Source organism: Magnetovibrio sp. PR-2 (genome assembly GCF_036689815.1).
In the GTDB taxonomy this organism is placed as follows: domain Bacteria; phylum Pseudomonadota; class Alphaproteobacteria; order Rhodospirillales; family Magnetovibrionaceae; genus Magnetovibrio.
The window spans coordinates 1-57,671 of sequence record NZ_JBAHUR010000018.1 but is presented as its reverse complement, the minus strand read 5'-3'; the positions used below and the strand labels follow the sequence as shown (position 1 = coordinate 57,671).

The following is a 57,671-nucleotide window of genomic DNA, read 5'->3' as shown; positions in this document are numbered from 1 at the left end:
TGGTGCGCGAAGACACACCGCACTATTACGTCTACCGCGCGACCATGGGCGCGCATGTGCAAACCGGCATCGTCGGCGGCGCCAGTGTGAAGGCCTATGAAGAAAACCGCATCAAAAAGCATGAGCTCACCCGCCCCACCAAAGAAGACGACCGGGTCAATCAAATCGAAGCGGTGAACGCGCAAACCGGTCCGGTGTTTTTGACCTATCGCGCCAACGCGGACTTAGCCGCGATTTATGCCGACGTCACGGCGGGCGCGCCTTTGTTGGAAGCCCAGCACGGCGACGGCGTTGTGCACCAAGTTTGGGGGGTGGGCGATGAAGACACCGTGGCCCGCATCTTAGACATCTTCACGCAAATGGACGCGCTCTATGTTGCCGACGGCCACCACCGCAGCGCGGCTGCCCTGCGTGTTGCCGCCAACCGTCGCACCGACAACGCCGACCCGGACGCCTCGTATGAGAGTTTCCTCACCGTCAGTTTCCCCGACGACGAAGTGATGATCTTGGACTACAACCGTGTGGTCAAAGACTTAAACGGATTGGACACGGCGGCGTTCCTCACCAAACTTGAAGACGCCTTTGACATCACCGCATCGGACACACCCGTCGGCCCCAAAGGCCCGGCCACCTTCGGCCTATATGTGGATGGCCGCTGGTTTAAGCTGGCCCTGAAAAACCCACCCGCCGCAAACGCCGACCCGGTGGACCGCCTGGACGTCAGCTTGCTCACCGATCATATCTTGGCACCCCTGTTGGGCATCGGCGACCCCCGCACGGACGCCCGCATCGACTTCGTCGGCGGTGCGCGAGGCCTGGAAGGTCTGGAAAAACGCGTCGAAAGCGGCGAGTGGGCCTGCGCCTTTTCCATGTACCCCACCAGCCTAGCCGACCTCATGGCCGTCGCCGACGCCAACAAAATCATGCCGCCAAAATCCACGTGGTTCGAACCGAAACTGGCGGATGGGTTGGTGTCGTTGGTTTTGGATTAACCGCAGAACATTGATCAATAAAAAACCGTCACCCCGGACTTGATCTGGGGTCCAGGGGCTGTCAGGCACAACTTTCAAAGCGCCCTAGCTTCAAGCGTGACTCCATCTTCCCACTTTCGCGGGAATGACAGCGTGAGGTCTATATCCTTATTTCGCCCGGCATTTACCAAACCTCAGGCGCGACGCTCAAACGCGCGAAGTCCGTTCGGCGGGGAAGGTCATCGTGATGGATGTGCCTTCGCCCTTGGCGCTGACAATGTCGAATTGTCCGCCATGGAGCTCCACCAAGTTCATGGTCAACGGCAAACCCAGACCGGTGCCTTCGTGTTTGCGGTCAAGACCGGAATCCGCTTGGCCGAATTGGCTCTTGGCTTTCATCAATTCCTCGGGCGTCATGCCAACGCCTGTGTCCTTGACCAAGATTTGAACCTCATCATTTTCAGACAAGCCTGCGGATATAATGACCTCGCCACCATCGGGGGTAAATTTCACCGCATTGCTCAACAAGTTGATCAAAATTTGTTTCAGTCGGCGCATGTCCGCTTTCAGCATAGGCAAATCCAGCGTTTCATCACGCACCAGTTTCACACGTTCTTTGTCTGCGCGTGGGCGGACCAAGCGAACGGATGAATCGATGGCGTCTTGGACAGAAATGACCTCTTCGTGAAGCGACAACTTGCCCGCTTCGATGGCGGACACGTCCAAGATATCGTTGATCAAGTCCAAAAGGTGCTCGCCAGACCGCAAGATATCCCCTGCGTATTCCGGATACTTTTCATTTTCAATGGGGCCAAAGACCTCATCGCGGATTGTATTGGAAAAGCCGATGATGGCATTCAAGGGGGTGCGCAACTCGTGGCTCATGTTCGCCAGCAATTCCGATTTCGCCCGGTTTGCGACATGAGCATGTTCCATGGCCGTGCGGATTTTCTCCTCGGCAACTCGACGATGGGTAATGTCTTCGTGCATGGCGACAAAGTGCGTGATTTCGTCGTCGTTGTCGCGCACGGGTGAAATCGAAATCGCCGCCCAAAAAATTTTCCCGTTTTTGCGCCGGTCTTTAATTTCGCCGCGCCATTCTCGGCCAGACATAATGGTTTGCCAGAGCTCTTGATACACGTCTATGGGCGTATCCCCAGATTTGATGAGGCTGGGTTTTTGGCCCAAAGCTTCGGCAGCGCCGTATCCCGTCAGCTCTGTAAACTTGGGGTTTGTGTATTGGATAATGCCGTTCAAGTTTGTGATGAAGATCATGTTGGGGCTTTGTTCAACAGCGCGCGAGAACAGGCGCAACTGTTCAAGCGTATCCTTATGCCGTGCAATTTCATCTTTGAGATCGGCGGTGCGGGTTTCGATGCGCTGTTCGAGCTCTTTGTTCATCAGCTCCAATTCTTGCTCGGCTTGTTTGCGCGCTGTGGCATCTTCATAGACCGCAACCAGCTCGCCATTGGGCAGTTTATAAATATAATTTTCCCGCCAACCCGAAATGCGCTCATCGTCATAAAAGCCGAGCGGAAAGTGTTCCGGTTTTCCGGTCCGCCAAACCCGTTCAAATACATCCAACAACCCAAAGTCTTCCACACCGGGGAACACCTCGGTCACGCGTTTGCCAATAAGCTGATCGCGTGAAACGTTTTCAATGCGCTCGCCACCTTTGTTAAAATTGGTGAACACAAAGTCTTTGCCCCCATCAACCGCGCGGTAGACAGCAACCCCATTGTGCATGTTTTCAAACAGTTCACGAAATTGGACATCCTTGATGCGCACATGGCGCCACCAATATATGTAGCCAACGCCGAACACCATGATCGTCAACAAAAGGCCGACAACAACGCTTGCGGACCTATGGAATTGCTCTTCAAGGGCTTCATGGGCCGAAATGACAAACTCTGTGTGTTTCGGTGCCTCTTTCAGCAACCCATTTTGCCACAGCGTATGACCAATGCGTTCCCACCGCTGTGGATTGACATTTCCGGCCTGGATGGTGGGAAACAACATGATGGCAGAGATTTCTTTTGCCAAAAATCGGTTGTAAGTCTCGGCGTCTTCAAGAGGAAGGTGGCGTTTAAGTTTGGTCGAGATGTGTTCAATGAGTTCGCTTTTATTTTGAAGGGCGTATTCCCAGCCTTGATTTGTGGCTTTTACAAACGCATCGACGGCTTGCAAATTATCTTTGGCCCAAGTGGTTTCAACCACCAAGGAATCCCCATAAAAATCGGCCCCATAGGCCGAAGGATGCAAGCGCATAAAGTCTAGCCCGGACTGTCTTGCCGCCCACAAGGATGATAAGGCATAGACCGGCAGTGCATCGATACTGCCGTTTTCCAGTTCATTGAGATAATCGTGGGCTGAACGATCGGCGGAAAGCTCTACACGTTTTATGCTTGATGGGGCAACGCCTTCAATGCGCAACATCGCATCAACTTCAACGTCGATCAGTGGGTCAACACCTGATGCCAGTTTCTTGTCCACCAAATCACTGGGGCCGCGAATGCCTGCGTTTCTTTTGACAAACACTTCAACGGGGCTGTGTTGGAAGTAAGACGCAATGACCGATAAGTCCGCCCCGTTTTCACGGGCGAGCAAGACATCGGCGGCACCGATACCAAAATGCGCACGGCCTGCAGAGACCTCTTCAAGGGCGTTCACGCGTGCGCCGGTTTCGAACGCAGAGCGGATTTCAACGTCCAAGCCCGCATCCTTGTAATAGCCCTGCCATAGGGCTGCGTAATACCCGGCGAATTGAAACTGATGATCCCAGCGCAGCTGAAGGACCACGCGTTCTGCCGCCAAACTTTGGCCTCCGGCGAATATCAGAAGGCTAACTACAACGAGGAAGGAGACAATTCGAGAGCGTATGAGCAAGATGGTTGGTCCAGGGGGGGGAAATCAAGCGTCCGGTGTGATCCCTAATCCTATAGAATGTATGCATGGGATCATAGGTTTCATAGTATTTTCTGCATACGCAAACAAAAACCGCCGCCCCGTTTCCCGGGCGGCGGTTTTTGTTTGCGCGAAAGTGCTGAGCTTATCCCGGCATTTTCCAAACATCAGGTGCGTCGTTCAAACGACCGATTTGCGCTTGGCGTTGGGCTTCCATTTCTTTGGGAAGCTTGTCGCCGAACTTGTCGAACAAGTTGACTTGGTCTTGGGCGTCCGCCATGGCGCCCGCTTTGTCGACTTCCATCAGGTGTTCGAACGTGTCCTTGGTGAAGTCCAAGCCGTCCCAGGTGATGTCGTCGTGTTGCGGCATTAGACCCAGCGGGCTTTCGACCGCGCCTTCGGCTTTGCCGTTCACACGATCCACAATCCATTTGAGCACGCGCATATTTTGACCGAAGCCCGGCCACATAAACTTGCCGTTTTCATCTTTGCGGAACCAGTTCACGCGGAAGATGGCCGGCGGGTTGGAGATCTTCGTGCCGAAGTCCACCCAGTGTTGCCAGTAATCACCCATGTTGTAGCCGCAAAACGGCAACATGGCGAACGGGTCACGGCGAATAGACGCTTGGCCGACCGCAGCAGCGGTGGCTTCGGAGCCCATGGTCGCGGCCATGTACACACCGTGGTTCCAATCGAACGCTTGGTATGCCAGCGGGAAAGTTTTGGACAAACGACCGCCAAAGATGAACGCGGAGATGGGAACACCTTTGGGGTCTTCCCAAGCCGGGTCGATGGACGGGCATTGGCCGGCCGGTGCGGTGAAGCGCGCGTTCGGATGCGACGCGGGCGTTTCACTGTCGGGCGTCCAGTCATTGCCTTTCCAGTCGATGGCATGGGCCGGCGCGTCGGACATGTCTTCCCACCACACATCGCCATCGTCGGTTTCGGCGACGTTGGTGTAGATGCAGTTTTCGGTCAGCGAGTTCATCGCCGACGGGTTGGATTTCATGGACGTACCCGGGGCCACACCGAAGTAGCCGTATTCGGGGTTGATGGCGTACAAGCGCCCATCGTCACCCGGTTTGATCCAGGCGATATCATCACCCACGGTCCAGACTTTCCAGCCTTCGAACCCTGCGGGCGGGATCAACATGGCCAGGTTGGTTTTGCCACACGCAGACGGGAACGCCGCCGCAACGTAGGTTTTTTCACCTTCGGGGCTTTCCAGACCGACGATCAGCATGTGCTCAGCCAACCAGCCTTCGTCGCGTGCCATGGCAGAAGCAATGCGCAGCGCAAAACATTTTTTGCCCAACAGGGCGTTGCCGCCGTAACCCGAGCCAAAGGACCAGATTTCACGAGTTTCGGGATAGTGAACGATGTATTTTTCCGCGTTGCACGGCCACTGCACGTCGTCTTGACCTTCAGCCAACGGCGCGCCAACAGAGTGCACGCAAGGAACGAATTCGCCGTCTGCGCCCAACACGTCCAAAACTTTGGAGCCCATGCGCGTCATAATGCGCATGTTCACAGCCGCGTAGGCGCTGTCGGTCAACTGCACGCCGATGTGCGCGATGGGCGAACCCAGCGGGCCCATGGAAAACGGAACCACATACATGGTGCGACCGGCCATACAGCCGTCGAAAAAGCCGTTGAGCTTTTCGCGCATGTCCGCAGGGGCCATCCAGTTGTTGGTGGGGCCGGCGTCCTCTTCTTTTTCAGAACAGATAAACGTGCGGTCTTCGACGCGCGCAACGTCGGAGGGGTCTGAACACGCGAGATAGCTGTTGGGACGTTTTTCGTCGTTCAGCTTCTTCAGCGTACCCGCGTCCACCATCTCTGCGCACAGGCGGTCGTACTCTTCTTGAGAACCGTCGCACCAGTGAATGGCTGCTGGTTTGGTTAAGGCTGCGATCTCTTCGACCCAGGCCTTGAGTTTCGCATTTGCGGTGGGCGCTTCCGCAGTGTTGAGCATGGTGGGAGGTCCTTCTAAACGTGAACTGTTACCTCGTTGAGGGGCGTCTAGACTAGCCAACGAAGCGGCTGCGTCAAATTTTTTGTGCGGGTGCGAAAAGCCCTTTGACTCCAAGTGCTTATCAAGCGATTAGCGAAAGTTCCCCACAGGTTCCGAAACAAAACCGTAAAAAAACTGCTCAAACGGACTATGGGACGACAGGATTCGTCCCAGAGTTCATCCGTGACGTACTATTGTATGGACGGTTTGGACGCGGACTTGTCGGTCTCTTTAGCATCCGATTTAGCGATGCGCACGCGATAGCGCGACGGGACCGAGCGATCCAAATCGTCCAATTGGGTCGTCAGCGTGGAGATTTGGGCTTTCATCGCCCCCATCACCTTGGTGTGGTCGTTGAGACGCTGTTCCAGTCCCGCTTGGACGTTATCTTGGCGTTGCGAAGCGCGATAGGTTTTGCTCACCACAGCATCAAGCTCACGCAGCTGTTCACGCAGACCCGTGACCTGGGAGCGAATGAACTGATCGTTTTGCGATTGCACTTTTTTGACAATGTCACTGGTCAGCCACAGGGCAACCATGGCGACAAAAAAAGCGATTACGGCGAGAACGGTAGCAAAAGCCATAAGGCACCCAAGAGACGGTCAATGGTTAAACAATACGTGTCTAAAAACGTCCGAATCTGCGTCCGGTTGATTTTCTCATTCAACCAAAAAAACGCATATCCGGGTAGGGTTAAAACGTCCCCGATGACAGGTTTATATTCAAATTTTAGGTAGAAAGACTCTAAATTCCGCGTTAAGCCTTGGCCTTTTTCACCAAAGCGCGCAACCGCGTGCGCCAGGATTTGGCATCCGTCGCCGGGGACGCGAAATCGACGCGTTCAGATTTCTTTTTCGGTCCTTGAAAAACCAGACCGTCCGGATCGATCTCCACCAGCTTCCAGCCACGGGCCGAACGTGCATGCACGTGGGTAAAGACGCACCGTGCATCTTCTGCATAGCTGTCCACAATCCGGTTTGCTTTTTCGCCCAAGTCCAGAGGCGGGGTAACGAAGTCTTGGGCCTTGGTCCACTTTGCAGCACCGAAGCCGCCGACGTAGTGCACTTTTTCAATGTCCATGCGCCACAAGGCAAAGTCGCCGAAGTCTGCATACATGGCCGCTGCCGGGTGCGTGTTGAGATAACGTGCGCGCGCGGCCTGTGTGTCAGCCCCTGCCAGCTGGCGAACCTTGCCCACCAACGTCGTGCGCGCACCTTCCAACGGGTTGTCTTTGGTGGTGGGCGCTTCCAATAACAATGACGCGCGCCCGTCGGCCAATAGGTCTTGGGTGTGCGCGGCCAATGTGGAAAACAAAAATAAGGGCGAGCCGTCCAAGTCCCACGCCACGCCCACTTTAGAGACATAGGGGTGGCCTTTTTGGCTAGGCCGGGCGGCGCGGCGGCTGGTGGCCAGCGCGCCCTTGTCCGTCCGGCGCGCGATCAGGCGGGCCAAGCGCGCAGCTTCGTCCGGTTTAAGATGAGGACGCTTCATCTGTTTTAGTCGATATGACGCAGCACCAAATCGCGCAACGTCACGATTCCCACCGGGGCGCGATGCTCGTCAACCACAATGCCGCGCGACAGACCAAACTGGGTGAGAAGACGCACCGCATAGCGGATGTTCATGTCTTTGGGCACAGTCAACACCGGCTTGGACATGATTTCGTAGACGTTGACGCGTTCCGGCGCACGATTTTTTGAGACCACCTGTTTTGCAATGTCAGACACCACCACCAATCCGTATTCATCGGTTTGATCGCGGCGGTCGGCCACCAAAGAGCTGACACCTGCGTCGCGCATTTTGGTCACGGCGTCATGGACCGTCGCCATGGCATCGATGGTTTCAATGTTCGTGGACATGATGTCCTCAACTTTGACATAGCTTTGCTCGCTCATAGCTCTTCTTCCACTTCATCTTTCAAAGTTTGCAATTGGCTGGTAATGCCGACGGCATCCTCCAACGCAATCTGGCAAGCGATCCCGGAACCGGGGTCTTCGTCGAATTTCCCGGCGCGGGCAATCTCTTCAAGAATTTCACGGGCCTTTGGCGCGGCCACCATGAACAGCACGATGTCGCGCTGCGCGGCCAAATCCAACCCAAGAAAGGTTTTTTCCTTTTTTAGGCCTTCACCCTGGGCGCTGGTGATAATCGTCGCCCCCGTTGCCCCTTTTTCACGCGCGGCATCGATGACGGTTTGCGTGATCTCGTCTTTGACGAGCGCCATAATCATTTTGAGGTTCATAGGCTGGTCTCCTTTTCCCCCTCAGTCTCTTCGTCTTCCTTGCTTTGATTTCGCCGTTGCAAGAAAGAAGCAATGTTTGCATAAGCCAGCACCGCCATAATGGGGAACAAGCTGGCAAACGCGATCAATCCAAATCCGTCCAACAATGGGCTTCGGCCCGGAATGGTGGACGCAAGTCCTAAGCCCAGTGCGGTCACCACCGGAACGGTCACCGTTGATGTGGTCACGCCACCACTGTCATAGGCCAGCGCAATAATGAATTTTGAAGCCCACAAGGTTTGCACAATCACCACCACGTAGCCCGCGATGATGTACCAATGCAATGGCGTGCCCGACACGATGCGGTACGCCCCCAACGACACCCCGACGGCAACACCGATGGCCACCGCCATGCGCAGGCCAAAGGCGTTGATGGCGCCACCTGAAATTTGTTCGGCCTTAATCGCCACCGCAATCAGCGACGGCTCGGCCGCCGTGGTGGCGAAGCCAATGGCCGCTGCAAAAGCATAAACCCAGAGATAATCTTTCCAGTTCACTTTACCCAGCAGCGCATCGCCACCCAAAAATTCCGGGGCGGTGAGCTGGCGCGCCATGGTTTCACCCAGCGGGAACAGCGCCAATTCCAAGCCGACTAAGAACAACGTCAAGCCAACCAACACATACAAAAAGCCCACCGCAATGCGTTTGGGGTTGGGCGGCATTTTGCGCAAAGCGCCCACTTGGAAAAAAAGCAAAATCGCGGCGATGGGCAAAACGTCGAACACCGTCGCCCAAGCCGTGGAAAGAATATGTGTTACGAGATCCATCATCTTAGAACACCATCCCGTAAATCATCACAAACATCATCGGCGTCAAACTGGCAAAGGCAATCAGACCAAAACCGTCCACCATGGGGTTGCGTCCGCGGATCGACGTCGCCAAGCCCACACCTAAGGCAGTCACCAGCGGTACCGTAATCGTGGACGTCGTCACACCGCCGCTGTCATAAGCGATGCCGACGATTTCGGGCGGGGCAAAAAAGGTCAAGACCACCACGCCGAGATAACCGGCGATGATCACATATTGAATGGGCCAGCCTTTGAGAATGCGTAACACACCGATGACAATGGCGATACCGACCGACAGCGCCACCGTCATGCGCAACCCATCGGCGTACGCTTCCAACTCGGCGGTGTCTGTGGAAATCAGGCCGCCTTCGGCCACTGTTTTGGCCGCTTCGGCGGCAACCGCAATCAAGGCCGGTTCGGCCACCGTGGTGCCAAACCCCAAGGCAAAGGCAAAGCCCAACAACCACATGACCGAGCCCTTTTTGGCAAACGCCTGAGCCATGGATTCGCCCAGCGGGAACAGGCCCATTTCCAGGCCGCGAATAAAAAAGGCCAAGCCAAAGATCACCAGCGCCGTGCCGATCAAGATTTCGCCCAAGTTGGGGAACGGTTGGCGAATAACGACGGCTTGGAAAAACGCGATGACCACGACGATCGGCAACAAGTCCCGGGCCGCGTCAACAAGCAGACGGCCTAAGCTGCTGATCATTTTTATGAAGTCGTTCACGTCCCGGTATCCAAATCCCTCAAGCGCATTTTGCGCGTCTAGCCTATTAAGGCCTCAGAACAATTGCAAAATCATGAACGTCGTGAGGAGTAGTCCGATGCCGGCCCACAGAAGAGCCGGCGCGATTGGAGCCGCTTGTGACACTTTGGCGCGTGCAAATTTCGGTTGCCGCTGAGAAACGCGCGAACGCGAACCCTGACTAAAACGGGTATAGCGATCATGCATGTAGATCTCCAATTCTCTAGCGGACTTTGACAAGTCCGTGCTTTGGTGCCTTGTTAACACTATAATTTTGCCACAAAGCAAAGGTCAATTGTGTTCAACCCAAAGCTTGCGATTATTTGCCAAATTCAGGCAAACTTAAACTTAAGAACACATTTCTGGACGCGCTATGACTCATACAATTGCCTTGGTCGACGATGACCGCAACATTCTCACTTCTGTTTCCATGACTTTGGAAGCTGAAGGATTCGCCGTCAACTCTTATAAAGACGGTCAAGAAGCTCTGCGCGAGATCACCCGCAACCCACCTGACTTGGCCGTGCTGGACATCAAAATGCCGCGCATGGACGGGATGGAGCTGTTGGGCGAGCTGCGCAAACGCAGTGACATGCCGGTGATCTTTTTAACGTCCAAAGACGACGAGCTGGACGAAGCCATGGGCCTGCGCATGGGTGCGGACGACTATATTAAAAAGCCGTTTTCCCAACGCTTGCTATTGGAACGCATCCGCGCCGTTCTGCGCCGCCGCGACCCGCAACCGATCCAGGCCGAAGTCCTGCAGCGCGGCGAGCTTACCTTAGACAGCACGCGCCATTTGTGTGTGTGGCAAGAAAAACAAGTGAACCTGACGGTGACGGAGTTCTTGTTGCTGCAAGCTTTGGCACGCAATCCCGGGCACGTCAAAAGCCGCGATCAGCTGATCGATGCGGCCTATGGCGAACACATTTATGTGGACGACCGCACCATCGACAGCCACATCAAGCGCCTGCGCCGCAAGTTCCGCCAAGTGGACGACACGTTCTCCGCCATTGAAACACTTTACGGGGTGGGTTATCGCTACACGGATGACTGAGCAACCACCCTCTGCGTTAAAGAGCGAACCGTCGGCAGTTTTGGACAAGCGGTTTTCGCCGCTAACCCGCCGGATTTTGGCGGTGAACGTGTTGGCGCCCGCCATCTTAGTCGCGGGCTTGTTTTATTTGGGTGAATATCGCCGCAACCTGATCGAAACCGAACTGTCGGCGCTGCGCACGCACGCGGAAATTTTTTCCGTCGCCTTGGGCGAAAGTGCTGTGAGTGAGGCTGGACAGCAACTGCTGCCCGAGCTCGCCAGCCAAATCGTGCGCCGTTTAGCCTTTACCGCTGAAACCCGCGCACGTCTATTTACGGCGACCGGCGACTTGGTCGCGGATTCGCGTATGCTGTTAGAACCTGGCGGCGAAGTGAAAACCCAAGCCCTGCCGCCACCCATGAGCCAGGAAGAAAAAGAAAGCCTGCTCAACCGCGTGTTTCACACCTTGGACACCCTTTATATGTGGTTGCCCGGCATTGAAGAGTATCCCCCCTACGCCGAAAACGTCGAACAACACGTGCAAGATTACCGCGAAGCCGTCGGCGCGCTGCAAGGCGAAACCTGGGTCGCGCGCCGCTCCATGCCGGACGGCTCGTTGATCTTATCGGTTGCCATGCCGGTGACGCGCTACAAACAGACACTCGGTGTGTTGATGTTGTCCAAGGGCTCTCAAGAAATCGACGACGCCTTGTTCGAAGTGCGCAAAGACATTTTGGCCATGTTCGGAGCCACTTTAGTGCTGACGGTTTTGGTCTCGCTATATCTGGGCGGCACCATCGCGCGCCCCATCCGCAACCTAGCCCGCGCGGCCGACCGGGTGCGCGGCGGCCAGCACCGCCAACATACCATCCCGCGCATGCGTTGGCGCGACGACGAAATCGGCGAGCTGGCGTCGGCCTTGAACGACATGACCGAGGCGCTCTGGACCCGCATGGACGCCATCGAAGCGTTCGCTGCCGATGTGTCTCACGAAATCAAAAACCCGCTCACCAGTCTCAAAAGTGCGGTGGAAACCGCCGCGCGCCTCAAGGACCCGGAACAACAGCGCAAACTGATGGACGTCATTCAAGACGACGTGGAGCGCCTGGACCGCTTGATCACCGATATTTCCGACGCGTCGCGTTTGGATGCGGAACTGTCGCGCGCCGAAACCAAAACGGTGGATATGGGCAAACTGCTCACCACCTTGGCCGACATCCACACCCACACGGCTGACGACAGCGCGCCGAACTTGACGATTGAAAGCGAAATCGACCTGATTGTCGACGGCCTAGAAGACCGTTTGGTCCAAGTGTTTCGCAACTTGATCGCCAACGCGGTGTCGTTCAGTCCCCAAGGCGGCACCATCGCCATCAAAGCTGGGCGAGACAACGGCCACATCTCCATCACCGTCACCGACCAAGGCCCCGGCATCCCGCCCGGCAAGGAAGCCGACATCTTCAGCCGCTTTTACACCGAACGCCCCGAAAGCGAAGACTTCGGCCAGCATTCAGGCTTGGGGCTAGCGATTTCCAAACAAATCCTCGAAGCCCACGGCGGCACCATTTCGGCAGCGAACGCTAAAGATGGCTCGGACGCGGTTACGGGTGCCTGCTTCACGGTCTGCTTGCCAAGCGTCTAGCACCCTCAGCTGTCAATGCGAGAAGCAGAGCGCCGAACCCTAACCGTCACCCCGGACTTGATCCGGGGTCCATGGGTAATCAGACACAATCTTCGTGAGGCCCTGGATTCCCGCTTTCGCGGGAATGACGACCCTAAAAGGGTGTATAAAGCACAGATTCACCGGTCGTCATTGCGTGGCGTGAAACGCCGAAGCAATCCAGGCTGGTGCGTGCTGAGACATGCTGGATGGCTTCGCTCCGCTCGCAATGACAAACGAGGTCGCGAGGTCGCGTATCCCAAACCCAATTGACACCTTCGGTTTATCGGCTCAAGCTTTTGTTATGGAACGAATTCATGCCACGTGTGTGGTCATCAAAGGCCAAGGCGTGTTGCTGCGCGGAGCCCCCGGCAGTGGCAAGTCTGATCTGGCGCTGCGTCTCATCGAAGACGGGGCGGGCTTGGTTTCGGACGACTACACCGAAGTTTACAAAGACGCTGACGATCTTGTCGGGCGCGCGCCGGACACCATCCAAGGCCTGATGGAGCTGCGTGGCATTGGCATTGTGCAAATGCCCTTTGCCGAAGACGCCGCCATTCGCGCGATCTTCGATTTAATGCCCTTGTCCGACATCGACCGCTTGCCCGATTCTGAGACGGAAATGTTACAAGGCGTGGAGGTTCCGCGCTTTTGCGTGCACGGTTTGGACGCTTCTGCGCCCGCAAAAGTGCGCTGGGCTTTAAAAGCCTTACAAGAAAACTTGTTTCATTCCAAATGATCGCTAATCTGTCCAACCATGGATATGGCAACGGACCAAAAACTGCGCCGCATGGTGCTCGTGACCGGGATGTCGGGCGCGGGCAAAACCACGGTTTTAAAAGCGTTCGAAGACTTGGGCTTCGAGGCCCTGGACAACGTGCCCCTTTCCCTGCTGCCCAACATTGTCGCGCCGCTTGAAAATCCCGACATCGAAACCCGCCCCATCGCCGTGGGCGTGGATATACGCACCCGCGATTTTGCCGCTGATGCGTTTATTGCGCAGCTCAAAGCCCTGCGCACCCGCGACGATATTGATATCCAAGTTCTGTTTGTCGATTGCGGTGACGAAGAGCTGGTGCGCCGTTATACCGAGACCCGCCACCGCCACCCCTTGGCCCACGACCTGCCGGTTTTGGACGGCATCCGCTTAGAGCGCGAAACGGTGGGCCCGGTCATGGACGTGGTTGATATCCGCTTGGACACCACCGGCGACACGCCCTATGACGTCAAAAGCTTTTTGAACCACACCTTTGCCGAAGGCGTGACCGACACCGCCATGGCCGTGTTCGTGACGTCTTTTTCGTTTCGCAAGGGCCTGCCGCGCGATGCGGATTTGGTCTTCGATGTTCGCTTTTTGCGAAATCCCCATTATGATCCCGAACTCAAACCTTTGACCGGGCAAGACCCCCGGGTTCAGGCCTACGTTCAAGAAGACGCCGGGTTCGAAGATTTTTTCGCCAACCTCACCCAGTTGTTGGGCCCCATGGTTCAGCGCTTCGAAGAGGCCGGCAAATCGTATCTCACCCTTGCGGTGGGCTGCACCGGAGGACAACACCGCTCTGTCTTTATGGCTGAAAAATTGGCCGCATGGCTGGGCGACACACACAACAGGGTCCGCTTGGGACATCGGGATATGCCCGTTGTTCCCGGATCCACAGAAAATAAGGGCAAACAACCGTCATGATTGGCATTGTGCTCGTGACTCATGGCCGTTTGGCTGAAGAACTGGTCGCCGCTATGGAACATGTGGTGGGACCGCAAGAGGCCGTCGGCGCCATCTGCATCGGCCCCGACGACGATATGGAAGAACGCCGCACCCAGATCTTGGACAGCATTTCCAAAGTCGACAGCGGCGTCGGTGTCATCTTGCTTACCGACATGTTCGGCGGCACGCCGTCGAACTTGGCCATCTCCGTCATTGAAAAAGCAAACGTCGAAGTCATCGCCGGCGTCAACTTGCCCATGCTGATCAAGCTGGCCAGCGTGCGCAACACGGACGACTTGAAAGGCGCCGCCGACCAAGCCCAAGACGCTGGGCGCAAATACATCAACATTGCTTCGGATTTGTTGAGCCAAGACGGCTCTTGATCACCTATAGACCAAAAGAACACGACCATGACCGACACCACCCCCATAGAGCGCAGCCTCAACATCTGTAACGAGCGGGGCTTGCATGCCCGCGCAGCAGCAAAATTCGTTAAGCTGGCTGCCGAATTCGACGCCGACATTACGGTCAGCAAAGACGGCCAGTCCGTTTCCGGCGGATCAATCATGGGACTGATGATGTTGGCCGCCGGCATTGGGTCTTCTATTTCCGTATCCATTTCGGGTGTGGAATCTGCCAGCGCCATGGATGCCATCGCTGAGCTGATCGCCAACAAGTTCGGCGAAGAGTGCTGAGGGACGTTTTAAGTGAACCCTGCCCCCAAAGAGCAAGTGATTGACGGCCTGGGCGTCTCGTCCGGGATCGCCATCGGTATCGTGCATGTGCGCGAATCCGGCTCTATTGCTGTGCCCGAATATGCGCTGAAGGGGGCCAAAAACGTTGATGCAGAAATCGCGCGCTTAGACGTCGCGCTGAAAACCGCCCAGCGCCAAATCGCGCGCCTGCGCACCAAAGCGGCCTCGATGCCGCCGTCAGCGGCTGAAGAAATGGGCTTTTTGTTGGAAGCCTACGATCAAATGCTGGATGATTCGCGTTTGGTCCGGGGCGCGTTTCGCCGCATCACCGAAGACAAAATCAATGCCGAAGCCGCCATTCAGGCCGAAATCAACGACATCGCGCAAAGCTTTGCGGAGCTGGACGACGCTTATATTTCGGCGCGCATCGACGACGTGCGCGAGGTCGCCAACCGTTTAATCCGGGTGCTGACCAAGTCCCACGTGAAGCCCCTCAACACCGTGCCCAAGGGCTCGATTATCATTTCCGAAGATATGACGCCCGCCGACACCGCACAGCTCAACCCGAAAAAAGTCATGGGCTTCGCCACGGTTTTGGGGGGTGCGCAAGGCCACACGGCGATTATGGCCCGCGCCCTGGGCCTGCCTGCCGTGCTGGGTGCACCCGGTTTGCTGGGTGCGTTGAAATCGGGTGATCATGTCATTATCGACGGCAACCAGGGCCGGGTTGTCATCCACCCCAAGCCCACAACCTTGGCCGCATTCGAAGCCAAACAGGCCGCACACCGCAAAAAACTCGGCCGCTTGGCACGCCTGCGCCGCCAACCGTCTGTGACCCGCGACGGCACGGAAATTTCGCTGGGCTGCAATGTCGAGCTGCCCATCGAAATGCCGGGCGTGCTGACATCGGGGGCGTCTAGCATCGGCTTGCTGCGCTCTGAGTTCATGTTCATGAACCGCGACGAAATTCCGTCCCAAGACGAGCAATATAAAATCTTGGCCGACATCGTTAAAGCCATGGACGGGCGGCCCGTAACCATCCGCACGCTGGACATCGGCGGCGAAAAGCTGGCCCAGTCCATCACCCAAGACATCGGCGACAGTGCGCAAAGTGCTTTGGGCATGCGGGGCATTCGTTTGTCTTTGAAAAAACGCGCGCTGTTGGAAGACCAGCTCACCGCCATCTTGCGCGCAGGCGCCTTGGGCCCGGTGCGCATCTTGCTGCCCATGGTTTCGACCCAGCAAGAGGTGCGCAAAACCCGCGACATCTTGAAAAAGCTGGTGACCAAGCTGAAACGCAAAAAGGTCAAAATCGCCGACCCCGTGCCGCCATTGGGCGTGATGATCGAAGTGCCGTCCGCAGCCCTCACGGCGGACGCCTTGGCGTCGGTCTCTGATTTTTTCGCCGTCGGCTCCAACGATCTGACCATGTACACCATGGCCGTGGACCGCACCGACGAACAGGTGGCCGGGCTCTACAACCCGCTGCACCCCAGCGTCTTGCGCTTGATCCAATTCACCACCGAAGCGGCCTTGCGTGCCCGCATCCCCATCTCGGTCTGCGGCGAAATGGCCAGCGACCCGCGCTTTACGGCGTTGCTGTTGGGACTGGGGATTCGCGAACTGTCCATGAGCGCACATGGTTTGGGCCCGGTGAAACAACGCGTGCGCGAAATCGACCTCGCCGCCGCCCAAAGCCGCGCCGCCCACATCATGAGCCAGACCGATAGCGGCAGGATCGCCATGCTGTTGGACGATTTTAATACTTTGGTGTAACGGGCGCGCTTGTTTGTGGGGGTAAGCCCCCCATGCCCCCGGGGCGCATCCCCATGCTGTTGGATGATTTTAATACTTTGGTGTAACGGGTGCGCTTTCGCCCTTCAGTTCTTTAATTTTATTGAGCCGCTTGCGGCTTTTATCGATCATTTTGCGCGCTTCGTCGGACATCTGTTTGGCTTTGAAGTCCATTTCGAAAGCATGCCCGACCATGTCTTGTGCGCTGATGACGGAACCCTGAGCGCGGCGTTTGATACAAAACGCGAGCAAAAGGTCATCCACTTTGTCACCATACCCATAACAGCGGTAAAACCCGCCATCGGGAAACGTCATGATCGCCGTTGGTGTGCAAACGATGTTGAGCTTGCTCACCAAATCAGGATGTTCGGCCAAATCGACAAACCTAAAGTCCAGATGGATCGCATTTATATTCGCCAAATGCCCCCAACGCTCGGCAAGCTCATCATCCTGGACACTCCTATTCAAACCATAGAGACGGATCATCACCACGTCTCTTGTTGGCGTGTCTTTCACTTGTCCGGGGGAGCGCTTTGGCACTTCATTTTTCCTTGATCAAGTCCACCCACAATGGGCTGGACTTTGCGTAAACGCAAAAACGATTACGCGTCAGCGTCGGGGAGCAGCTGCAACCCCAACAAAACTTTTTCGGTATTCGACAAATCCCCGATGATTTTGCGCATCGGTTCGGGCAAGCGGCGCACCAGTGTCGGTACCGCCAAGATTTGGTCGTTGCGCGACAAGATCGGGTTTTCCAAGATGTCCACGACTTCGATGTTGTAGCGCTCGGGGATGTGGGCTTCACAAATTTTGCGCAAATTCGAAATCGCATCCAGAGAGCTTGGCGTTTGCCCAATCACATAAAGACGCAGCTCCCATTCTGACACGGGCGACTTCATCGGCTCGCTCAGGGGTGCAACATGTTTTATCATTTACGCCGTCCTGTCGCCTTGGATTTGGCGCGCGCCCTCTTCGGCCCTTTTTCAAGAGCCGGTTGAGCCACCACGGAGCGGTTGTTCAACATGGATTTCAAAGCATCGGAGCCCACCGTTAAGGTCTGCTCCAAATCGCGCCTTTCCGCTTCGAACTCAGTTTCCAACTCAGCGATTTTGGCCTCCATCGCTTTGCGTTTACGCTCCAAGACCGCCTGAACCCGGCCGTGTTCGCGATCGCGCGCCTCAATGGCGTCTTGGTCGAGCATTTCTTGAACCGCACGCGCAGCACCTGTGAGAATGCCGTCCGGCCCGACATAAACGTCGACCAAATCGACCCCGTCGTTGGTGAGGATAAATTCCCGCACCCGGTTGGAGTGGGCGATACCACGCGCTTTGAGGATATAAAGGGCGCGTGTGCGTTCGCCGCCTTGTTCCAGGTTGCGCAACAACAGCCAGCTATCAATCAAAGATGAAATGCCCGCATCCGTCTGTTCCACCGGATCGCCACCAGATGTGAGACTGGTAAACATCGTCGAGATTTGCCGCCCTTTGAACAAATCCACCAAACGCATCAGCATGCTTTGCACCGCCAAAGCGTCACCGATGACGTCAAAGCTGGAGATCGGGTCCAACACCACGACCTGCGGTTCATACGCATCGACAAGCTTTTGGATATGGGCCAAGTGCATTTCGATGCCAAACGCCGACGGGCGCACGGCTTCGAAGCGCAACAGGTTCTTTTTCGCCCATGGTCTTAAGTTCAGCCCGATGGAACTCATATTGCGCATCAACTGATCGGCAGATTCTTCGAATGTGATGTACAGACATTTTTCGCCCCGCCGGCACGCGGCATTGACAAAGTGTGCGGACAAGCTGGTTTTGCCCGTGCCCGCCGTGCCCGTCACCAACATGGTGGAGCCGCGAAAATAGCCCTTGCCGCCATACATTTCGTCCAGCCTGGGAATGCCGGTCGAAATGAATTCGTCCGAAGCTTCGTATTGCAGTCCAATGGCCGATGTCGGCACAACGGTGAAGCCCTGCTGGTCCAGCAAAAACGGATATTCGTCAGACCCGTGGGCGGAGCCACGGTATTTGACGATGCGCATGCGCCGGGTGGAGACTTGGTTTTCCACACGCTGTTCCAAAGAAATCACACAGTCGGAAACATATTCTTCCAAGCCGTGGCGGGTCATGAGGCCATCGCCACGCTCGGCCGTGATGACAGCGGTGACACCTTTGTCCTTCATCCAGGCAAACAAGCGGCGCAGCTCTGCGCGCAAAATCACATGGTTGGGCAGCGCGGCAAACAGGGTTTCGACGGTATCCAAGACCACCCGCTTGGCCCCGATTTCGTCAATGGCTGCGCCTAGACGAATGAACAGGCCGTCCAAGGTATAGTCGCCTGCACCCACATCCGTGTGATCGATATAGATGTGATCAACCAATAACTTCTTTTGTTTGACGAGCTTCGGCAGGTCGTACCCCAAAGACGAGACGTTTTTGGACAGCTCGTCTTCGGTTTCTTCGAACGCCACAAAAACACCGGGCTCATCGAACTCCATGGCGCCTTTGACCAAAAACTCCATCCCCAGCAGCGTTTTGCCCGACCCCGCGCCGCCACACACCAGCGTCGAACGCCCGGTGGGGAAACCGCCATTGGTGATCTGATCCAAACCTTGGATGCCCGTGGGTGATTTCGCGAGTTCTATTGGGGTTGATGCTTTTTTCGATTTTTTTGCGGCCTTAGCCATGTCCCTGTCCCTCTGGCTTTGAAATTGTGCGGATACCTTAAAATGTCCTACGAATAGTTTAGCCTATCTTCCGCCGAGATTCGCGATGAGCAAAACCAGCCCACTAACGACTTCCCCGTCTCAATGTGTTCAATCGAACTGCGGATGACCATGCCGTTGGACGAAATACCGTCTTAGAATTTACGGTTTTTAACTTTCGCAAGCTGTTCGCGGCTTTTTTCGATCATTTTTTGCGCCTCGATGGACATTTGATTGGCCTCGGCCCCCATCTGCGTGGCAAACGTTGACATTTCCGAGGCGCTGGCAGCCGTACTGCGGGCACGATTTTTGACGCCAAACGAAAACAGCAATTCATCCACATTGTCGCTATACCCTAAGAAACGAAACAGTGGCTTCCCAGGCAGCGAAACAATCGTCGTCGGCGTCGAAACGATATCCAACCTGTCGGTCAATTCGGGGTTTTCAATCAGGTTCACAAAGCCGACATCCAGATTGAGACTGCACTCTTTTGCAATGAGGTTCCAGCGCCGGATCATGTCTTGGTCTTGCGCGCGCATGTTGGCCGCATAAAGACGGATCACGATCACGTTTCTCAGCCCAGTGCTTTTTTTTGACGGCGGGATTGGCTTCGCCAACGCTCTTTCCTTTCTGGGCCCGCCCGAACGGCGTTCGGGTCCATGCCCATTTATCGCGGAAAGCATTTCTCGAGCACACGGTGTCAACACAAACCCGATAGGACCTTCACAAGCATTTTGCAAATGCTCAGTGCATACTTACATTCGCAATGTTACTTTAAAATCAGGAATTTTAGAAACTCCGTTAAACCATTCTAGCCTCTCTGCGTCCGCGTTACGAGAACTACCGACACCTTTCGCTAAATTGAGTGCTTACCCAGCACAGCCTTGAATTCAAAATATGTGACCAATACATACCATATTACCCTTGTCATTCGCGCAGGGTTTGGCACAATTTCGATCTTGGCCTACGCTGAAACCTAGAGAGCAGCATCAAAAACATGACCAACGACGATTTTTTTCTCGGTGTGATGGGATTGAAGGACGGCAAATGGATGCCGAACCGCAAGTTTGAGGGCGGCATGTTTGGCGCTGCATTGATTTACGCCGAAGATTTGGACAAAAAACCTGACTTCGACGCGGTCAAAATCGCGCGAATCAACAAACAAACCGGCGCCGAAGACAAAGAAATGTGGGTGAGCCCCCGCCTCAAAGCCCGCCAAGACGCCGAAGCTGCCAAACGCGTCCGTCAAGGTGTGCAACAAACCAAAGACAACTTGCGCGCCGAACGCAAAGCACTGACCAAATAAACCTGACGGCCCCAGGACCTTTTCGCGCAAATCCATCCAGCTTGCACGTGAACACATGCAAAAAGTGTGTACGCCATAGAACAACAAGCTTCTCTTGCACTACTTATTAGGGTATTTTTACAATTCATCTAAATTAACGGGTCAATGAGGAGAACCATCCATGAAACGTCAGAATAAAAAATCCGCCAGTGTTGTTGAATATGGCGTCATCGCCCTGACCGTCGGCGGCGCGATTTTCGCCAGCACGCTGATGACGGATTCCAGCGCATTTGCCGGGTTCAACAAAATGGCGCTGAACGCCGTCGATACGTCTGTTCCTGCTCCGAAGATGGACCGCGCTGACTAAGCGACACACCTGATTATTCTTAAAATCGCGATTGCTTCGCCTTTTTCCCAAACTTTTGGGGGAAAGGCGGCAATTGTGCCCAAGAAATGAAGACATTTCTGCGCTTGCTCTCGCGCCTTGAGACTGCTAAACCCCCATCCAAGATTTTTCCCGGAATCCCTGTGAAAACGCGCGGGTTTCCCAGCAGCAGGAGCACCGTCCATGAGCGACGCCCAAGACTATTCAGTAGCCGATATCAGCCTCGCCGAATGGGGCCACAAAGACATTGACCTGTCCAACACCGAAATGCCGGGTTTGATGGCCATTCGCGAAGAGCTGAAAGACCAGCAACCTTTGAAAGGTGCGCGCATCGCCGGTTCTTTGCACATGACCATTCAAACGGCTGTGTTGATCGAAACCTTGGAAGCCCTGGGCGCGGAAGTGCGCTGGGTGTCTTGCAACATCTTTTCGACCCAAGACCACGCTGCAGCGGCCATCGCCGACAACGGCACCCCGGTGTTTGCCCACAAAGGCGAAACCCTGGAAGAGTACTGGGACTTCACCCACCGCCTGTTCACCTGGGGTGACGGTGGTGCGCCGAACATGATTTTGGACGACGGCGGCGACGCGACCTTGTTGCTGCACTTGGGCCAAGATGCTGAAAAAGATCTCTCCGTTCTGGACAATCCCGGCTCCGAAGAAGAAGAAATTCTTTTTGCCGCCATCAAAAAGCACATTGGTGAAGACCCGCAGTGGTACACCAAAGCCGCTGCCGACATCTTAGGTGTGACCGAAGAAACCACCACGGGTGTGCACCGTCTTTATGAAATGGCGCAAAAAGGTACCTTGTTGTTCCCGGCCATCAACGTGAACGACAGTGTCACCAAGTCCAAATTCGACAACAAATACGGCTGTCGCGAAAGCCTGGTGGATAGCATCCGCCGCGCCACCGACGTGATGATGGCTGGTAAAGTCGCCGTTGTGTGCGGTTATGGCGATGTGGGCAAAGGTTCTGCTGAATCTCTGCGCTCTTCCGGTTGCCGCGTTCTGGTTACCGAAGTCGATCCCATCTGCGCGCTGCAAGCGTGCATGGAAGGGTTCGAAGTCGTCACCGTGGAACAAGCCCTGCCCGAAGGTGACATCTACGTCACCACCACCGGCAACAAAGACATCCTCACTGTTGATCAAATGCGTGGCATGAAAGATCGCGCCATCGTTTGCAACATCGGTCACTTCGACAACGAGATCCAAATCGCGGGTCTGAAAAACATGAAGTGGACCAACATCAAGCCGCAAGTTGACGAAATTGAATTCCCGGACGGCAACCGCATCATCATGCTGGCCGAAGGCCGCTTGGTGAACTTGGGCTGCGCCACCGGCCACCCCAGCTTTGTGATGTCCGCGTCCTTCACCAACCAAGTGTTGGCGCAGATCGAACTGTTCAAAAACAACGCGGACGGCAAATACAAAAACGAAGTTTACGTTTTGCCCAAGCACCTGGACGAAAAAGTCGCCATGCTGCACCTGGACAAACTGGGCGCAACGCTGACCAAACTGTCTCAAGAGCAAGCAGACTACATCGGTGTCACCGTTGAAGGCCCGTTCAAGCCGGACACGTATCGTTACTAAAAAATGCCCCTCAAACGCCGGACGCGGGATTTCATCCCGCTTGGCTCACGGGCATTCGCCCGGCGGCCACTTGGCCTTGCCTCTCTCAGCTAAGCTGAGTTCGGGACATACCATTTAAATAAAACGGCGCTGGCTTATTTAGTCAGCGCCGTTTTTGTTGCCCCGAAGACGCCTGAGGCCTAACATCGGTTAGCGCGATTCGCTGGGGCCGCGTGCCCCCTTCGTGATGCACGGTCCAAAGGGGTTTTCGGCTTCACCATGAACGGTTCCGGTTTTCTGGAAAATCTGAACGATATAGCACCCATCATTGCGGTGCTGATGGCCTTGGTGTGCGTGGGCCTGATCTCCTATGCCCTGCGCCAACGTCAACACCTTTTGGATCTGCAACGCGCGCACAAGCGCATGGTGTCCGACGCTGAAATCAGCCACGAAATTCTCGCCACCGCGCCGGACGGTTTGTTCTTGTGGGTCGCCGCCAACAACACCGAAGCGTGCTCGCGCCGCTTGGCCGTTTTGTTGGGGCTGCGCGACGGCGTGCATTCTAGCTTCCGTTCCGTGATGGAATGTTTCCAAGGCGCTGACGCCAAGGTGCTCATGGGGGCTGCGCACAAACTGCGCAAAGAAGGCGAACCGTTCGAATGTGTCGTCACCACCGAAGACGGTTCGCGCCGCTTGCTGGTCGTGGGGGTGCGTGCAGGTACCGGCGAGCTGACCGGCGGCGAAACCGATACCGCGCTTGCCGATGTTTTGTGGATGCGCGATGTCTCCGACCTGGCCCCGCCTGCGGAAGGTGCGCGCATATCCGCGCGCGAAATCATCGAAGCCATGCCCCTGCCCGCATGGCTGCGGGGCGGCAAACTGGGCGTTCAAGCCGTCAACAACGCTGCGCGCGTTCTGGGCGCTGCGGATGCGTCCCTGGGCTTGGCCGAACGCGGCCAAACCAGCGGGAATAAGCCCGTGACGGAGCGCCACTTGCTCACCGACGAAGACGGTCAGCCGCACCTATTGGATATCACCGAAGCCCCGCTTCCCGGCGGCGGTACGCTCGGCATGGCACTGGACCGCACCAGCGCGGAAGAAACCGAAGGCACCTTGGGCCGACACATCCAGGCGCAAAACCAAGTGCTGGAAAACTTGGCCACCGCCATCGCTATTTATGGCCCGGACCGCAAGCTCACGTTCTTCAACAAAGCTTTTGCTGAACTTTGGGGGTTGAGCCGGTCGTGGCTAGCAGACGAGCCCTCTTACGGTGATGTGTTGGAACGCCTGCGCGAACACCGCCGCCTGCCCGAAGTTGCCGACTTCAAAATTTTTAAGTCCGAACAGACCGGCCTGTTTGGTAAGCTCGACGCGCCGATTGAGGCCATGCTGCATCTCCCGGACGGCGCGACGCTCAGGTCTGTGGCCAGCCCACATCCCTTAGGCGGCATCGTGTTCGCTTACGAAGACGTGACCGATCATCTGGATTTGGAACGCAGCTACAAAACCCTCAGCGCCGTTCAGCGCGAAACCCTGGACAACTTGTACGAAGGTGTCGCCGTGTTTGGCGTGGACGGTCAGGTGAAGCTGATGAACCCGTCGTTTGCGCGCATTTGGAAGCTTCCAGGTAAACCGGACCAACCGTTGCGCATGAGTGCGTTCGTCAAACATATCACCAAACAAATCCAGCGCGATGAAGGCGACGGTGAGTTTGACACCATCCACTTGGCCGCCAAATTGATGAGCCGCGATTCCGACCGCGGCCGCGTGCGCCTGACAGACGGCGGCGTGTTGGAATACGCCAAAGTGCCCCTGCCCGACGGTGCCGTCTTGTTGAGCTATTTGGACGTCAGCGACAGTGCGCGGGTCGAAAACGCGCTTCTGGCCCGCGCCCATGCCATGGCCGAAGCCAACGTCTTGAAGTCCGAATTCATGGCCGGTGTCAGCCACGAAATCCGCACGCCCTTGGACGCCATTGTAAACACCGCCACGGTCTTGAGTTCTGAACAAGGCGCAGAGGTTCAACAACGCACACCCGAATTTGCCCGCGCCATCTTGGACAGCTCCGAAGAATTGATCGGCATCATCGACAATATGCTCGATCTGGCGTCGGTTGAAGCGGGCCTGATGACGCTGAACTTAGACACCGTCGACGTGAACGAATTGATGATGAACGCCATCAACTTGGTGCGTGAACGGGCCCGGCGCAAAGACGTGGACATCGAGTTTGATTGCCCGTCGGACATCGGCTGGGTGGTGGCGGATGGAACCCGCTTGAAACAGGTTCTCTTTAATCTCCTGTCCGCCGCCGTCACAAACACGCCTGGAGGCGGTGCGATTTTGATGAGTGCCCGGCGTCAAGACGGCTCGGTCGTCTTTGCCGTCACCGATGGCGGCACGGGCCTCAAAGAAAACGAAGTCCCGCCGGGCTTGGCCTTGATTGCGCGCTTTATCGAACTGCACAACGGTGAAGTGGAGCTCACCAACCGTCCCGGTCACGGCACCCAAGTCGCGTGCCGCCTGCCCGCACAACCCGATGATGACAGTTTCCGTCAACCGGACCTGTTCTCAGGCTTTGTCGATCAGCCTTAATTGTTTTCTTCGGGTGTTGAGGCGACAGCGCCCCGACAATCCAGCTTGGAATAATACCGAGCGATCGCATCAATATCGGCGATGCGCATGCGGGCGGTTTTTGCTTCCATAATCGGGTGAGAGCGCCACGATTCACCTTCGCGCGGCTCAGCCCCCCAAGCAGTTTCGCGGATCAGCAACAACTGACGGCGCAGATAGGCGCGCTGTTGACCCGCAAGATTGGGCACGCCATCCCACACCCCGATGCCGTCCACACCATGGCACGACACACACGCATCCGCCGCAAATGGACGGCGCGGTTTGAATTTGGATTTGGGTTTCGCATCACCCCCGTCACACGCCATAGCGGACATGGCGACAGACAGCGGTTCAATCAAATAGTCGGGTAAGCCTTGGGCCATGTGCTCCATCACCGGATCGGAGCGCAGCAGCGGGTCTTCTAAGTTTTCATTGACGATCACAGAGCCGTTCGCCGACGACTTAAATGCTTCCAGCTGGCTTTGAATGTAAACGGCCTTTTGACCGGCAATGGTCGGCCGCGTCGGGGTCGAGCTGACACCGCCCGGGCCATGGCATTCGATGCAGGTTTCAACGGCGGCGCGGATTTCCGCGTTCAACTTCGCCATGTCCTGGGGCGCGCTCGGCAGGGTTTGTTGGGCATGAGGAGCGGTTGACGCCAAAAGCGCCCCACCCAACATTAGACCTGCAACCCGTTTTCTCATGACCCGCTTTTCGCCTTAATCCGCGCTGCCCGGCACGCCGGAAGTCGTCGAATGTTCGAAATGATAGGCTTCGTCTGGATGCACATGATCGCGCGCGCTGTGCGCCGCCAGGGCAGCTTCGGAAAAGCCCATCAAAATCAGCTTCAGCTTGCCCGGATAGGTGATGATATCACCCGCGCCAAAAATGCCCGGGCGCCCGGCGTTCATGGTCGCAGACTCAACGGTGATGTGGTTGTGTTCGATGCCCAAATTCCAGTCCGCAATGGGGCCGATGTTTTGGCTCAAGCCAAAGAACGGCAACAACACATCGGCTTCGAGCGTGCGCGCATTCCCGTCCAAATCCGCAACGATGACGGCGGACAAATCGTTCTCGTCGCCTTCCAACCCGGCCAGCTGGTACGGCACCACCAATTCCACATTGGCGGTTTCGGCTAAGTTTTTCATCTTTTCGACGGTTTCCGGCGCCGCACGGAATTTCGGACGGCGGTGAATGATTTTCACGCTTTTGGCGACCTCGGCCAGCGACACGGTCCAGTCCACCGCGCTATCGCCGCCGCCTGCAATGACCACGTTTTTGTCGCGGAAGTCTTCGCGGCGCTTGACCAGATAGTTCACACCCCGGCCCGGACCGTAGCCTTCGAAGTCCTGAATGCCGTCCAAGGGCGGACGGTTGGGGCCGAACGCGCCGACGCCTGCGGCGATGATCACCGCGCCTGCGTCCACTTGCGTACCTTTGGACGTGGTGAGCAACCAGCGCCCGCCGTCCAACTCATCCAAGCCCACAACCTGCTGGCCCAGATGATACGTCGGGCTAAAGGGTGCCGCTTGCGCTTCCAACAGGTTCACCAGCTCGCCCGCCTGGATCGAGGGGTGACCGGGAATGTCGTAAATCGGTTTTTCCGGATACAGCGCAGACAACTGCCCCCCGGCTTCGTCCAGGGCGTCAACGATGTGACAGCTCAGCTTTAACATGCCGCATTCAAACGCGGCGAACAGACCGACCGGGCCTGCACCGATGATCGCGACGTCGGTGGTGTGAGAGGTATCGCTGGGCATGTCTTCTCCGATTTTGTGCATACAGGGGTATGTACGTTGGGCAGAGCCCACAACTGTTTTATATAATTACCGTTTTATAGCAGTTGTGAGCGATAAACCAAGCCCCCGTTTGGCTGTCTTCGGCGTACAAACGGTACCCCTTTCGTCACAAAAGGCGTATCATAGAGTGTACGAATCACAGGTTGTTTATGAATACAGTGACAGAGAACACCCAGCAGGAAACCATCACCATCGAGCTCGCCGGGCTGAAAGCCACGCGGGAGCTGGCACTTTGCCTGGCGCGCATCGCCAAACCGGGCGATGTTTTTGCCCTGTCGGGGGATTTGGGTGCTGGGAAAACCACCTTTGCAAGGGACTTTATCCGCGCGCTCACCGACCCGGACGAAGACGTGCCCAGCCCCACGTTCACCTTGGTGCAAACCTACGCAGGCGACAGTGGCGAAATTTGGCACTTTGACATGTATCGTCTTGAACACCCCGAAGAAGTTTTTGAATTGGGCTTGGAAGACGCCCTGGTGGACGGCATTTCGCTGATCGAATGGCCGGAACATATGGGCACCTACATTCCGCGCGAACGCCTCGACATCCGTTTGACGGTGACCAAGGGCAAAAACCACCGCCAAGCGGAACTCACGCCGCACAATCTCGAATGGTCGGAACGTTTGAGGTCTTGCGGACATGGGTGATTTCAACCGTGCGGACTTGCTCACCGACTTTTTGAACCACGCCGGCTGGGATCACGCCGAACACAGCCCGCTGGGCGGCGATGCATCGTTTCGCCATTACATTCGCCTCACCCAAGACGGGCGGACCGCCATGGCTATGGACGCACCGCCCGCCCACGAAGACGTGCGTCCGTTTGTCAAAATCGCCAAACACCTCAGCAGGCTCGGCTTCAGCGCGCCTATGATTTTGGCCGAAGACGAAGACAACGGCTTTTTGCTGCTGGAAGACTTTGGCGACACCACCTTCACCAACTTGCTCAAATCCGGGGAAGATGAACACGCACTTTATCGGCTGGGCACGGATCTGTTAATTGCATTGCATGCTATAGATCCCCGCGAGACTGCCCCCAAATGGCTGTCGCCCTACGACGACCCGACCCTTTGTAACGAAGCGGCTTTGCTGCTCGACTGGTTCATGCCCGCCCAGGACCTCCGGGTTTCAACCGAAGCGCGCGCGGCCTATGAACGCATGTGGTTGGATCTGTTTGCCTTCGTGCACGAAGGCCCGCGTACATTGGTTTTGCGCGACTATCACGTGGACAACTTGATGCGCTTAGACGGGCGCGATCATATTTCAGCCTGTGGATTGTTGGATTTCCAAGACGCCCTGGCTGGACACCCGGCCTACGATTTCATGAGCTTATTGGAAGACGCGCGGCGCGATGTAGACCCGGGTTTGCAGGCGGCCATGAAAGAGGCGTATCGCGATGCGCTGGACTTGGACGATGTGGCCTGGACCGATTTTGAAACCGCGTATGCCATCTTGGCCGCCCAGCGCCACGCCAAGGTGATCGGCATCTTCACCCGCCTGCATCGCCGAGACGCCAAGCCGGTGTATCTCAAACACATTGGCCGCGTGTGGCGGTTGTTGGAACACGCCCTCACCCATCCGGCTTTGGCCGATATGAAAGACTGGATGGACACCCACATCCCCAATGCCAAACGCACAGCCCCGCCGGAAAACCTTTCATGAGTTTTGATCACGCGATGATTTTGGCCGCAGGCCTTGGCACGCGCATGCGCCCGCTGACCGACACCCGACCCAAACCGATGGTCGAAGTTGCCGGCCGCACGCTTTTGGACTGGGCCTTGGCCCGCGTTCAAGACGCAGGCGTCACCAAAGCCGTGGTCAACACCCACTACTTCGCCGATCAAATTAAAGACCATCTGAAAGACTGCACCACGCCTGCCATCACGCTCAGTTATGAAGACCCGTTATTGGAAACGGGTGGTGGTATTGAACAAGCTCTTCCGCACTTAGGCGATCAGCCGTTTTTTGTCGGCAACTCCGACGGCCTTTGGTTGGATGGGGACACCAATGCACTGACCCGCCTCGCCACGGCTTGGAATGATGGAGCCATGGATGGTTTGTTGTTGCTGCACGACCCGGCCCGCGCCTTGGGCTATGACGGGGACGGCGATTTTGTCTTAGACGCAAACGGCGGTCTCACCCGCAAAAAAGACGCCCCGCCGCACACTCCTGCCTTTGTCTTTACAGGTGTGCAGCTGTTGCACCCGCGTTTGTTTGCACATGCGCCGGGCGGCATTTATTCGCTTAATCTGCTGTACAACGAAGCCCTGGCCAAGGGTCGTCTGTACGGTCTTGTGCACGACGGTGAATGGTTCCACGTCGGCACACCCCAAGCCCGCATTGAGACCGAAGCGTGGCTGATTGAACATGGGCTGGAGGCTTAAGCGTATGGGGGGGCCGAACGTCTACACCATCGCGCCACACCTGTCCTTCGTCACCGCTTTGGCCGACGGCGTATTAGAACGCTGGGGTGACGATCCGCAAAACCTTGCCCAAGTGCGCGTGCTTCTGCCGACGCGGCGTGCGTGCCGCAGTTTGCGCGAAGCCTTCTTACGCCGCACCGACGGCCAACCGATGTTGCTGCCGCAAATGACGCCGTTGGGCGATGTGGACGAAGACGACATGGTGTTGGAAGGCACAGGTGTGCACGACGCCCTTGAGCTGCCGCCCACCATGAACGCCACCGCGCGTGTGGTGCAGCTGGCGCAGCTGGTCATGGCCAAGGATAAAGACACCACGCCCGAACAAGCCGTGCGTTTGGCGGGCGAGCTGGCCAAACTCATCGACCAAGTGCACACCGAAGGCTTAGATCTTTCCCGCCTACCCGATCTGGTGCATCGCGACTTGGCTGAGCACTGGCAACAGACGTTGAATTTTTTGGAAATTCTCGGCACCGCATGGCCGCAGGTCTTGGCGGATTACGGCCTGATGGACAGTGCAGAACGCCGCGACAAGTTGATCCGTGCGCGCGCTAAATCCTGGGCCGATACCCCACCACTCGGTCCGGTGATTGCGGCGGGCTCAACCGGTACAATCCCCGCATCCGCAGAGCTGCTCAAAACCGTCGCGCACTTGCCCCAAGGTTTTTTGGTGTTGCCCGGTTTGGACCAAGGGGCCTCGGATGACATATGGGACGCACTTGACCCCACCCACCCGCAGTATGGTATGAGCCAGCTGTTGGGGAAACTGGGGCTGCCCCGCCAAGATGTAAAATTGTGGGGACAGGACACTGAGGCATCGTCACGCACGCAGCTTTTGTCCCAAGCATTGGCCCCCGCTGAAGCCACGCATTTGTGGCAGGGCGGCACGGATATTGATGCCAACGCCCTCGACGGCGTCGAGCGCATCGACGCCCCCGGCCCGCACGAAGAAGCCGGGGCCATTGCGTTGATCATGCGTCAAACGTTGGAGACGGCGGAAAAGACCTGTGCGTTGATTACCCCGGACCGCTCCCTCGCGCGGCGCGTGGCGGTAGAGCTGGGACGCTGGGGGGTTGAGGTGGACGATTCCGCCGGTACACCCTTGGACCAAACGCCACCCGGTGCGTTTTTCAATCTGGTGAGCGAAATGGCGGCGAGCCAGCTTCAACCTGTTCACGTCTTGGCGTGCCTAAAGCACCCTTTGGCGGCAGCGGGGATGATGCCGTCACAATTGCGTGCCGCCGTGCGCGCGTTGGAACTCGCCCTTCTGCGCGGGCCCCGCCCCGCCCCGGGCCTGCAAGGTTTGGAAGATTTGCTGCGCGTGTTTTTGCACGACGAACAGCAAGGTAAACGTTTCCAGCGACACGGGCTTGACCAGAACCTTCCGCGCAAAGCCATCCAAGTGCTCAGCGAAACCGCAGGCGCGCTGACAGATGCTTTGCAAAGCGACACTATTGCCCCCGCCGCCCCCGCCGCGTTACTGGAGCTCCACACCCAAACCGCCGCACGCCTGGCCGAAGTGAACTTCGACACTGATGAACGGCGTCTGTGGGCGGGCGAAGACGGAGAGGCCTTAGCCGCCTTCATCGCCGAAGCCCACGATGCGCTGGCAACCTTTGGCGACATTCGTGCGGATCAATACCCGGCCTTGCTGCAAGCCATGATGTTGGGCCGCCCGGTGCGCCCGCGTTACGCCATGCACCCACGCCTGTCCATCTGGGGACCGTTGGAGGCCCGGCTGCAAACCGCCGACGTGGTGGTGTTGGGCGGGCTCAATGAAGGCAGCTGGCCGCCCAACGCCGAAGCCAGCCCGTGGATGAGCCGCCCGATGATGCAAGACTTCGGCCTGCCCTTGCCGGAACGCCGCATCGGTCTCAGCGCGCACGACTTTGTCCAAGCGCTGCATGCAGGCGAAGTATATCTCACCCGTTCCGCGCGCAGCGGTGGCAGTCCACAAGTCCCGTCCCGCTGGCTGGTGCGGCTCGACACTTTATTGGGTGCAGACCACGCCATGGCGCGCGGTGACAAATGGGTGCACTGGACGTCTCAACTCACCCAACCCAAAGGCCCAGCCCAGCCCGTCAAAGGCCCGCGCCCAACGCCGCCCGTGGACGCCCGGCCCAACAAAATTTCCGTCACCCAAGTGGAAACCTGGATCCGGGACCCCTACGCCATTTACGCGCGCAAGGTGCTAGACTTGGATGTGTTGGACGACATTGAAGCCGACCCCGGTGCGGCGGATCGCGGCATTGTCATTCACGAAATCCTGGACCGCTTCATCCGCGCCCACATGGACGAGCTGCCCGACGATCCCGCCCAAGCCTTGATTGAGATGGGCGAAAACGTATTCGACGAAATGGTCGCAAGCCCCAGCGTGCGTGCCTTTTGGTGGCCGCGTTTCAAACGCATAGCCCATTGGTTTGCCGACTTTGAAACCAAACGCCGCCAAGCGGGCTACAAACCCATATTGGTTGAGCAACGCGGGGAGCTGAAGCTCGCTGAGCTCAACCGTGAGTTTACCCTGATCGCCAAAGCTGACCGCTTTGATCGCGATCTTTCCGGCGGCTTGGTGGTGATGGATTACAAAACCGGGCAGCCGCCCACCACCAAACAAGTCGAAGCGGGGCTCACCCCCCAACTGCCGTTGGAAGCCGCCATGGCCATCTGCGGTGGGTTTAAAGACTTAAACCACGCCGGCAGCATTTCGCAACTCACCTACGTGCGGCTTTCGGGCGGGCGCGTGGCGGGTGAAGAAAAACCCATTAAAGTGGACGCCGACGCCCAAGCGCATGAAGCTTACGAAAGCCTGATCCAAATGCTGCACAAGTACTTGGACGAAAAAACCCCGTTCCTGTCGCGCCCGCGCCCCATGTTCGAAAGCCGCTTTGGCGACTTTGATCACTTGGCCCGTGTTAAAGAATGGTCCAGCAGCGGGGGAGATGCTTAATGCCCCAAAACCACAAAACCATGCAACGCACCTTGGGCCAGTTCGCCGCCGCTAGGCCCGACCGCTCCGTCTGGGTTTCTGCCAATGCGGGGACAGGTAAAACACGCGTTTTGGTGGACCGCATCGCACGGTTGCTGCTAACGGGGGCGCGGCCGGAAAAAATTCTCTGCCTCACGTTTACCAAAACGGGCGCGGCGGAAATGGCAGAGCGCATCAACGCGCAACTGGGCCAGTGGGCGGTGATGGACGACCAAGCACTCATCGACGATTTGAAGGCGCTGACCCAGTCCGATCCCGACGAAGATATGCTCAACACCGCGCGCCGCCTGTTCGCACAGGTTCTGGACGTGCCGGGCGGCATGAAAATTCGCACCATCCACGCGTTTTGTGAAAGTCTCATCGGGCGCTTCCCCATTGAAGCGGGCGTCGCACCGCATTTTTCCGTCATTGATGAACGCACCACGGCGGAACTGCTCACCCAAGCGCGCGAACACATGTTGCGCGCAACATTGAAAGAACCGCAATCAGACCTTTCGCACGCCATCAACGCCATGGCGGAGCTGGTCAATGAAGACGACTTCACCACCTTGATGCAGGACTTGGCGTCGAACCGGGTGAAGCTGGGCCAAGTCCTTACCCACTTTGACAAACTGGGCGGGGTCGAAGCCGCGCTCACCGCCTTGGTCGGCCTAGGTCCGCACGACACCAGCGTCGACGCCATATTGGCGCGCGCGGATGAAGGCCTTGATGAGGAGACTTTGCGCGCGGCGGCGGATGCCTTGGACCAAGGGGCGAAGACATCGCAACAGCTCGCCGCAAACCTGCGCGCGTATTTGATCCGCGACAACCGTGCGGCTTTTTTCCAATCCGACTACGCCCCCCTGTTTGTCACCACGACGGGTGAGCCGCGCAAAAAGCTCACCACCAAAGGCGCCGAAGCCGCCGCGCCCGCTTTGGCCGCAGAACAAGCGCGCGTGGTGAACATCCTCGACATCCTCAAAGCCCGCGCCACGGCGGACGCCACCAAACACTTGCTCACTGTCGGGCGCGCCATGTTGGACGCATATGCGCGCATCAAACGCGTGCGCGCAGACTTGGATTATGACGATCTCATCGACATCGCACGCCTCCTGCTGGCAACGGATTCAGGCGTAAGTTGGGTGCATTTCAAATTGGATCAAGGCATCCGCCACATCTTGGTCGACGAAAGCCAAGACACCAGCCCGGCCCAGTGGGACATCGTCAAACGCATCGCCGAAGAATTTTTTGCAGGCGTTGGCATGGAACAAAAGCTCGACGACGGTGAACAACCCCAATCGCGCACCATCTTCGCCGTGGGCGACGAAAAGCAATCCATCTATTCTTTCCAAGGGGCCGACCCGTTTGAGTTCGACCGCATGCAAGACCACTTCCAAGCCCGCGTGACGGCGGCGGGCGGGCAGTTCGTGTCCATGCCACTGACCCAATCGTTCCGCACCACATCCGCGGTGCTGCGCGTGGTGGACGATGTGTTTGCGCAGCCCGAAGCGCAAGACGGCCTCAGCTTCCAAGGCTTAAGCGTCGCACACCAAACCAGCCGCGATCAAGAAGCAGGATTGGTCGAGATTTGGCCCACCCATAAACCGCAAGACACACCTGCGGACGATCCGTGGGATGCTCCGCTGGACTACGTCAACGAAGAGCGCGCGGAAAAACGCCTCGCCAAACAAATCGCCCTGCAAATTCGCACCTGGATCGATAACCAAGAGATTCTCACCTCACAAAACCGCCCCATCCGCGCGGGCGATGTGTTGATTTTGGTGCGCCGACGCGGGCACTTTGCCGAAGAAATGGTGCGCCAACTCAAAGTCAACGACATCGATGTTGCGGGTGCGGACCGCATGGTCTTAACCGAGCAAATGGCGGTGATGGATTTGCTCGCCGCCGGACGCTTTGCCGTCTTGCCACAAGACGATCTGAGCATGGCCGAATTGCTCAAAAGCCCGCTCGTCGGTTTTGACGACGATGACTTGTTTGCCTTGGCGCACGGCCGCCCAAATAGCCTTTGGTCGGCGTTGCGCGCACGCAAAGACGAAAACCCGGCATTCCAACACGCCTTTTCCGTCTTAAGCACTTTGCTTAGCCGGGCGGACTTGATGCCGCCTTATGAGTTTTTCTCCGAATTGTTGCGCGACGGCGGACGCAACAAACTCACCGCGCGTTTGGGCCTAGACGCCGAAGACCCCATTGACGAGTTCTTAGGCCTCACACTGGATTTCGAACGCAACCACACCCCGTCCTTGCAGGGCTTTTTGCATTGGATTATGGCGAGCCCACAAATCATCAAGCGCGACATGGAAACCTTGGGCGACAAGGTGCGCGTCATGACGGTGCACGGGGCGAAGGGCTTGGAATCGGAAATCGTCTTTTTGACCGACACATGCTCGACCCCGGACGGCCGTCAAGATTCCAAACTACAGTGGTTGGGCGGCGGTGCATCCGTCGCTCAAGGTCTGATGTGGGCTCCGCACAAGGACGCGCGCTGCCAAGTGTTCCAGGACCAAATCGATGTGGAGCGCTTAGACCGGGCGCGCGAATACCGCCGCTTGCTTTACGTCGCCATGACGCGTGCCAAAGAACGGCTATATGTCACAGGGTTTGAAGATAAACAGGGGCGACGGGACGGCTGTTGGTACGATTTGATCTTGACGGTCTTGTCCTCTATCGGCACCGAAGCCGCAGACATTGACGGCGAACCCGTGTGGCGGTTTGAAACTGCCCAGCGTCAAGACATAGAGACCAAAGCCGACAAGCCGAGCGTCGCTGATCTTGAGACTTTGCCCGACTGGGCGCTGGTTCCGCCACAGCCAGAATCCAAACCGCCCAAACCATTGATGCCGTCGCGCCCCGAACCCGAGGCCCCACCTGCACTGAGCCCGTTTGAGACCCACCGCACGGAACGCTTTAAACGCGGCATCTTGGTGCACAAACTGTTGGAGACATTGCCCGACTTAGATCCCGCACAGCGTCCCGACGCCGCCCGCCAATGGCTGGCGCGCCCAGTTCATGAGTTGGACGACGACGCCCAAGCCGACATTTTTGCAGAAACCTTCCGTGTGCTCGACCATCCAGACTTCGCCCCCTTGTTCAGTTCAGACAGCTTGGCCGAAGTCAGCGTTTCGGGCGTGTTGGGCACGGATGTGGTCTCTGCTCGTTTGGACCGTTTGGTGGTGTTGGACACGGACGTTTTGGTGGTGGATTACAAAACCAATCGCCCCGCCCCGACGGAGCTTGGCGCCGTGTCGGAGCAATACGTGAACCAAATGCGGCTCTATTACCAGCTGTTGGCGCGAATCTATCCGCAAAAACGCATCAGATGCTTGCTGTTGTGGACGGATGGACCACATATATTAGAGCTGCCCGGCACCTTATTATCATCTTGATTTGAACAGCTTAGGGTGCTTTTTCGCCGGAACGTGCGGGGCTTGCTTGACGCTTGGGCGACGCGCACTTAGATTTAGGGCAACTGATTTTAACAAAACACGCTTGTTCAGGAATTGAATTCATGAAAGAGATTACCGACGCCACCTTCGAAGCCGAAGTTCTGCAGTCCACAACTCCGGTACTGATCGACTTTTGGGCAGAATGGTGCGGCCCCTGCAAACAAATCACGCCGATCTTGGAATCTCTGGAAGGTGAGTTTGAGGGCAAAGTGACCTTCGCCAAAGTCAACATTGACGACAACCCGATGTCCCCGTCTAAATATGGCGTTCGCGGCATCCCGACCCTGATCATTTTCAAAAACGGTCAGCCGGCATCTATGAAAGTCGGCGCTTTGCCCGGCAACAAGCTGGAAGCCTGGATCAACGAAACCGTCTGATTTGAGCCTCACGGCAAACAAAACTCCGCCCTATCGGCGGGGTTTTTTGTTTGCGAGCACCCACACAAAAATTAGGTGTTCTCCGCCAAAACCTGCCCCGCCAAATAGAGCGAGCCGCAAATGAGAATGCGGCCGGGACGCGTTGCCGCGTCTGCAATACTCTTCACCGCATCCGCCACGCCGTCGGCGGGGGCTGCGTTCATGTGCAGGTGATTGGCGGCTTTGGCCCCTTCGGCTGCAGTCAGGGTGTTTTCTTCGCCGACAATGGCGACGGTGCGCGTACCCAGAATTTTGCCTTCCAAGGGTTTTAAGAATTCCAACGGCGGGCGTTGGTTGAGAGCGCCGAACACCAGCCACAAATCTTCACCGCGCCACGTGCGCGAATGTTGGGCGATCATTTCCGCCGCCGCACGATTGTGCCCACCGTCCAACCACAGCTCCCAGCCATCGCTTAAGCCATCCACCAACGGCCCTTCGGTCAACTGTTGCATGCGCCCAGGCCAACGCACGGCGCGAAGCCCAATTGTGATGGCTGCGTCCGTGATGTTGAAATCCGGTTGCAAGGCTTCGACGCACGCCATGGCCAAGGCTGCATTGCGCACTTGATGGCGGCCCGCCAAGGCGGGTTCGGGGAATGCACGTTCGGTTTCCCCGGCTGCACCATGGCCTTTGTAAATCAGACCGCCGTCCCCTTTGGCGCGGCGCCCGCCTTTGGTGCGCGCGAACCAGTCCTTACCTTCCCATGTGAGACGACAGCCGACCTCTTTGCCCTGTTTGCGCAGAACTTTTTCCGCCGCCCGCGTGCCTTGGGCCGCAACCACACAATCAACACCCGGCTTAAAAATGCCCGCCTTTTCTGCGGCGATCTCTTCAATGGTGTCCCCCAAAAAGTGTTGATGGTCCAAAGAAATGGGGGTGATGGCCGTTAAGCGCGGCTTATCGATGACATTGGTTGCATCCAAACGCCCGCCCAGTCCCGTTTCCAAGATCACCAAATCTGCCGGATGTTTGACAAAGGCCACAAACGCGGCGGCGGTGGTGATTTCAAAAAACGTGATGGGCTGGCCTGCGTTGGCGGTTTCGCAGGTTTCGAGTATTTCGCTCAGCTCAGCGTCACTGATGATCTGTCCTGACACGCGAATGCGTTCGTTGAACTTCACCAAATGCGGCGAGGTATAGACATGCACCCGCAAGCCCGCAGCCTCCGCAAAGGCACGCAGGAAGGCCGTGGTCGAACCTTTTCCATTGGTGCCCGCGATGTGCACCACGGGCGGCAGTTTCTGTTCGGGATTACCCAGCGCGGCCAACAGACGTTCCAAGCGATCCAAACTGAGATCGATGGATTTTGGGTGCAGCGCCATCAGGCGTGCGAGGATGTCATCCGTTGGCGCCGCGCACATGGGCCGGGCTTAATCCGCTTCGGGCGGACGGGCGCCGTGGGGGATGGGCGCGTCGATAACGGGCGGTTTTTTCTCACCGTCCGGCATGGGCACAGGTTCGGCGACAAAGTCCACCACGTCACCCGGAGCACCGGTGTTGCGCAGCAAGGACAGCACACGAATGATGGTGGAGCGCAGCTCGCCGCGCTCAACAACCATATCGACCATGCCGTGGTCCAAAAGGTATTCGGCCTTTTGGAAATCTTCGGGCAATTGTTCGCGAATGGTTTGTTCGATGACACGACGGCCTGCGAAACCAATGATGCAACCAGGCTCGGCAATGGCGACGTCGCCCAACATGGCGAACGAGGCCGACACGCCACCCGTGGTGGGATCTGTCAGCAACACCAAATACGGCAGGCCTTTGTCTTTGACTTCTTCCACCGCGATGGTGGTGCGCGCCATTTGCATCAAAGACAAGATGCCTTCTTGCATGCGCGCGCCGCCCGATGCGGGAATGATGATCAGCGAAGCGTCTTGCACCTGAGCCAAGCGCGACGCGGTGACGATGCCTTCACCCACGGCCGTGCCCATGGAGCCCCCCATGAAGGCAAAGTTGAAGGCGGCAACCACAACGTTTTGCCCGCCCATTTTACCGTGAGCCACGATCATGGCGTCTTCTTCTGCTGTTTTGGCTTGGGACTCTTTCAGCCGTTCGGAATATTTTTTCAGATCTTTGAACTTCAGCGGATCTTGTAAGGGAGCCGCAAACTGAACGGTTTTGTAGTCACCACCGTCGAACAAAAGCTCTAAGCGTTTGCCCACACCGATGCGCATGTGGTGGCCGCAGTGTTGGCAGACGTTCAGGTTGCCTTCCAAATCGCGATGGAAGATCATCTGCTGACAGCTGGGGCATTGGTGCCACAGGTTTTCCGGAATGTCTTTGCCGCCGCCGACCAGTTCTTTCAGTTTCGGGCGAACAAAATCCTTAAGCCAGTTCATGCGTAGTCCCTTTTGTTATTTCGCGACCGCGCGGACACCGCCCGCCAGCTTTCGCGTGAAGTCCAAGACTTCGTCCACCAGGCGATCGTTCGCCCGGCCATTTTCATCTAAGTTGTCGCGCACGCGGTTGACGATGGCGGACCCCACAACCGCAGCGTCGGCGACACGTGCAACATTTCCAGCAGCCTCGGCGGTGGTGATGCCAAAGCCCACGGCGACGGGCAAATCAGTGTATTTGCGAATGCGGTCCACTGCGGCACCGATATCATCCGCAGACGCCGAGCCCGCGCCCGTAATCCCCTTGATGGAGACATAATACACGAAGCCCGACGCTTTTTCCAAAACCGTCGGCAGGCGCTTATCGTCCGTCGTCGGTGTGGTCAGGAAAATGAAGTTCATGCCCCCATCCAAAGCGGGCAGGCAGAGCTCCGCTTCTTCTTCGGGCGGCAAGTCCACAACTATTAAACCGTCGATGCCTGCGTCTTTTGCGTCTTTGATAAAAGCGTTCACGCCATAGACGTAGATCGGGTTGAAGTAGCCCATCAACACGATGGGGGTCTCATTATCCAGCTTGCGAAATTCACGAACTTGGTCGAGGGTTTTTTTCAACGTCACGCCACCGTCCAGCGCGCGAATGGCGGCGGCTTGGATGGACGGACCGTCGGCCATGGGGTCGGAAAACGCCATGCCGATCTCGATCATATCGGCGCCCGCTTCGGGCAAACCGTTCAAGATCGCTTGCGCTGTATCTATATCCGGATCGCCGGACATGACGTAAGTGACCAAGCCTGCGCGCTTTTCTTCGGCCAGTTTGGCGAAGCGTTTGGAGATTCGCGTCTCAACGGATTGAGGCTGAACGGCGTTCATAGGTTCACCCCCATGTCCACACCCATGGTGTGCGCCACGGTGTTCAGATCTTTGTCACCCCGGCCCGACAGGTTCACCACAATGATGTGGTCCTTGGGCAGGTTGGGGGCGATTTTCATCACGTGTGCGACGGCGTGGGAGCTTTCCAGTGCGGGGATGATGCCTTCTAAGCGTGTCACTTTGTGAAACGCTTTTAGCGCTTCGTCGTCGGTGACGGGCACATATTCGACCCGGCCCATGTCATGCAGCCAGCAATGCTCCGGCCCAATGCCCGGATAGTCCAGGCCTGCCGAAACGCTGTCGGCTTCTTGCACTTGCCCGTCTTCGTCTTGCAGCAAGTACATGCGGTTGCCGTGCAACACACCGGGGGAGCCTGCGGTGAGGCTCGCGGCGTGCTTGCCGGTCTCGATCCCGCGCCCAGCCGCTTCGGTGCCGATGATTTTCACGTCCGCGTCGTCCAAGAACGGATGGAACAGGCCAATGGCGTTGGACCCCCCGCCGATGCAAGCGACCAGAGTGTCCGGCAGGCGGCCTTCCGCCTCCATGATTTGTTCGCGCACTTCTTCACCGATGACGCATTGGAAATCGCGCACCATCATGGGGAACGGGTGCATACCCGCTGCGGTGCCGATGAGGAAGTACGTGCTGTCCACGTTGGTGACCCAGTCGCGAATGGCTTCGTTGAGCGCGTCTTTGAGCGAGCACGAACCGACCGTCACGGGTTTCACCTCGGCGCCCAGCATTTTCATGCGGAACACGTTGGGGGCTTGGCGCTCGATATCTTTGGTGCCCATGTAGATGGTGCAGGGAATATCAAACAGCGCACACACCGTCGCCGTCGCCACGCCGTGCTGACCCGCGCCGGTCTCGGCAATGATGCGGGTCTTGCCCATGCGCCGCGCCAACAGAATTTGGCCGATGGTGTTGTTGATCTTGTGCGCGCCCGTGTGGTTTAGGTCTTCGCGTTTAAGATAAACCTTCGCGCCGCCCAGCTCTTCGGTGAGGCGCTGGGCAAAATACAGCGGGCTCGGACGGCCCACGTATTGATTTAAGTAGTATTCTTTTTCGCGCGCGAATTCGGGATCGGCCTTGGCCGCTTCATAGGCTTCGGCCACGTCGTGTACCAAAGGCATGAGCGTTTCGGCAACAAATTGGCCGCCAAAAATACCGAAGTGTCCGGTTTCGTCCGGACCGTCTCGGAACGTGTTGGGCCGGAAAGTATTGGGCTCATTCATTAAAAACGCCTACAGCTCAGGATTTTGCAGTGCCGGGAACTTACCAAGACCCGCACCAAATTGCCACTGATTTAGAGCCTGTAAATATGGCACCCAAATGGCAAATTGCAGCGTTTTTTTACAGCGTTTGCGCCAGTTTCAAGAATTCTTGGATTTTCGCAGGCGATTTTTGCCCCGGTGCGTCCTCAACCCCGCTGGAAACGTCGACAAAAGGGGCCTTGGACGTGTGAACCGCCTCGGCCAAATTACCCGCATTGAGCCCACCCGCCAGCATCCAGGGTCGCTCCCAGGATTCCTCGGCAATCAAGGTCCAATCAAAACTCAAGGCATTGCCGCCCGGAAGGTCGGCGTCTTTGGGCGGTTTCGCGTCCAGCAAGATGCGTTCGCAAAGCGTTTCATACTCATGCGCCCGCGCAATATCGTCCGCGCCTGCAATACCGACCGCTTTCATGACCGGAAGTCCGGTGATGGCTTTGATGTCGGAAATGCGCTCGATGGATTCAGAACCGTGGAGCTGCAACAGATCGACGGGCAGCTGGCGACACACCGCGCCCACGTCAAAATCGTCAGGGTTCACCATCAACGCGACCTTGGTCACGCCGTCGGGAACGCGGTCCATCAAGGCCTTGGCCTCAACGGGTGTAACGGCGCGGGGCGATTTGGGGAAAAACACAAAACCCAGCATAGCTGCCCCCCCGGACACAGCCGCGTCCAGGGCTTCGGGCGAATTGATACCGCAGATTTTGACGTCGATAGACATGACACAGTCTTAACGGGTTTCGGGGGGCTGTGCCAAGGTTTGATACACCTGAAACGACCAAATCATGCTGACAGCCGTGCTTACGACACCAAAAAACTGTGTCACACAGACAGTCAACACTTGCGTATCAGGAAAACTCTTTTCAACAGCATATAGAGTGAAATACTGCACCAACACGATGGGCACGAACAGCACGATACCGGCCACAACCATTTTGCCCACGTGCCCTTGGGTTTGACGCCAGCCCACCACCACGCAGCGAGTTAGTCCAACGTTTGGAAAAGCAATCAATATCACCCCAACCACCATGAAGCGGAACATCGCATAGAAGAAACCCATGAAAAAAATTACGCCAAACGCAATCGTGACAAATATCAAGCTTATGGCCTCAATCATCATCGAGAAAGGCACTCTTAACTGAGAAAGGCCCAACGCAATCAAGGTCGCCACACCAAAAAACGCACAAGTAAACGCAATCAAACGCCATTCATCTGTCCCAAAGCGAAAAACACTTTTTGAAAATGGCGTCCCTCTGATCATCGCGCGCAGCAAAGCCGCCGAGTAGACAACATTCACCAGACTTTGGCCAGTCAACGACACCACATGTGCGCCAGGCCATTGACCCAGGCCCACAATACCGATCATCACAAAGACCAAATAGGGCAACACAGCCATCGCCCATAATGCACTAAATTCAGACCTAATAATGCCTATGGTTGCTTTTGCTATCGCAAGGCCTTCTTTGAGCATGGTTGTTTTCACAAAGTTTTGAGAGTGTGCGAACGGATTATTCGCCGGAACGGTTCGCCTCAATCTTAAAGCTTGCCGCACCAATGACCAGCCCCAAAAGCATGGTCATGAAAAACGCAGGCACAATGCGGCTGACGACCAGCAACAGCGTGTTGTCCATCACGCGGATGGTGGGACCATAAAAAAGGGTGAAGGCCACGAACAAGCCCAGGACCGGGGCCAAAATGATCACAGCCGCACCCAGAACTTCGCCCATCACATTCATATTCGACCAGCGAAAACGCGGCAACGCCAGCCCCCAACGGGCCAAACCATGGCCGCCGCGAACAATGCGCACCATGGCCGCAATGAAAGACACCTGCATGAGGACATGAACCGCGTCAAACGGTAGGCGGTCCGGCACGCCCTGAGGGCAGCCATAGGTGACAAAAGCAACCGACACCAAAACGGGAAGCACGGCGGCCTGCAAAAACTTGGGCCAGTGATAGGGGAGGATCATCCACACCTGCTCCAGCAATGTGGGCGGGGTGTCGCGCTTGGGGCGGTTGTTCGACCCGCAACCTTGTGGCCCGCAACCGGTGCTTTGACAAGTGTCGCTCATGGGGGTACTCCTGCTTTAAGTTTGCGGATTATGCCCATAGATATAGTCCCAAACCGCGCGCGGTTCAGTAACTGAAGTCACGTTCGCAAAAAAAATCAGACCGCGCCTTCGCGCGCAAACTTCGCCATGCCCGCGCCCACGATCAGGCCGATCACGGTGGAGAAGATAAATTCCACCAACAGCATGGCCGCAACGCTGACCACCGTGCTGCCCAGCGCCAAAATGAACGGCGCGATGTTGATGGTGAGCATCCACATAATGAAAGCTCCCGGAACGATCACCACCAAAGTTTCGGCAGCTACGGACTTTACGATGGGCACGCCCGGCCAGGTCGGACGCGGCACAGCAAAGGTGAGGATGCTCGGCCCCGGATAAGTGCCGCCGACGATCCGCGACAGGCAGGTGAGGTATGAAATCACCATAACACCGTGAAGCGCGTCGAACAGATAGCGTTCAACCCCGCCCACCCAACGCGCCATCACCACGGCCGCCACCGATACGCCAAAGGGCAAAATGGCGGCGCGCAAGATCAGGCCGAAACCCTTGCCGAAGGTTTCGATGGCTTGTAAGGAAAGGCTTTTGAAGTTTGTGTCTTCGCTCATGCTTCGGACAGCTCTTCGGCAATCAGGCGCGCAGCCTCAGACGGGTCGGCGTGACCCGTGATCGGGCGGCCGATGACCAGGAAGTCTGCGCCGAGATCCACCGCGTCTTTGGGTGTGACCACGCGGCGCTGGTCGTCGGTGCTGGCCCATTCGGGGCGGATGCCCGGAACCACCAGCATAAAGTCGTCGCCAACCGTCCCGCGCAGTGCCACAACTTCCTTGGCTGAACACACCACACCTTCGAGCCCGCTGGACTTGGTCAGTTTGCCCAAACGCAGGACTTGTTCCAAGGGCTCTTGGTCAATACCGACTTCGACTAAGTCTTCGTGCGCCATGGAGGTCAGCACCGTCACACCAATGACATTGGGGCGTTTGCCAAGATCGGCTTCGTCGGCGGCAGCGCGGGCGGCTTCCATCATGCGCCGGCCACCGGATGCGTGCACGTTGACAATGAACGGGTCCAACGCCAAAGACGCGCGCACAGCGCCCGCCACGGTGTTGGGGATGTCGTGCCATTTGAGATCGAGAAACAACGGCATGCCGTTTTCCGTCACCCGGTGCACCCCGTCGGGCCCATGGGCGGTGAAAAATTCTTTGCCGAGTTTGACCCCGCCCACTTGGCCTTTGAGACCATTGGCAAGCTCAACCGCCCGACCCACATCGGTGGTGTCGAGGGCGACAAAAATTCGGTCACTGGGTTGTTTGATCTGAACCATAGGATTCTTTTTAACCCGCACAGGCAATAGGGCCAAGGGTTTCTTGAGGCTTAGGCCGCAGTTTTCGGCCCGGAAAGTTGTGCCGTCGTGTCTGCCGTCGTAGCTGCTTTTGTATCGGGGGCATGGTCGATGGTTTTGACATCCCCCACCCCACCGGTGTCCGGGGTGTTGAGGTTTTGCATTTCTGCCGCGCGCAGCTTCACTTGCAGCTCTGCCACTTTCGCTTGTTCCGTGGTGAGCTGGCGGCGGGCCACCTCGCCGTCATAGGTGCGTTTGCGCAGTTGGGCCCGCAAACGGCCACCCCCCGCCCAAGACGCAACACCGCCCAACAACACACCCACACCCAAAATCGCGGTGAGCAGCAAATAGAGCTCAATTTCCAAGCTGAGTGCGAACGGCCACAAGTCCAACACCACGGGTGTCTTGTTGTGCAGCGCAAAGACCACCACGGCAACAGCCGCAGGCAGCATAATCAGCCATGTGATGAGACGACGCAAGGCGGGCTCCCCCTCTAAAGTCGGCAATTAGCCGGTGTTGAGTTTCTCGCGCAGCTGTTTGCCGGTTTTGAAGTACGGAATGTACTTGGCCGGGACGTCCACAGCTTCACCGGTGCGCGGGTTGCGGCCCGTGCGCGAGCCCCGTTCTTTCACCGAAAAAGCACCAAAGCCGCGCAGCTCAACCCGGTCGCCCTGGGCCAATGCATCGGTGATTTCGTCGAAAATGGTGGTGACGATGCGTTCCACATCCCGCAGATACAGGTGTGGGTTGGCTTCTGCAAGCTTTTGAATCAATTCAGATTTCGTCATATTCTGACCTCCCTGCCGGGTCGCCGACTGACCACGGCCTAAGCCCGGATAACATGCCCGGATGTCGGGGCGTTTCCCCAGAAAAAACTCAAGACTGTACGCGCAATTTCGACCGTTTTGGGCTGTTTTGACCCGCTCAACACGCGTGCGCTTAAAACTCTAGAGATCAGGTTGCCAAACCGAGAGCAGCCCGTCAAGTTTAAGTCGTTCTGATAGCACAGCTTTTCCAAGCGATCCAAAGACCCGTTCGGCGAAATCGGGGCGCGGATAGTCGGGTTTTTCGTCTACAACGTCCAAATCGTCCTCAATTTCCTTTTCCGCCACCAGCCAATCAAGGGCTTCCTGTTCGCCGCCAATGGCGTCGATTAAACCCACTTCCAGGGCTTTTTCACCGACAAAGACCCGCCCGTCGGCGATCTCTTTAACCGCTTCGGTGGTCATGGAGCGGCGCTCTGCCACCATGGAAACAAACAGCTCGTACATGTCCATAACCACTTGGTTCAGATGTTTGCGCGCTTCGTCCGACATGTCCTCCATGGGATTGGGCTGGGCTTTGAGCTCCCCGCTTTTAAACGTTTCCGGACGCACACCGATTTTATCCATCAGCTTGGTCACGTTGGCGGTCTGCATGATCACGCCGATGGACCCCGTGAGTGAGCCCTTACGCGCCAAAATTCGGTCCGTACCGATGGCCGTCATATACGCCGCCGAGGTCGCCGTCGACCCCATCACCGCGACGACGGGTTTGTCTTCGGATATGGAGCGCAAACCCAGATAGAGATTCTCGCCGCCCACCACCGTGCCGCCGGGGCTGTTGATGCGCACGATCACGGCTTTCACGCCGTCGTCGTCTTTGAGCTCTTGCAACAATTCGTCACGATGGCGGTCTTCGAAAATCACACCTTCGACCGTGAGGCGCGCAATGCGGTCATCCCCGCCCAGTTTGGACGCCAGTTTGCTCTCGCCATCCACGGAGCGCATCACCAACACAGCCGCCAAAGCCGTGAGACTTATGGCCGCAACCACTTTCCACAATAGGGACGAGCGACGCTGGCGGCGGCGTTCCATCAGTTTATCGGTGTCTAGGGACATCTATGTACTCATTTAAGTTTTGAAGAGGGCGAAGTCTATCACACGTATGTGTCAATCCACCAACGGCAAAGTGAAATAGAACGTCGTGCCGATATCGACCTCAGACTGGAAGCCAATTTCTCCGCCGAGCCTCTCGACAATCATTTTGGTGATCGCCAAGCCCAGTCCCGTACCGCCTTCTTTACGCTGCGACGTGCCGTCGGCTTGGGCGAATTTTTCGAAAATGCGCCCGCGGAACTCTTTGGGAATACCGGGGCCGCTATCGGTAACCTTGATGCGCGCAAAACCGTCGTCTTTTTCCAGAGCAATGCCGACGATGGTGCCCGACGGGGAGAACTTCGCCGCATTGGACAAAAGGTTCGCCATAACCTGCAAAATCCGTTGGCTATCGCCCAGCACATAAACGTTTTCCAGCCCGCTCGTCACCATGAAATGCGTGCCATAATCGCGCGCGTAGTTTTGGTTCACCTCAATCGCTTCTAAAATCAGGTCCGACAGATTGAGGTGTTCCATCTTAAACACCATTTCACCCGATTCGAACTTGCCCAAATCTAAAATATCGTTGACCAGATGGATCAATTGATCGGTGTTGCGGTGGGCGATGCGCACCATCTCCATGGCTTTGTCCGGAAGGTCGCCCAGCGCCCCTGCGGCCACCATGCCGAGCGAGCCTTTGACCGATGTCAGCGGGGTGCGCAGTTCGTGACTGACGGTAGACACGAATTCTTGTTTCATCCGGTCCAAACGGATGCGCGCGGATATATCTTGGATCGTCCCCACAACACGGGTCGGGCGTTTATGTTCGTCATACACCAGCTCACCGTGGACGTTGACGGTCTTTTCCAAACCGGACGGGGACACCACCTGCAAATCTGCATTGTAGCTTTCATGCGTCTTCACGACCTCGGTCAACGCTTGGACCAAAGCGTCGCGGTGTTCCAGGGGGAAGTGTCCGGCGAACCCGCCCAGTGTCCAGTCTTCGCCCGTCACGTGAGAATCCAAAATGCGGCGTGCTTCTTGCGAAAGCCACATGGAATGGGCGTCCAGTTCCATAGTCCAGTTGCCCAACTGCGCAATGCGCTGCGCTTCGGCCAAGCGGTGTTCGCTGGAGCGCAAGTTGGCCGTTTGTTGACTGACGATGGCCTGCAACATCACCCGCCGACCACTGATCACCATGACAAACGCGCCGACCAGGCTGGTCAGCAACAATCCGCCGATCAAAACCATCCAACTGCCGCTGCCGCGCTGGGTATTCACATGAGCAGACATCGGAGCAGCCTCAAAGCTCCATTCACGCCCGCCGAAGGTGAAATCAAAACGCTTGCCCAACGGCATGGTCCCGCCGAACAGACCCCGGTCCGACAGTTCGAAAACCGCATCTTCAAACGGCTGATTTTCCATCAAGAACTGCTCACCCGAGACAGCGGAGCGATCCACCAAACGATAGGCGATGCCCTGGTGCTTTAAATCCCTCAACGCTGCGGTGATGATATCCCCGCCGCGTAAACCCGCAACCATGTAGCCCTTGAGATAACGTTGACGGGCCTGAACGCTCATAATGGATTTGCCGTGTTCATAAACCGGCATGAACACCAAGATACCAAACTGTTCTTGTTGATCCTGGACCAAAGTAATGCGCCCGGTCGCCATGGGGCGCCCGGTGTCGCGCGCCAATTCCAGGGCCACTTTGCGCACCGGGTTGGACGCGACATCAAAACCGAACGCCGAACGGTTGCGCACAAATGGCTCGATATAGTGGACGACCACATATTCGTCGCGTTCACCCGCTGGAATTAAAGTGCCCGTGGGTAAACGTTCCCTAATGGTGAAGCCATCGAACCCGTCTTGACGGGTCGCCGTTTCAAAGGCGTCGCGCTGTGCGTTCGGGATCAGCGGGTTCCAAGACAAGGCGTGCAACCCCGGAAGCTCTTCCAAAAACCGGCGGCTGAACGCATCAAACTCACCCCGATCGATATGGGTCGAGGCCGCATAAAAGCCTTCCAAAAACTTCAACACATTGATGTATTCGGACAAGTTGCGTTCCACCGCCTGGGCCAGAGGGGTGAGGCGCTGATCAAATTCCAAGCGCAGACGCTCGCGCTCCCAATGCATGCCCATGCTGGTACTGGCCAAAGAGACAAACAGCGCAACTAAGATCGGCACGGTCACGGTCAAGCGGCGTGGACGCCAGATGTTCACGGGACGCAACACCCAAACCAGGGCCAAGGGTGAAAACACAAACACGCCAATGGTGTCACCGATCCACCACGTCCAAAAATTTTCCATAAACGAAGAGGCGCTGATGATGGAAAAATTAAGCAGCACCAAGTTGCCCACAAAGGGACTGATCACACAGCTGAGCACACCGCCGACAAAAAAGAAGGCAAATACTTCGCGCTCGCTCCCCATCAAGTTGGGAAATCGCGTCAAACGGTGCACCAAATACGCCGCCACCACCGCTTGCAAGGCTGCACCACCGGCAATGATCAAGGGGATTGTCACCGCCTGAAAGGAAAACCCATCCCAGCCCGACCAGACATTGGACAGAAACGATCCCAACAACACGCCCGGCCAGATGCGATAGCCACACACCAACACCGCCACCAACGACAAACCCGCAGCCGGCCAAATCGGCGCAGCGTATCCGGGCGGTATGGTCAACAACAAACTGAGATTACCCAAAATCGCGTAGGCAATGGCTAGCCCAATAATTTTAACCACCATGGGACCGGGCAGACGGGCTACGTCTGCGTCTAACGTCTCAGTCGATGACGACGGGTGAGCCGACGTCCAAGCGTGTGAGCGTGTCTTCATAAAACAGACTGTTCCCTGAGAGCTCGATTGTTAGTTCTGTTTCGAAAGGCGAGCCCTGAGCCGTTTGATAATGTTAATTCTATAGTCTGACATAAGCTTGACAACCGTCATGTTTTCCTAAGGTCATGACCTAGCGGATTGGTGCGGAATATTGAACTCCGCCAACATTCCAATTGGTGTTGAGTTTGTATATCTCCTGCGATGCCGCTTTTTCCCCCAAACTCTCTTCGACAGACGGAAATGTGTTCAAAATATCTTCGAAGCAGTTGGTCTTAAAATTCAACGCCGACGCACGAATATGGGTCTTTTTCGTAAACAGCTGCGCCCAACCCGGCGCGTTGTGTGAATGGGCATGGAGCTGGCGCGCCCATATGGCCCAACGCACGGAATCGCTATACATCGAATGGCCCCCCAAAATCACCGGACCCATCCCCACCACCGTGCCGTCGTGAAGGTTGATGAAGCTTGTGACCGGCTGATCAAACCCGGCGCCGATCAGGTTCAAATCACGCACCGTGGGCGATCCAATCATATCGATTTCGCCATGAGCCAAGGCTTTCAATTGTTCGTCCAAATAATCATCGAAGACTTCAACTTGATCGGGATCTTGAAAGAGCGCCGTAGCAAATGTACGGCAGGTCTCTATACTGAAATCTCGCCATGCTGATTTTGAACGAAATCCACTCGCACCAGGTTCACCCGGTTCTTTGACGACGCCGCAGCGCACGTGGCCGCGCGCGCGCATGGCGTTGTAGACCTCTTCTGTGTTGTGCAAACCTTGGGGGCGCGCAAACACGAGGTCGCCGAACCGAAAGGGCACCATCATCCCACCGTGTGAAGCGAGACTGTTCAAACCACGCTGAAAAGGTGCCTGTCCCAAGCCAAAGTTTCGATTATAAATTTCGCCATAATCGCCAACCCGATCAATGACACTTTGCAGCCAGTTCGTATAAATGCCGAGCGTCACAGCCATGCGGCGGCTGTCTTCCAGCAAAAGATTATAGTCCGGTCCACGTCCGGCTTCTTCGGCCAAGAGCAATCCGCTCATCACTGCCCGAACGATATTGAGCCACTTGCGGTCATCTTGGCGAACCCCCAGCGATAAGGGCTCGAATGACAAGCGTTGTGGCAAAATTTTAAACGCCTGGGCATTTTTCATAAACTTCAGCTGATGTGACAAACCTGTCGAATCGAGTATTGTGGCGTGGCATCTCCCGTCGTCCAGACCCTTCATGGTTTCATGGACCGTGTCAAAGACGACGGCGTTGTATCTCATCTTGTTCCACAGATAGTAGGTCGCAAGATGCAGCTCAGCCATGGACGTTTTTAAAAGACAATATGTCGCCCCGTCCATTTGACGAACATCCATGACACCCAAGTCCTCACGCACCAAAACGGCCATGCCTTCGATAAAATTCGGACCTACGAAATCCAGGCCAAGGGCAACGTCTCGCGTTAAAGTCCAAGTGGTGTAGCGGGCCAAGACATCAATGACACCTGATTGTAACGACTTAAACCGGGTTTTTGCCGAAACAGGAACATAAAAGACTTTGCTGTGCGAACCTAAGACGGCCGTCGCGATTGCCCTGCACATGTCTACATCCAGGCCATGCCATGTTCCCGAACGGTCTTGGTAGGCAAATCCATCGAGTTCGGAAATTCCGCAGTTTAAAACGCCTCTTTCTTTGACCGTTCTCAAAGTATCACTCTGATACACGCCCGGGGCTAAACTCTTGGTCGTCTGACAGCCACTCAACACTGCAATTGCCACGCACAGTACAGTCCCGAGCTTGACCATTTGAAACATGTTCGCCTCCGCTTTCGCCTATTCGTAACCCCGGCACATATCAACACAATTCATGACTGTACCCCACATAAAAAAACGCCCCCGGCTGAAAAGCCGGAGGCGTTTTTGGTTTGGGTTGGAAAAGATCCGTTAGTCGGTAGATTTCTTTTCCAAAGCGGCGCCCAGGATGTCGCCCAAGGAGGCGCCGGAATCGGACGAGCCGAATTCTTGCATCGCTTGTTTTTCTTCCTGAACTTCCAGAGCTTTGATGGACATGGTCAGCTTGCGGCTGGAGGCGTCGATCTGAGTGATCTTGGCGTCGACCTTTTCGCCTTCGGCAAAACGATCCGGGCGTTGTTCGGAACGCTCGCGGCTGAGTTCTGCTTTGCGGATGAAGCCCGGAACACCTTCGCCTGCGGTGACTTCGATGCCACCGTCGGTGATGGCAGAAACCGTGCAGGTGACGATGTCGCCGCGTTTCAGACCGGACAGGCCTTCTTCGAACGGATCTTTGCTCAGTTGTTTGATGCCCAAGCTGATGCGTTCTTTGGTGACGTCAACGTCCAGCACTTTGGCTTTAACCACGTCGCCTTTCTTGAAGTCTTGGATGGCGTCTTCGCCGGATTTTTCCCAAGACAGGTCGGACAAGTGAACCATGCCGTCGATTTCTTCGGTGAGACCGATGAACAGACCGAATTCGGTGATGTTCTTAATCTCGCCTTCAACTTCGGTGCCGGCAGAGTGCGTGGACAAGAATGCATCCCACGGGTTGTCGCCACACTGTTTGAGACCCAAAGAGATACGACGCTTGTCGCTGTCGACGTCCAAAACCATGACTTCGACTTCTTGGGAGGTGGAGACGATTTTGCCCGGGTGGACGTTTTTCTTGGTCCAGGACATTTCGGACACGTGAACCAAACCTTCGACACCGGCTTCCAATTCGACGAATGCGCCGTAGTCGGTGATGTTGGTGACGCGGCCTTTGAGCTTCGCACCGATGGGGAATTTGGCTTCGACGCCTTCCCACGGGTCAGATTCCAACTGCTTCATGCCCAAGCTGATGCGCTGGGTTTCGGGGTTGAAGCGAATGACTTGAACCTTGACGGTTTCGCCAACTTGCAAAGCTTCGGACGGGTGGTTGATGCGTTTCCAAGCGATGTCGGTGACGTGCAACAAGCCGTCGACGCCGCCGAGATCCACAAAGGCACCGTAGTCGGTGATATTTTTGACCACACCTTCGAGAACGTCACCCTCGGCCAATTTGCCGATGAGTTCGGAACGCGCTTCGGCGCGGGTTTCTTCCAACACAGCGCGGCGAGACACCACGATGTTGTTGCGCGAGCGATCCATCTTCAAGATTTGGAACGGCTGCGGGGTGTTCATCAGCGGGGTCACGTCGCGAACCGGACGGATGTCCACTTGGGAGCCCGGCAAGAACGCCACGGCGCCGTTGAGGTCCACAATGAAACCGCCTTTGACGCGGCCAAAGATGGTGCCGTTGACGCGTTCGCCTTTTTCCAGAAGTTTCTCGAGTTGGACCCAAGCTTCTTCGCGGCGCGCTTTTTCACGGCTCAGTTTGATCAGGCCATCACGGTCTTCGTAGCGTTCCACGAACACGTCGATGTTGTCGCCTGCGGTAATGGCCGGAGCGTCCGCGCCCATACCGAATTCTTTCATGGGAATGCGGCCTTCAGATTTGAGGCCCACATCGATCAGCACGGCATCGCCGTCGACACGCAGTACAGTACCGGTGACAACGCTGCCTTCAAGCAATCCATCAGCGCCGAGGGATTCCTCGAGCAGATCAGCAAAATTTTCCATAGTCATATTTTCGTTTGTCCTTACTTTCAATTTATTCTGGCCGAACGGTTGGTTCCGACGGTCTTTAGAAAACACAAAATCCATGCCCCCTTGAGCATTGGTTTGCTCTTGTGGGAACACGGGGTTCAAAGTCGCTCCGAAACAGCTTGTGCCGCTTAGAAGAGGTTCTTAGAGGCGATGAAATCGAGCGCCGCTGCAAAGGCTGCATCGGCGTCCAGGTCGCTGGTGTCCAATGTCAAAGCGTCATCGGCGGCTTTCAGCGGCGAGGCCGAACGCGAACTGTCACGTTCATCCCGTTCTATCATCTCTTCCAGAACGCGCGCATATATAGCCTCTAGGCCACGCTCCTGCAACTCTAAAAACCGCCGTTTTGCGCGGATTTCCGTGCTTGCGGTGATAAACAGCTTCACCGGCGCGTCGGGACACACCGTGGTGCCGATGTCGCGCCCGTCCAAGATAGCGCCCTGGGCGGGGTTTCCATCCGCTAGATGTGGTGGATTTTGGGCAAAATTGCGCTGAAAATCCAACAGTGCGGCGCGCACGCCGGGGATCGCGGAAACTTTACTGGCTGCCTGCGCCGCTTCGTCCGTGCGCAGCTTTTCATTGGCCAATTCAGCCGGGTCCAGCGCCCGGGCGGCGGCTTCGGCGGCTGCGGCGTCCTCTGGATCGCCGCCCGCTTGCAAGACTTTCCAGCCCGTAGCGCGGTACAAAAGACCGGTGTCGAGCTTAGACAGTTTGAAATGCTCTTCCAAACGCCGGGCCAAGGTGCCTTTGCCGGCTGCTGCGGGACCGTCGATGGCGATGACGAAAGACATGGCTGTTTCCTTACTTAAATTGAGCACCTAAGCTTTCCATCAGGGCGCGAAAGCCCGGGAAGCTGGTTTCGATGGGGCTGGCGTCGTCCAGACTGACCGGCTGGTCGGTGGCCAGGCCCAGGACCAAAAACGACATGGCGATGCGGTGGTCTAGATGCGTTTTCACGGTTGCGCCGCCGAAGACCGTTTTGTCCGTGCCGCCCACGCCGTGGACCACCAACCAATCTTCGCCCTCTTCCAAATCAACGCCGCACGCTTTTAAACCCTCGGCCATCACGGCTAAACGATCGCTTTCTTTGACGCGCAGTTCGTCCAAACCTTCAAAGCGCGTGGTGCCTTCGGCCAACGCTGCGGCAACAAACAGCACCGGGTATTCATCAATTTGAGCCGGAGCACGGCTTGGAGGAACCGTGCAGCCCTTTAAGCCTTTGCATTTCACCCGCACATCGCCAACGTCTTCGCCGCCTTCGACGCGGCTGTCCAAGATTTCGATGTCCGCGCCCATATCCTTCAACGTCTCAATCACGCCCGCGCGCAGCGGGTTGAGGCCCACGCCTTCGACCGTCACGTCGGACCCTTCGACGATGCTTGCCGCCACCAGCGGGAACGCAGCGGACGAAATATCTGCCGGAACGACAATGTCGCGGCCTTTGAGCGCGGGCTGGCCTTGCAACACGATGGTGCGCGCACCGTCGTCGCGTTCCACCACCGACACATCCGCACCGAAGTGGGTGAGCATCTTTTCGGAATGATCGCGGGTCGGTTTGGGCTCGATCACCACCGTTTCCCCCGGCGCATTTAAGCCGGCGAGCATGACGGCGGACTTCACCTGGGCCGACGCCATGGGCAGGGTATAGGTGATGGGCAGCGGGTCTTCGGCACCGGTGATGGTGAGCGGCAGGCGCCCGCCCTCAGACGCGTCGAACACTGCCCCCACCTGTTCCAGCGGATCGATCACGCGTTTCATCGGACGCGAAGACAGCGATGCATCGCCGGTAAAGGTCGTGGATATATTCTGTCCGGCGACCAAGCCCATCAACAAACGCGCCGCCGTGCCGGAATTGCCCATGTCCAAATCGCGCTCGGGCTGCAGCAATCCGCCAACACCCATGCCGTGGACTTCCCAGTCGCCATTGTCAAAACGTTCCACTTTGGCCCCCATGGCGCGCATGGCGTCTGCGGTGCACAAAACATCTTCGCCTTCCAACAATCCAGAAATGTGGGTTTTGCCCAGCGCCACAGCACCCAACATCAAGGCGCGGTGAGAAATGGATTTGTCGCCCGGAACGCGGACTTGACCCTTGAGAGGCCCGGATTTAAGCGAAGAAAGCGCCGTCACGGAATTTGGCCTTTGTCGAGAGGAGAAAAAAAATCGGCAGAGATGGGTCTCTAACACGTTTTTCCTTTTGACAGAACCCGCGGAACGTGGCAATTGCGAATAAGTAGATTGTTTGATGAGTACAACGTTTTAAAGCGGAGACCAAACCCGTGGCGAAGCCCAAACTTGGCGATAAGCACATTTGTCCGAACTGTGAAACCCGTTACTTCGACATGGGCCAAAAGCCGCCCACGTGTCCGAAGTGCGGCACTGTGATCGAAACCGGCAAGACCAAGGCCAAAGCCAAGCCTGAACCGGTTGAAGAAAAAGTCGAAACCCCCGCCGCCGAGAGCGAAGACACTTTGGATGCGGAACTGGATATCGACTTGGACATCGAAGACGATCTAGACAGCGACGACGATGACGACGATTTGATGGAAGACGCGTCCGACTTGGGCGGCGACGATGACATAGCTGGTGTTGTCGAGCCTGTCAAAGAAGACTAAGTCGACGGTTTTCCAACCCCGAAACCGGGCCTTTAAGCCCGTCTGCGGGCCTGTGGAAGTTTTTTACGAGACGATGACATTTTCTCTTGCTTTGAGGCCCCAGCGCCTTTAAGTTCCGGCCCGCACATGCCCCCAGCCGGTCGTTTTTTGACGACGCAGGCATCCCATAACGGGGCCTCTGTCAAAACCGGGGCCGTAGCTCAGTTGGGAGAGCGCTACAATGGCATTGTAGAGGTCGTCAGTTCGATCCTGATCGGCTCCACCATCAAAACCCCTTGGGAAACCAAGGGGTTTTGTCTTTCCCGGGTCATTACACTTATCCGTCACTCGCACGCAATTCTTTCAAGCGGTTTGGAACAAGCGGGCGCTTCACCCGCTGCGAAATTTCATTCATGTAGTCGTCAATGGCCGCTACCGATTTACTGAGAAAATCTGGGGCGTATTTGGCGTAAACATCTGTGGTGCTTTTCTCACCACTATGGCCCAGAAAACCTTCGACTTCCCATTTCGTAACGCCACGCCTACGCATTTCCACAGCCATAGTATGGCGTATGATCTTGCGTACAACGTCTTTACCGAGCCCAGCACGTGTTCGTAAGGCCTCAAACCCTTTTCGATTACTACAAATAGGCCTACCGAAATAGTTAACGAAATGCCTAGCGTCTGCTTCTTTCAACCAAGGCAGCAAAAATTCCGAAATCGGAACAGTGGGTCTATATTTTTTTGTTTGATCGCGCCCGGTAGGATTCAGGTGGATCAGTCTGTTCTCCAAATCAACCTGCTCTGTGGTAAGTTCCAGGATCGCTCCAGGACGGGCTGCCGTGTTGAAAGCCAACACAAAGAACATCAACATATGTGGACTTTCACACGCGTCGAAAAGAGCAGCTGCTTCATCAACTGTTAAATGTCGATCATACGATGGGCCTTTCTTGACCTCCCGCACATAAGGGACATTTCTCACTTCTCCGCGCTTTCTGGCACGGTTAAGTGCAGCCCGCCCTGCTGCCAAAGTACGATTGATATAGTCGTTAGAGTGACCCTTGTTTTTAAGCCAATTGATTAAATCATCAATTCTGTCTGGTTTTAGTTCGGAAATTAGTGCACCTGCGAAGTACTCAGACCAATACCGAAGTGCTATACGGACCTACGTTTCGCTCGCGCTGCCTTTTGCCTGTTTCTCAAAATATCGGACCAAGGCCGTCTCAAGCATCATGTCCTCAGGCCGCTCATCCCGAAGCACAACGTTTTCTGCAACCCATTTAATCAACAGGTCTTTGGCTTCCCGAAGGTCAGTTGTGCCAAGCGATGTGCGCTTTGTCTGTCGAGACTTAAACCTTGTGCAGCACCAGTATGGACTGTTTGGACGTTTCGAGAGCCAATAGTCCCCGACTTGCCCGATTCTGTCTGTGCGTTTTCTCGGCATGGCTCAACCCTTTGGCTATGAAGATATTCAATCACTTGGTCTTCGGTATAAAAGATGCGCTTCCCAATCTCCGTGTACCCTATACGCTTACGGTCGCGCTCGCGGCGAATGGTATCTATAGAACGGCGCAATCGCTCTGCGACCTCGTGCTCAGTAAAAAGAGTTGGAATCTTAGACATTTACAAACCTGCATATTTTAAGGCAGAATAAATTTGGTAACTGAAATGGTAAAGCCGTTACATTAATTTTGTCAAGGATAAATGGTAATTTGTTTGGTAGTGATGTTCGCAAGCAGTTAAAAGTCGCCTGCAAGTTTTTTGGCGGGCAAAAGTCAGTTACAGATCAAGCGGGTATTGATAACTCAAACCTCGGCAAGTGGCTCAATGGCAAACCGACCCTGTCTGAGAAAAATGTCGATGCTTTTTTAGAGGCTCTTGGCCTCCCCAGCGGATTGCCCGACGAATCGCATGTCCATATTTGGAGGGTCACGACCGTAACTTTTAAAAATTACGTTCCCGCCCTTAAACTGTACTTCCCAAATGGCGCACAAATCGCTGGCGCGCCGTGGTCACAGTTTGGGTTCCAAAATCCGGCAAAGATGTTTCTGCCATCAAAATATAACGACAATGTTTTTGCACTGACTGATGGAACGGTCCGGGCCATTATCCGCCTACCTAGGAGCATTCTGCTCCAAAATGAAAATATTGGCTCCCTCGTCACATGGCGGGATGGAAAACGTGGAAAATCCGTTTTGGACATCACTGAGGACGATCAAGCCTGGGTCAACGGCGTTCCGTCACTCGCTGAATTTGATGCGGCTTGGCGTAGTACATCAACAACCTTAACGGCCCAGGATGTCTTAGATGTCATCAAACGTGAGGGCATCTCATTTGAGGAAGCCATTCGCCGGATCCAAAACAGAACTTCTTAAAACTCAGGAGCTCAATACGAGACAGTCTGCACCGCCGCGACATGGCGATCCGGTCCGCAGAGGCGGGTTTGTATTCACCGCACGGCAGCGTGTTACGCTCCAACTCACGGCTGATGGTGGATGCGTCACGGCCCATCAAGCGACCGATCTTACGAAGAGACATGTTGGACTGATGCAGTCGGTAAATCTCATAGCGCTCATCAATATCGAGCTGATCATAGTTCTTTCCCATTGCAACTCCGCAGCATAACGGTGTTGCACTTCAAATGAGAATTTAGC

Annotated in this window: 54 protein-coding genes and 1 tRNA gene (1 of these 55 running past the window's edge); 21 read left to right on the top strand and 34 right to left on the bottom strand. The window is 56.4% G+C overall.

Annotation, left to right across the window (positions count from 1 at the left end; genetic code table 11):
- A protein-coding gene (locus V5T82_RS16665; protein ID WP_332896802.1) for a DUF1015 domain-containing protein crosses the window boundary here: on the top strand, positions 1-992 show its 3' portion. The gene continues 250 nt to the left of window position 1, outside the view; only the last 992 of its 1,242 coding nucleotides appear in the window; its start codon lies beyond the left edge, outside the window; it ends in the stop codon at positions 990-992.
- 186 nt (positions 993-1,178) lie between these two features.
- On the opposite strand, the gene V5T82_RS16660 is transcribed toward V5T82_RS16665, so the two are convergent.
- The 8 genes from V5T82_RS16660 to V5T82_RS16625 all read right to left on the bottom strand — a co-directional run bounded on the left by V5T82_RS16660 (position 1,179) and on the right by V5T82_RS16625 (position 9,685).
- A complete protein-coding gene (locus tag V5T82_RS16660) occupies positions 1,179-3,785 on the bottom strand; it encodes an ABC transporter substrate-binding protein (RefSeq protein WP_332896801.1) in 2,607 nt (868 codons plus the stop codon).
- A 235-nt stretch (positions 3,786-4,020) separates the two neighbouring features.
- On the bottom strand, positions 4,021-5,850 hold the full coding sequence (locus V5T82_RS16655) for a phosphoenolpyruvate carboxykinase (GTP) (RefSeq protein WP_332896800.1): 1,830 nt from the start codon (positions 5,848-5,850) through the stop codon (positions 4,021-4,023).
- 230 nt (positions 5,851-6,080) lie between these two features.
- Positions 6,081-6,473: a hypothetical protein gene (locus V5T82_RS16650; protein ID WP_332896799.1), complete on the bottom strand. Its 393-nt coding sequence runs from the start codon at positions 6,471-6,473 to the stop codon at positions 6,081-6,083.
- A gap of 172 nt (positions 6,474-6,645) precedes the next feature.
- On the bottom strand, positions 6,646-7,380 hold the full coding sequence (locus V5T82_RS16645; protein ID WP_332896798.1) for a HugZ family pyridoxamine 5'-phosphate oxidase: 735 nt from the start codon (positions 7,378-7,380) through the stop codon (positions 6,646-6,648).
- A 5-nt stretch (positions 7,381-7,385) separates the two neighbouring features.
- Complete coding sequence (locus V5T82_RS16640; protein WP_332896797.1) at positions 7,386-7,784, bottom strand: CBS domain-containing protein; 399 nt, start codon at positions 7,782-7,784, stop codon at positions 7,386-7,388.
- On the bottom strand, positions 7,781-8,131 hold the full coding sequence (locus V5T82_RS16635; RefSeq protein WP_332896796.1) for a P-II family nitrogen regulator: 351 nt from the start codon (positions 8,129-8,131) through the stop codon (positions 7,781-7,783). Before V5T82_RS16635 ends, V5T82_RS16640 begins: the two co-directional genes overlap by 4 nt.
- Positions 8,128-8,940 carry a DUF1538 domain-containing protein gene (locus tag V5T82_RS16630; RefSeq protein WP_332896795.1) on the bottom strand — a complete coding sequence of 271 codons (813 nt, stop codon included), beginning with the start codon at positions 8,938-8,940 and terminating at the stop codon, positions 8,128-8,130. The genes V5T82_RS16635 and V5T82_RS16630 overlap by 4 nt, the downstream gene beginning before the upstream one ends.
- 1 nt (position 8,941) lies before the next feature.
- Positions 8,942-9,685 (bottom strand): DUF1538 family protein, encoded by a 744-nt coding sequence (locus V5T82_RS16625; RefSeq protein WP_332896794.1) that lies wholly within the window; start codon positions 9,683-9,685, stop codon positions 8,942-8,944.
- A gap of 391 nt (positions 9,686-10,076) precedes the next feature.
- Here V5T82_RS16625 and V5T82_RS16620 point away from each other — a divergent pair, with 391 nt between their 5' ends.
- The 7 genes from V5T82_RS16620 (at position 10,077) to ptsP (ending at position 16,575) form a co-directional block, all read left to right on the top strand.
- The gene (locus V5T82_RS16620; protein ID WP_332896793.1) at positions 10,077-10,760 is read left to right on the top strand and encodes a response regulator transcription factor; all 684 of its coding nucleotides are present in this window, start codon (positions 10,077-10,079) and stop codon (positions 10,758-10,760) included.
- Positions 10,753-12,381, top strand: coding sequence for a sensor histidine kinase (locus V5T82_RS16615; RefSeq protein ID WP_332896792.1), 1,629 nt, complete (start codon positions 10,753-10,755; stop codon positions 12,379-12,381). Before V5T82_RS16620 ends, V5T82_RS16615 begins: the two co-directional genes overlap by 8 nt.
- A gap of 322 nt (positions 12,382-12,703) precedes the next feature.
- Positions 12,704-13,138, top strand: a complete 435-nt coding sequence (locus V5T82_RS16610; protein WP_332896791.1) for an HPr kinase/phosphorylase — start codon at positions 12,704-12,706, stop codon at positions 13,136-13,138.
- 18 nt (positions 13,139-13,156) lie between these two features.
- Positions 13,157-14,083, top strand: a complete 927-nt coding sequence (gene rapZ / locus V5T82_RS16605; protein ID WP_332896790.1) for an RNase adapter RapZ — start codon at positions 13,157-13,159, stop codon at positions 14,081-14,083.
- The gene (locus tag V5T82_RS16600; RefSeq protein WP_332896789.1) at positions 14,080-14,487 is read left to right on the top strand and encodes a PTS sugar transporter subunit IIA; all 408 of its coding nucleotides are present in this window, start codon (positions 14,080-14,082) and stop codon (positions 14,485-14,487) included. Before rapZ ends, V5T82_RS16600 begins: the two co-directional genes overlap by 4 nt.
- Positions 14,488-14,514: 27 nt before the next feature.
- The gene (locus V5T82_RS16595) at positions 14,515-14,799 is read left to right on the top strand and encodes an HPr family phosphocarrier protein (RefSeq protein WP_332896788.1); all 285 of its coding nucleotides are present in this window, start codon (positions 14,515-14,517) and stop codon (positions 14,797-14,799) included.
- 12 nt (positions 14,800-14,811) lie between these two features.
- Positions 14,812-16,575, top strand: coding sequence for a phosphoenolpyruvate--protein phosphotransferase (ptsP, locus tag V5T82_RS16590; RefSeq protein ID WP_332896787.1), 1,764 nt, complete (start codon positions 14,812-14,814; stop codon positions 16,573-16,575).
- 69 nt (positions 16,576-16,644) lie between these two features.
- On the opposite strand, the gene V5T82_RS16585 is transcribed toward ptsP, so the two are convergent.
- The 4 genes from V5T82_RS16585 to V5T82_RS16570 all read right to left on the bottom strand — a co-directional run bounded on the left by V5T82_RS16585 (position 16,645) and on the right by V5T82_RS16570 (position 19,914).
- Positions 16,645-17,133 (bottom strand): thioredoxin domain-containing protein, encoded by a 489-nt coding sequence (locus V5T82_RS16585; protein ID WP_332896786.1) that lies wholly within the window; start codon positions 17,131-17,133, stop codon positions 16,645-16,647.
- 62 nt (positions 17,134-17,195) lie between these two features.
- Positions 17,196-17,525: a circadian clock KaiB family protein gene (locus V5T82_RS16580; protein WP_332896785.1), complete on the bottom strand. Its 330-nt coding sequence runs from the start codon at positions 17,523-17,525 to the stop codon at positions 17,196-17,198.
- Positions 17,522-19,279, bottom strand: coding sequence for a circadian clock protein KaiC (gene kaiC / locus V5T82_RS16575; RefSeq protein ID WP_332896784.1), 1,758 nt, complete (start codon positions 19,277-19,279; stop codon positions 17,522-17,524). Before kaiC ends, V5T82_RS16580 begins: the two co-directional genes overlap by 4 nt.
- Positions 19,280-19,452: 173 nt before the next feature.
- Positions 19,453-19,914, bottom strand: coding sequence for a thioredoxin domain-containing protein (locus V5T82_RS16570; protein ID WP_332896783.1), 462 nt, complete (start codon positions 19,912-19,914; stop codon positions 19,453-19,455).
- A 380-nt stretch (positions 19,915-20,294) separates the two neighbouring features.
- Here V5T82_RS16570 and V5T82_RS16565 point away from each other — a divergent pair, with 380 nt between their 5' ends.
- From V5T82_RS16565 to V5T82_RS16550, 4 genes are all read left to right on the top strand, one after another.
- Positions 20,295-20,603, top strand: a complete 309-nt coding sequence (locus V5T82_RS16565) for a hypothetical protein (protein WP_332896782.1) — start codon at positions 20,295-20,297, stop codon at positions 20,601-20,603.
- Between the two features lie 160 nt (positions 20,604-20,763).
- Positions 20,764-20,949, top strand: a complete 186-nt coding sequence (locus V5T82_RS16560) for a hypothetical protein (RefSeq protein ID WP_332896781.1) — start codon at positions 20,764-20,766, stop codon at positions 20,947-20,949.
- A 201-nt stretch (positions 20,950-21,150) separates the two neighbouring features.
- Entirely contained in the window at positions 21,151-22,557 is a 1,407-nt protein-coding gene (gene ahcY / locus V5T82_RS16555; RefSeq protein WP_332896780.1) for an adenosylhomocysteinase, read from the top strand.
- A 258-nt stretch (positions 22,558-22,815) separates the two neighbouring features.
- A complete protein-coding gene (locus V5T82_RS16550; RefSeq protein WP_332896779.1) occupies positions 22,816-25,128 on the top strand; it encodes a sensor histidine kinase in 2,313 nt (770 codons plus the stop codon).
- Here V5T82_RS16550 and V5T82_RS16545 read toward each other — a convergent pair.
- The gene (locus V5T82_RS16545) at positions 25,125-25,850 is read right to left on the bottom strand and encodes a c-type cytochrome (protein ID WP_332896778.1); all 726 of its coding nucleotides are present in this window, start codon (positions 25,848-25,850) and stop codon (positions 25,125-25,127) included. The two genes, V5T82_RS16550 and V5T82_RS16545, sit on opposite strands and share 4 nt — an antisense overlap.
- Before the next feature lie 15 nt (positions 25,851-25,865).
- Entirely contained in the window at positions 25,866-26,906 is a 1,041-nt protein-coding gene (locus V5T82_RS16540; protein ID WP_332896777.1) for an NAD(P)/FAD-dependent oxidoreductase, read from the bottom strand.
- Positions 26,907-27,094: 188 nt separating this feature from the next.
- On the opposite strand from V5T82_RS16540, the gene tsaE reads away from it, so the two are divergent.
- The 6 genes from tsaE (at position 27,095) to trxA (ending at position 36,168) form a co-directional block, all read left to right on the top strand.
- Positions 27,095-27,592 carry a tRNA (adenosine(37)-N6)-threonylcarbamoyltransferase complex ATPase subunit type 1 TsaE gene (gene tsaE / locus V5T82_RS16535; protein ID WP_332896776.1) on the top strand — a complete coding sequence of 166 codons (498 nt, stop codon included), beginning with the start codon at positions 27,095-27,097 and terminating at the stop codon, positions 27,590-27,592.
- Positions 27,585-28,604, top strand: coding sequence for an aminoglycoside phosphotransferase family protein (locus tag V5T82_RS16530; RefSeq protein WP_332896775.1), 1,020 nt, complete (start codon positions 27,585-27,587; stop codon positions 28,602-28,604). The genes tsaE and V5T82_RS16530 overlap by 8 nt, the downstream gene beginning before the upstream one ends.
- Complete coding sequence (locus V5T82_RS16525; RefSeq protein ID WP_332896774.1) at positions 28,601-29,326, top strand: nucleotidyltransferase family protein; 726 nt, start codon at positions 28,601-28,603, stop codon at positions 29,324-29,326. The genes V5T82_RS16530 and V5T82_RS16525 overlap by 4 nt, the downstream gene beginning before the upstream one ends.
- 4 nt (positions 29,327-29,330) lie before the next feature.
- A complete protein-coding gene (addB, locus tag V5T82_RS16520; protein ID WP_332896773.1) occupies positions 29,331-32,309 on the top strand; it encodes a double-strand break repair protein AddB in 2,979 nt (992 codons plus the stop codon).
- Positions 32,309-35,731 carry a double-strand break repair helicase AddA gene (gene addA, locus V5T82_RS16515; protein ID WP_332896772.1) on the top strand — a complete coding sequence of 1,141 codons (3,423 nt, stop codon included), beginning with the start codon at positions 32,309-32,311 and terminating at the stop codon, positions 35,729-35,731. Before addB ends, addA begins: the two co-directional genes overlap by 1 nt.
- Before the next feature lie 122 nt (positions 35,732-35,853).
- Positions 35,854-36,168, top strand: a complete 315-nt coding sequence (gene trxA / locus V5T82_RS16510) for a thioredoxin (RefSeq protein ID WP_332896771.1) — start codon at positions 35,854-35,856, stop codon at positions 36,166-36,168.
- Between the two features lie 71 nt (positions 36,169-36,239).
- Here trxA and V5T82_RS16505 read toward each other — a convergent pair whose 3' ends face one another.
- The 17 genes from V5T82_RS16505 to aroA all read right to left on the bottom strand — a co-directional run bounded on the left by V5T82_RS16505 (position 36,240) and on the right by aroA (position 54,553).
- The gene (locus V5T82_RS16505; protein WP_332896770.1) at positions 36,240-37,568 is read right to left on the bottom strand and encodes a bifunctional folylpolyglutamate synthase/dihydrofolate synthase; all 1,329 of its coding nucleotides are present in this window, start codon (positions 37,566-37,568) and stop codon (positions 36,240-36,242) included.
- A gap of 9 nt (positions 37,569-37,577) precedes the next feature.
- On the bottom strand, positions 37,578-38,549 hold the full coding sequence (accD, locus tag V5T82_RS16500; RefSeq protein ID WP_332896769.1) for an acetyl-CoA carboxylase, carboxyltransferase subunit beta: 972 nt from the start codon (positions 38,547-38,549) through the stop codon (positions 37,578-37,580).
- Positions 38,550-38,564: 15 nt separating this feature from the next.
- On the bottom strand, positions 38,565-39,416 hold the full coding sequence (gene trpA, locus V5T82_RS16495) for a tryptophan synthase subunit alpha (protein WP_332896768.1): 852 nt from the start codon (positions 39,414-39,416) through the stop codon (positions 38,565-38,567).
- Entirely contained in the window at positions 39,413-40,651 is a 1,239-nt protein-coding gene (gene trpB, locus V5T82_RS16490; protein WP_332896767.1) for a tryptophan synthase subunit beta, read from the bottom strand. Before trpB ends, trpA begins: the two co-directional genes overlap by 4 nt.
- Positions 40,652-40,769: 118 nt before the next feature.
- The gene (locus V5T82_RS16485; protein ID WP_332896766.1) at positions 40,770-41,411 is read right to left on the bottom strand and encodes a phosphoribosylanthranilate isomerase; all 642 of its coding nucleotides are present in this window, start codon (positions 41,409-41,411) and stop codon (positions 40,770-40,772) included.
- A gap of 9 nt (positions 41,412-41,420) precedes the next feature.
- Positions 41,421-42,161: a hypothetical protein gene (locus V5T82_RS16480; protein WP_332896765.1), complete on the bottom strand. Its 741-nt coding sequence runs from the start codon at positions 42,159-42,161 to the stop codon at positions 41,421-41,423.
- A gap of 37 nt (positions 42,162-42,198) precedes the next feature.
- A complete protein-coding gene (locus tag V5T82_RS16475; RefSeq protein WP_332896764.1) occupies positions 42,199-42,762 on the bottom strand; it encodes a hypothetical protein in 564 nt (187 codons plus the stop codon).
- Positions 42,763-42,857: 95 nt separating this feature from the next.
- Positions 42,858-43,364 (bottom strand): hypothetical protein, encoded by a 507-nt coding sequence (locus V5T82_RS16470; protein WP_332896763.1) that lies wholly within the window; start codon positions 43,362-43,364, stop codon positions 42,858-42,860.
- Positions 43,361-44,080, bottom strand: coding sequence for an orotidine-5'-phosphate decarboxylase (gene pyrF / locus V5T82_RS16465; RefSeq protein WP_332896762.1), 720 nt, complete (start codon positions 44,078-44,080; stop codon positions 43,361-43,363). Before pyrF ends, V5T82_RS16470 begins: the two co-directional genes overlap by 4 nt.
- A gap of 50 nt (positions 44,081-44,130) precedes the next feature.
- The gene (locus tag V5T82_RS16460; RefSeq protein ID WP_332896761.1) at positions 44,131-44,577 is read right to left on the bottom strand and encodes a lipopolysaccharide assembly protein LapA domain-containing protein; all 447 of its coding nucleotides are present in this window, start codon (positions 44,575-44,577) and stop codon (positions 44,131-44,133) included.
- 27 nt (positions 44,578-44,604) lie between these two features.
- On the bottom strand, positions 44,605-44,886 hold the full coding sequence (locus V5T82_RS16455) for an integration host factor subunit beta (protein ID WP_332896760.1): 282 nt from the start codon (positions 44,884-44,886) through the stop codon (positions 44,605-44,607).
- A 159-nt stretch (positions 44,887-45,045) separates the two neighbouring features.
- Entirely contained in the window at positions 45,046-45,978 is a 933-nt protein-coding gene (gene sppA, locus V5T82_RS16450) for a signal peptide peptidase SppA (RefSeq protein ID WP_332896759.1), read from the bottom strand.
- A 51-nt stretch (positions 45,979-46,029) separates the two neighbouring features.
- Positions 46,030-48,792: a CHASE domain-containing protein gene (locus V5T82_RS16445; RefSeq protein WP_332896758.1), complete on the bottom strand. Its 2,763-nt coding sequence runs from the start codon at positions 48,790-48,792 to the stop codon at positions 46,030-46,032.
- Positions 48,793-48,922: 130 nt separating this feature from the next.
- A complete protein-coding gene (locus tag V5T82_RS16440; RefSeq protein WP_332896814.1) occupies positions 48,923-50,590 on the bottom strand; it encodes a transporter substrate-binding domain-containing protein in 1,668 nt (555 codons plus the stop codon).
- A gap of 138 nt (positions 50,591-50,728) precedes the next feature.
- The gene (gene rpsA / locus V5T82_RS16435; protein ID WP_332896757.1) at positions 50,729-52,483 is read right to left on the bottom strand and encodes a 30S ribosomal protein S1; all 1,755 of its coding nucleotides are present in this window, start codon (positions 52,481-52,483) and stop codon (positions 50,729-50,731) included.
- 71 nt (positions 52,484-52,554) lie between these two features.
- The gene (gene cmk, locus V5T82_RS16430; protein WP_332896756.1) at positions 52,555-53,214 is read right to left on the bottom strand and encodes a (d)CMP kinase; all 660 of its coding nucleotides are present in this window, start codon (positions 53,212-53,214) and stop codon (positions 52,555-52,557) included.
- 10 nt (positions 53,215-53,224) lie between these two features.
- Positions 53,225-54,553, bottom strand: coding sequence for a 3-phosphoshikimate 1-carboxyvinyltransferase (aroA, locus tag V5T82_RS16425; protein ID WP_332896755.1), 1,329 nt, complete (start codon positions 54,551-54,553; stop codon positions 53,225-53,227).
- A 149-nt stretch (positions 54,554-54,702) separates the two neighbouring features.
- Here aroA and V5T82_RS16420 point away from each other — a divergent pair, with 149 nt between their 5' ends.
- Both V5T82_RS16420 and V5T82_RS16415 read left to right on the top strand, forming a co-directional pair.
- Positions 54,703-55,038 (top strand): FYDLN acid domain-containing protein, encoded by a 336-nt coding sequence (locus V5T82_RS16420; RefSeq protein ID WP_332896754.1) that lies wholly within the window; start codon positions 54,703-54,705, stop codon positions 55,036-55,038.
- Between the two features lie 189 nt (positions 55,039-55,227).
- Positions 55,228-55,303: transfer RNA gene (locus V5T82_RS16415), tRNA-Ala, on the top strand.
- 51 nt (positions 55,304-55,354) lie between these two features.
- Here V5T82_RS16415 and V5T82_RS16410 read toward each other — a convergent pair.
- The gene (locus V5T82_RS16410; protein ID WP_332896753.1) at positions 55,355-55,999 is read right to left on the bottom strand and encodes a site-specific integrase; all 645 of its coding nucleotides are present in this window, start codon (positions 55,997-55,999) and stop codon (positions 55,355-55,357) included.
- Between the two features lie 302 nt (positions 56,000-56,301).
- Positions 56,302-56,640 carry a helix-turn-helix domain-containing protein gene (locus V5T82_RS18310; protein WP_442917889.1) on the bottom strand — a complete coding sequence of 113 codons (339 nt, stop codon included), beginning with the start codon at positions 56,638-56,640 and terminating at the stop codon, positions 56,302-56,304.
- 89 nt (positions 56,641-56,729) lie between these two features.
- On the opposite strand from V5T82_RS18310, the gene V5T82_RS16405 reads away from it, so the two are divergent.
- Positions 56,730-57,392, top strand: coding sequence for a hypothetical protein (locus V5T82_RS16405; protein ID WP_332896752.1), 663 nt, complete (start codon positions 56,730-56,732; stop codon positions 57,390-57,392).
- Here V5T82_RS16405 and V5T82_RS18305 read toward each other — a convergent pair.
- Positions 57,331-57,624: a helix-turn-helix domain-containing protein gene (locus tag V5T82_RS18305; RefSeq protein ID WP_442917887.1), complete on the bottom strand. Its 294-nt coding sequence runs from the start codon at positions 57,622-57,624 to the stop codon at positions 57,331-57,333. The two genes, V5T82_RS16405 and V5T82_RS18305, sit on opposite strands and share 62 nt — an antisense overlap.
- Positions 57,625-57,671: the final 47 nt, after the last annotated feature.

Coding starts and splice junctions, on each gene's coding strand:
- V5T82_RS16655 (WP_332896800.1), bottom strand. CDS start 5,850: ATGCTCAACACTGCGGAAGCGCCCACCGCAAATGCGAAACTCAAGGCC.
- V5T82_RS16650 (WP_332896799.1), bottom strand. CDS start 6,473: ATGGCTTTTGCTACCGTTCTCGCCGTAATCGCTTTTTTTGTCGCCATG.
- V5T82_RS16645 (WP_332896798.1), bottom strand. CDS start 7,380: ATGAAGCGTCCTCATCTTAAACCGGACGAAGCTGCGCGCTTGGCCCGC.
- V5T82_RS16640 (WP_332896797.1), bottom strand. CDS start 7,784: ATGAGCGAGCAAAGCTATGTCAAAGTTGAGGACATCATGTCCACGAAC.
- V5T82_RS16635 (WP_332896796.1), bottom strand. CDS start 8,131: ATGAACCTCAAAATGATTATGGCGCTCGTCAAAGACGAGATCACGCAA.
- V5T82_RS16630 (WP_332896795.1), bottom strand. CDS start 8,940: ATGATGGATCTCGTAACACATATTCTTTCCACGGCTTGGGCGACGGTG.
- V5T82_RS16620 (WP_332896793.1), top strand. CDS start 10,077: ATGACTCATACAATTGCCTTGGTCGACGATGACCGCAACATTCTCACT.
- V5T82_RS16615 (WP_332896792.1), top strand. CDS start 10,753: ATGACTGAGCAACCACCCTCTGCGTTAAAGAGCGAACCGTCGGCAGTT.
- V5T82_RS16610 (WP_332896791.1), top strand. CDS start 12,704: ATGGAACGAATTCATGCCACGTGTGTGGTCATCAAAGGCCAAGGCGTG.
- rapZ (WP_332896790.1), top strand. CDS start 13,157: ATGGATATGGCAACGGACCAAAAACTGCGCCGCATGGTGCTCGTGACC.
- V5T82_RS16600 (WP_332896789.1), top strand. CDS start 14,080: ATGATTGGCATTGTGCTCGTGACTCATGGCCGTTTGGCTGAAGAACTG.
- V5T82_RS16595 (WP_332896788.1), top strand. CDS start 14,515: ATGACCGACACCACCCCCATAGAGCGCAGCCTCAACATCTGTAACGAG.
- V5T82_RS16580 (WP_332896785.1), bottom strand. CDS start 17,525: ATGATAAAACATGTTGCACCCCTGAGCGAGCCGATGAAGTCGCCCGTG.
- kaiC (WP_332896784.1), bottom strand. CDS start 19,279: ATGGCTAAGGCCGCAAAAAAATCGAAAAAAGCATCAACCCCAATAGAA.
- V5T82_RS16565 (WP_332896782.1), top strand. CDS start 20,295: ATGACCAACGACGATTTTTTTCTCGGTGTGATGGGATTGAAGGACGGC.
- V5T82_RS16560 (WP_332896781.1), top strand. CDS start 20,764: ATGAAACGTCAGAATAAAAAATCCGCCAGTGTTGTTGAATATGGCGTC.
- ahcY (WP_332896780.1), top strand. CDS start 21,151: ATGAGCGACGCCCAAGACTATTCAGTAGCCGATATCAGCCTCGCCGAA.
- V5T82_RS16550 (WP_332896779.1), top strand. CDS start 22,816: ATGAACGGTTCCGGTTTTCTGGAAAATCTGAACGATATAGCACCCATC.
- V5T82_RS16545 (WP_332896778.1), bottom strand. CDS start 25,850: ATGAGAAAACGGGTTGCAGGTCTAATGTTGGGTGGGGCGCTTTTGGCG.
- V5T82_RS16540 (WP_332896777.1), bottom strand. CDS start 26,906: ATGCCCAGCGATACCTCTCACACCACCGACGTCGCGATCATCGGTGCA.
- tsaE (WP_332896776.1), top strand. CDS start 27,095: ATGAATACAGTGACAGAGAACACCCAGCAGGAAACCATCACCATCGAG.
- V5T82_RS16530 (WP_332896775.1), top strand. CDS start 27,585: ATGGGTGATTTCAACCGTGCGGACTTGCTCACCGACTTTTTGAACCAC.
- V5T82_RS16525 (WP_332896774.1), top strand. CDS start 28,601: ATGAGTTTTGATCACGCGATGATTTTGGCCGCAGGCCTTGGCACGCGC.
- addB (WP_332896773.1), top strand. CDS start 29,331: ATGGGGGGGCCGAACGTCTACACCATCGCGCCACACCTGTCCTTCGTC.
- addA (WP_332896772.1), top strand. CDS start 32,309: ATGCCCCAAAACCACAAAACCATGCAACGCACCTTGGGCCAGTTCGCC.
- trxA (WP_332896771.1), top strand. CDS start 35,854: ATGAAAGAGATTACCGACGCCACCTTCGAAGCCGAAGTTCTGCAGTCC.
- V5T82_RS16505 (WP_332896770.1), bottom strand. CDS start 37,568: ATGTGCGCGGCGCCAACGGATGACATCCTCGCACGCCTGATGGCGCTG.
- accD (WP_332896769.1), bottom strand. CDS start 38,549: ATGAACTGGCTTAAGGATTTTGTTCGCCCGAAACTGAAAGAACTGGTC.
- trpA (WP_332896768.1), bottom strand. CDS start 39,416: ATGAACGCCGTTCAGCCTCAATCCGTTGAGACGCGAATCTCCAAACGC.
- trpB (WP_332896767.1), bottom strand. CDS start 40,651: ATGAATGAGCCCAATACTTTCCGGCCCAACACGTTCCGAGACGGTCCG.
- V5T82_RS16485 (WP_332896766.1), bottom strand. CDS start 41,411: ATGTCTATCGACGTCAAAATCTGCGGTATCAATTCGCCCGAAGCCCTG.
- V5T82_RS16480 (WP_332896765.1), bottom strand. CDS start 42,161: ATGCTCAAAGAAGGCCTTGCGATAGCAAAAGCAACCATAGGCATTATT.
- V5T82_RS16475 (WP_332896764.1), bottom strand. CDS start 42,762: ATGAGCGACACTTGTCAAAGCACCGGTTGCGGGCCACAAGGTTGCGGG.
- V5T82_RS16470 (WP_332896763.1), bottom strand. CDS start 43,364: ATGAGCGAAGACACAAACTTCAAAAGCCTTTCCTTACAAGCCATCGAA.
- pyrF (WP_332896762.1), bottom strand. CDS start 44,080: ATGGTTCAGATCAAACAACCCAGTGACCGAATTTTTGTCGCCCTCGAC.
- V5T82_RS16455 (WP_332896760.1), bottom strand. CDS start 44,886: ATGACGAAATCTGAATTGATTCAAAAGCTTGCAGAAGCCAACCCACAC.
- sppA (WP_332896759.1), bottom strand. CDS start 45,978: ATGTCCCTAGACACCGATAAACTGATGGAACGCCGCCGCCAGCGTCGC.
- V5T82_RS16445 (WP_332896758.1), bottom strand. CDS start 48,792: ATGAAGACACGCTCACACGCTTGGACGTCGGCTCACCCGTCGTCATCG.
- V5T82_RS16440 (WP_332896814.1), bottom strand. CDS start 50,590: ATGGTCAAGCTCGGGACTGTACTGTGCGTGGCAATTGCAGTGTTGAGT.
- rpsA (WP_332896757.1), bottom strand. CDS start 52,483: ATGGATTTTGTGTTTTCTAAAGACCGTCGGAACCAACCGTTCGGCCAG.
- cmk (WP_332896756.1), bottom strand. CDS start 53,214: ATGTCTTTCGTCATCGCCATCGACGGTCCCGCAGCAGCCGGCAAAGGC.
- V5T82_RS18310 (WP_442917889.1), bottom strand. CDS start 56,640: ATGTCTAAGATTCCAACTCTTTTTACTGAGCACGAGGTCGCAGAGCGA.
- V5T82_RS18305 (WP_442917887.1), bottom strand. CDS start 57,624: ATGGGAAAGAACTATGATCAGCTCGATATTGATGAGCGCTATGAGATT.